Origin of the sequence: Pseudanabaena sp. SR411 (assembly GCF_002251945.1) — a bacterium.
In the GTDB taxonomy this organism is placed as follows: Bacteria; Cyanobacteriota; Cyanobacteriia; order Pseudanabaenales; family Pseudanabaenaceae; genus Pseudanabaena.
The window spans coordinates 1-57018 of record NZ_NDHW01000087.1; the positions used below are offsets into that span (position 1 = coordinate 1).

Sequence of the window (57018 nt, forward strand, 5' to 3'; positions counted from 1 at the left end):
GGCGCAATCATTGGGCGAATATTATCCCCTTCTTTGCTTTCCCTCCTGAGATTCGCAGGGCGATTTACACCACCAATGCGATTGAGTCAATGAATAGCAGTTTAATGAATAGCAGTTTGCGGAAGGTGATTAAATCTCAACAGATTTTCCCCTCTGATGAGGCTGCTTTTAAGCTGGTCTATTTGGCGATGCGGAATATTTCTAAGAAATGGACAAGGCTCGATTCGTGATTGGAAACCCGCCCTCAATCGCTTTGCTATCCTCTTTGAGGATCGTCTCCACTTCTAGCTCCTAGACTTTACACAATCTACTTGACAGTCTCCATAATTGTACTGAGGTTTTTAATAGGGTCTGTAAACTTAGAGTAATCTTTTGCAAACTTTTGCCTGAAACTTCTAAGATTTTTTCTATGTTGGCATAATTCATATTCTCCTCAAACGACTCGCTTAATTTCTCAAACAAACTCTAATGGTGAGAAGGAGGTTAAAGCAGATAGGATTGAAAAGTACAATATATGGCAATATAGGGATTAGAACCTATTTAAGAATTAGATAATACTTAAAAATCTTGTTTAAAGATTTAGGGGCAAAAACTACAATTCTTAAATGAGTTCTTAACGACAATCTGCATAAAATTATTGCCTACAATCTAACTTGTGCCACTGGATATAAATCGTTTGCAACAAGCCTTGAGTATCGAGGCTGAGAAAGGCTTTTCCAACTTACAGGGAAAGCAATTTTTGTTTGCAGATTTTTTGAATGTGAGCTTAAAAGAAATTCCTGAAGACTGGGAAATGAGCGATCGCCTCCAAGCGCAAACCCTTGCTAAACAATATGCTCAATATAGTGATTTACCCCTATCACGCAGACAACATCTAGTTGCCGAAACTCGTCGCTTGCTCTACGAAGTACGTCGCCGTGAAATAGCAGAAACCAACGCTGCCCCCAAGATCAAGAAACCCAAGACTGAGGCTATCTCCGCTACAGAACCCAAAGCCGCCAAAAAAATATTGCCTGATACCGAGTTGAAAAACCTCGAAGGTATTGGCTCATTTATGGCAACAAAGTTTAAGCTCCTCGATTTGCATACGGTGCGCGATGTTCTCAGTTATTATCCTCGCGATCATATTGACTACGCGCGCCAGATTCCCATTCGTGAACTTAAAGATGGTGATACGGTTACCGTAATCGGCACAATTAAGAAATTTGGCTGTTTTACTAGTCCTAAAAATCCCAATCTTACGATTGTGGAAATTATTTTACGTGACCATACGGGGCAGATAAAACTTAGCCGATTCTGGACTGGCAAACGCTACTCCAATCGTGGATGGCAAGAATCACAGAAAAAACTTTATCCGCAAGGCTGTACAGTTGCGGCCTCAGGGGTGGTCAAACAGAGCAAATATGGTTTGACTTTAGAGAATTATGAAGTGGAAGTTCTCGAACATACGCAAGATACAATCCAGTCCAAAACTGTCGGTCGCGTCGTGCCAGTTTATCCGCTTACAGAAGGCATCACACCCGAAGCCATCCGTCGCCTTGTGGCGCAATGTTTACCCGCCGTATCACAGATTTCCGATCCGATGCCTGATCGCTTTCTTAATGATTACAAAATGATGCCTTTGGCACAGGCGATCGCCCAAGTCCATTATCCAGATACCAGCGAAACTCTAGAACAAGCCGTAATTCGGTTAACCTTCGATAAATATTTCTATCGTCGCCTTGTTTCTCTCTATCGCCGTCAACAGCAGAAAGCAATTCATTTTGTACCCCAAAGTCAAGCGATCGTCCAACTCGAAAAAATCCTTCCTTTTGAATTAACAAATGCTCAAAAGCGTGTGGTTGCCGAAATTCGGGCTGATCTGCAAGGTCAAACACCGATGAACCGTTTAGTGCAAGGCGATGTCGGCTCAGGTAAAACGATTGTGGCGGTATATGCATTGTTAACAGCGATCGAGGCTGGCTACCAAACAGCGCTGATGGCTCCGACGGAGGTACTCACCGAGCAGCATTATCGCAAGATTGTGGAATGGTTTATGCAGCTAAATCTGCCTGTGGAAATTTTGACTGGTTCCACAAAAACAGCAAAACGCCGTGAAACTTTGCGTCAATTGGAAACAGGCGAATTACCCTTGGTAATTGGAACCCATGCCTTGATTCAAGATGGCGTAAATTTTGCGCGTCTAGGACTAGCCGTAATTGACGAGCAACATCGGTTTGGCAGAGATCAGAGATCGCGGCTTTTGCAAAAAGGCAATGACCCCCATGTATTGATCATGACTGCCACACCCATTCCGCGCACTCTCTATCTCACTAACTCCGAAATCGAAGTCAGCATCATCGATGAGCTTCCCCCCGGACGTAAACCGATTCAAACTGTCTTACTGAAACCTTCGCAACGCAAAGATGCTTATGATTTAATTCGGCGTGAAATAGCTCAAGATCGTCAGGCTTATATTGTCTTTCCTCTGGTGGAAGAGTCTGAGAAAATGGAAGATATTAAGGCAGCAACCCAAGAACGGGAGCATCTGCAAAATGTAGTTTTTCCTAACTTCCAAATTGGCTTACTACATGGTCAAATGTCTTCGGCAGAAAAAGATGAGGCGATTAATACTTTTCGGAGAGGTGAAACCCAAATTCTGGTAGCGACTACGGTGATTGAAGTCGGTGTAGATATTCCCAATGCTTCAGTCATGCTCATCGAACATGCCGATCGCTTTGGTCTTGCCCAGCTTCACCAGTTACGCGGGAGAGTTGGGCGTGGCGCGGCGCAGTCCTATTGTCTATTACTAAGCGGCTCTAAATCTCAGACATCGCAAGAGCGCTTACAAGTTCTTGAACAGTCACAGGATGGCTTTTTTATTGCTGAGCGTGATTTCCAGATGCGCGGCAAGGGCAAAGATGAAGGGACAGAACAATCTGGTCATGCAGGTTTCTCGATTGAGGATCGTTTGCCTGATGAAGCGGCACGTCAAGAGATTTTCCAAATAGCCCGTGAAGCGGCGGAAAGAATTATTAAAAAAGATGCCACATTGGAGCATTTCCCAGCCTTAAAAGCAGAATTTGAGATGCATTATCTACGTTTGCAGGGTGGAGCAATTTTCACATAAAAAATGACTTGATTCAAAGTTTTTGACCAGACTTTTACAACGATCCATCCAAGCATTGGAACGTTCCACAATCCAACGCATAGGAATGACCACAAACCCAGATATACCCAAAGTCTTTTTCTCCTGCTTCGACTCGGTGCAGCCTTAAACCTAATCTTGGTCATAATCTGCGGATAAATCTCCTCTAAGGCAGGGATTAACTTGTCAGGATGGTAGCCATGATCAACCATGACTGTTATTTTGGGAATATTCGCAGGTTTAGATTTAAAGTAGTCGATATTTTGAGCAACCATTTCAATCAAAGCCTTGTCATCGGACAGAATGGCCTTCGTACAAAGGGTAAAGAAGAGACTTAGAACTTTGACTTATACCAAAGGCCGTTGGCAACAATTCTGGTCTAAAATCAATCGCTATGGTTTCTCTCTAATTCCTACATCAAATTTTGGTCACACCCTTCTTGGTTTGTTTGCTTGGTAATTGCTGTAAACCCCATATAAAGAGAGGCGGCACTTCGTGCCGCCTCTCTTTATATGGGGTTTATTGGCTTAAAAAACTTAATATTTCACCCAATATCCAATCCATTTCTTCTTTTTCCATCAAAATTGAATCAAAACTATGTTGCTTTTCTCCTCTCCAAATCGAATAATGCGTACTTTTTTGACCATTTTTTGACACGGTATCAACAATACCAATGCGCGTAATTTCTGAGTTATAGCCACGCTCACGACCCACACGAATTCCCCATAAATACCATGCAATCTCAAAAGTTTGGCGATTCACTTCAATTAAAATATTGCCAATCAGCGCGTAGCCAAATAACAAAGCACACATCAAAAACATCATTCCCACCACAAATGCTGCAAAGCCCAAAGGAATTTGAGAGATCAGTCCAAGGGTATTCAGGTAAGGCAAAATAAATTTATCTAAACCCCAATAAATAAGAATTGCTAGACCTCCAAAGAACAATGTGAGAGGACGAAAACCAAGACTAGGAATTTTAAAGGTGAGGCGATCGCTTGTTCTTTCGTAATGAATTCTTGTATCTAGAGGCTTGAGTTTTTGTGCTTTTTCGACTTCTCCTGACGCTTTTAACGAGGCAATGTAATTATTCACCAGTTGATAGTTAGTACCCCTACCTTCCAACGCTTCCAATGCTATACGTGCAGAATTAAAGCGATCTTCAGTTGCAGGTTCGACCATATTTGCTAACCAATCAGCAAATGCTGATGAAACATTAGTACAGGCGCGGACATCAATTTTCATGCGGTTTTGGGGCAGTTCCGATGGGAGTCTCTGAGTGAGCAGAAATAGTAAGGTTGCGCCTAGTCCATACAAATCTGATGCACAAGTTGCCTGTCCGCGAAATTGCTCAGGAGCCATATAGCCATAGGTTCCGACAAAGGTACTCCCCCCTGAGATCGTATGGCGATAAGCGTCTTGGACTGCGCCAAAATCCACAAGGGCGATCGTTCCATTGGGACGACGAATTAAATTCTGGGGCTTAATATCGCGATGCACAACGGGCGGCGATAGTTCGTGCAAATAGCAAAGTACAGTTAAAATTTGTGTAGCAATTTCTTTAACTTCTGCTTCTGTCATCCGTTCACCCTGCTGAGCGATCGCCGCCAATGATTCGCCTTCAATCAATTCTTGAACTAGATAAAATCGGCGATCGCTGTCCAAATCAATATGAAAATAATCAAGATACTTAGGAATCTGGGGATGATCGAGACTAGCTAAAACCTTAGCTTCCCGTTCAAATAATTCAATCACTTTCCATTGACTAGCTTGATGTAAAGACAATACTTTCATTGCTACAGATTGGTTACTCAGTTGATCTATTGCTGCATAGGTGGTCGCCATTCCACCCTGCCCTAGTACGGCGATGATGCTGTAGCGATCGCGAACAATATCACCAATCTGATGCAGTTCTTCTATCATCTTTTTTAAGTCACCGTTTTAAGTGGAACTACACAATAAATTATGCTCTACAAAGTCTACTCTTGCTTAAACAATTGTATCGCTATTTTCGTCAACCCCTTAGATAAGGAGTACGATCAGTTTCAGTACATTTCACTGTAGTGCTAAAAAGGCAAGGATAGGCGGCGCTTTGTGCCGCCTATCCCCATACAAGCTATTATGACAATCTATTTCTACACAACCAATCAAGCTTATTCAGAGTTCTCAAACTTTGCTCCCTTTGGCATTGAGTTAGATGGTCAATGGTGGCGAACTACCGAACATTATTTTCAGGCTCAAAAATTTTTAGATACGGCGTATCAAGAAAAAATACGTCAGGCTCCCGATCCTAAAACAGCCGCAAATTTGGGTCGCAGTCGCTCAGTTCCACTGCGCGAAGATTGGGAAGATATTAAAGACGATGTGACGCGTAGGGCTGTTCTCAAGAAGTTCCAAACTCATGCCCAATTAAAATCGCTGTTGATTTCTACAGGTAATGAGGAAATTGTGGAAAATGCTCCAGGAGATTACTATTGGGGCTGTGGAGCCGATGGCTCTGGGAAAAATATCTAGGCAAAATTTTGCAAGAAGTCCGCGCTCAAATCCAAAATACAACTAATACGGATCAAAATTAATTTGATCACATTCTTTCTGATCTAACTATCTATTTGCAAAGTTTCTCTACTTTTGCCTGTAAGCCGCTACTCAATATTCATGCTCTGATTATTTCTTCATTAGGTAACGAGTAAATATATACAGCGCTTTGCACTCAAACCCAAACCACAGAATATTTTTGAAAGCGTTGCTTTGCAACGCTTTCAAAAATATTCTATGGTTCGTTTGATCGGTAATTGCTGTAGGAGAATAGAAACAGCCATGAGATAAGCGCAACGATGTTTGGGCAAAAGCTAAGTAGATGGGCATAATTAATTACAAAACCAAACCCGTAAAGTTGCGCCCCTGCGGGGTGCAACTTTACGGGTTTGGTTTTGTAATTATTAGAATAAAATCAGGGTAATCTTTCGCCAATTTGGGTGAGATTAACTGCATAGCCACCTGTGACTAGATAAACAGCACCAGCGATCGCCCCAATTTTGCGACTCAGACCACCAAGGCGATCGCGAAATATTCTCCCTAACTTATATTCTGGAACGATTCCCCAGCCAACTTCTTCAGACACAAATATAATATCCACTGCACATACTTGAATCGCTTCTAACAATTCATTCTCAATCTTTATCCACGACTCTTCGCTCTCTTCTAAAAGATTTGCTAACCAAGTTCCAAGGGAATCCACCAGAACATAAGCAGAATCACTATTGATCTCTAAAATACTTTTGGCTAGTTCAATGGGAACTTCTAGGGTTTGCCAATTTTCAGGACGGCGATCGCTATGTTTCTGTAAACGTGCTTCCCATTCTGCATCATCGGGATAACGAGTTGCTGTGGCGATATAAATTACATTTTTTTGCGATCGCATGGCTAGATGTTCTGCCCATTCACTTTTGCCTGAGCGAGTTGCGCCCGTTACTAAACTAATCATGATCACGGATTATATGGATTGAAAGATTTCGCAGATTTTACAGCGCTATGTGCTGCGGATGAGTCTATGGATTACAAAAAATTAAAATCTGTGCAATCCCATAATCCGTCTAATCAGTGATCCTGACGAATTGCTATACTATTATGATATCGCTCATTGTAAGATTCCATCATGACTCAAGCGATCGTTGCTACATCTGAAACTGCAAACAATTCCATTGCTACGGAAGTATCTATCCCCAAGCCAGAAGAGCAAATGCTTTGGACTAGTGCTGACTTAGAACTGATGCCCGACAACGACAGCCGTTATGAAATTATTAATGGAGAACTTTACGTGACCAGATCGCCTCATAATAAGCATCAAAAAACTTGTGGTAGATTTTTTACTGTTTTGGATATTTGGTCACGGGCAACAAATTTGGGTGAGGCAGAGATTGGAGCAGGATTAATCTTTGGTAACAATGATGATGTCATTCCCGATGTGATCTGGATGAGTAAGGAGAAATATGCAGATTTAATCGATGACACGGGATATTTTCGCGGTGCGCCTGAACTGGTGATCGAGGTGCTATCGGCGGGAACTGATGATGAAAAACGCGATCGCCAAGTTAAGTTGAAGCTTTATTCAAATCATGGGGTATTGGAATATTGGATTGCAGATTGGCGAGCCAAGCAAATGCAAGTTTATCGGCGTGAGAATGGTGTACTCAAACTAGCGATGACTTTATTTGAAACTGATACGCTCACCTCGCCACTTTTGCCAGAGTTTTCTTGTCTAATATCCCAGATTTTTGCATAGTATAGGCGGCGCGAAGTGCCGCCTATAGATCTTTAAAGATGTTTGAATAGCCCTCTAGATAAAAAATATGAAAAAAGTTTTGTACGGTATAGCAGCGATCGCCCTTAGTTTTAGTTCTAACTTTATTACAGTTAACTCCGTCCAAGCTCTTGAAGAAGGTATTTATTGGGGAGGTGGTTCCCGCTATATCAGTATTTTTAAACAGGCTAATCCCACAAGTGAGAGCGATCGCTATTGTTATAGTGGCTCCTCATCCAATGGCGTAATGATTGCTTCACTCAAGCTCAAGATTCCTCGCTATCAAACAGGGATTGATTATGAAGTTTATACATTGCAAGGCGTAAATAATCTTGCCATTCAGCAATATGCTTTCAAAAGAGATCAGATTACCTTCGGTAAATTGGTGGGACGCTTTGTGCGTGATGGCTTGGTGTATAAGCGAGATGGTGATGTAAGCACAGAGAGATCGCCTGAACTGCAAGAATGCCTCACTTCTACCAAGCCATATTTCAAACAAATTTTATCAGGACGCGATCGGCGTTAAAGCATGATGGTTACTCAACTTGCCAAGAAAACTTACCCCGTTGATGAATATCTAGTGTACACAGTTTAATGTAAAGAAAAAGCCGTTTGCTTACCTTTTGTATCGTAATCAATCAAATCATTCAGGAAATAGAACAGTCGCTTGTAACAGTGAGAAAAGAAGACTGGATAGTTAAATAGTTAACTGAATTCTGTTGATGTGCTTTTTCTTAATCAATTTATTGAGAAAAACACTGTGAATATACAAGGTAAAGCAAAGGACTAAATATGTCTGAGATTAAAAATAAAGTAGTAGTTATCACAGGAGCCAGCAGTGGGCTAGGTGAAGCGATCGCTATTGATGCTGATGCAATTGCCCATGCGATCCGCCTTTGCGATCGAGCAGCCTAGTGATGTTGATGTGAATGCAATGATTATCCGTCCAACCAAACAGGATCTTTAAATTCAAGATATCTCACCATACACAGTATTTCATCACGGTTTTATACCAAGTTAAAAAATGTCTACCTACGCCATTTATTAACTTAAAAATCCTTACTGGGTTTAGTTTTTAATTTACAAAAGTGTTGTCACACTTTCGCGAATTGATATTAGCCAGATAAACCAACTTTTTTTAGGAGTTCTATCAACATGACAAGTCTTTGCTAGTTTAGTTTGAAGCTTTAGTCAAGGCATTTAAATAACGCTATTCTAAGCGATCGTCGAATTCATGTTAGTTGAAAAAATCAAAGTAATCAAAGGATTCAAAATGAAAATATTAATGGTGCTAACCTCCCACGATAGGCTTGGTAATACGGGTAAAAAAACTGGTTTCTGGCTTGAAGAATTCGCCGCCCCCTACTACAGGTTTAAAGACGCAGGTGCGATCGTTACCCTAGTATCACCGCTTGGTGGTCAGCCGCCACTCGATCCTAAGAGCGATACCCCAGATTCCCAGACTAAAGACACGCAACGCTTCAAGGCAGATTCCGCAACCCAGTCCGCGCTCGCACACACACTTAAATTAAGCGAGGTTGCCGCTGGCGATTTTGATGCTGTATTTTACCCTGGCGGTCATGGCCCTCTCTGGGACTTAGTTGAAGACAAATCCTCCATCGATCTTATCGAGTTCATGCTAGCCGCAGGTAAACCAGTCGCCCTTGTTTGTCATGCTCCTGGCATACTCCGTTATGTTAAGGGTCTCGACAGCTCTCCCATTGTCCAAGGTAAGGCAGTCACAGGCTTTACCAATACAGAGGAGCAAGCAGCTGGATTAACCGAAATTGTTCCATTTCTAGTTGAAGACATGCTCCGAACGAATGGTGGGAATTATTCAAAAGTAGCTGACTGGCAGCCCCATGTTGTTAAAGATGGACTACTAATTACTGGGCAAAATCCCGCATCTTCTGCACCAGCCGCGAAGGAGCTACTGGAACAGCTCAGTCTGCTTGCTAGTGCCTAGAATAAGTTTATCCAAACAAATAATCCAAATAATCAGGAGAAAAACCAATGCAAACGAATGCCTACGCTGCCCAAAATGCCATAACTCCCCTTGCGCCCTTTAGCTTTGAACGCCGCGATCTTGGCAATGATGATGTGCAGATCGAAATTCTCTATTGCGGCGTGTGTCACTCCGATTTGCACACCGTCCGTGGCGACTGGGGCCCTGCTACCTACCCCTGCGTCCCCGGTCACGAAATCGTTGGTCGAGTCCTAAAAGTTGGCAAAGATGTCAACAAGTTTAAGGAAGGCGATACGGTTGGGGTGGGTTGTATGGTCGATTCCTGCCGTACCTGTGCCAACTGCAAGGACAATCTAGAGCAGTTCTGCGAAAAAGGTGTGACTTTTACTTATAACTCTCCCGACAAACATACTGGCGGAACCACCTACGGTGGATACTCCGAAAACATTGTAGTGGACAAAGAATTTGTACTGAAAATTCCAGAGAATTTGGATCTTGCGGCAACTGCTCCATTGCTGTGCGCGGGGATTACGACTTATTCGCCCTTGCGCTATCACAATGTAACCGAGGGTCAGAAAGTGGGCGTGGTGGGACTCGGTGGGCTAGGACATATGGGGGTGAAATTGGCGAAGGCTCTCGGTGCTCATGTCGTGGTTTTCACTACTTCACCAAGCAAAGTTGAAGATGCGCTGCGACTCGGAGCAGATGAAGTCGTCAATTCTAAAAATGCAGACGAGATGCAGAAACACCTAAATAGTTTCCACTTCATTCTCGATACCGTGTCTGCAAAGCATGATATCAACGCTTACCTTCTGATGTTGAGACGGGACGGAAACCTCACTCAAGTCGGAGTTCCACCCGAGCCGCTTTTGCTTTCGGTGGGTAGCCTGATTTTTGGTCGGCGCAGTCTCAGTGGCTCTCTGATTGGCGGTATTAAAGAAACCCAAGAGATGCTGGATTTTTGTGGTAAGCACAACGTTACTGCCGATATCGAACTTATCCCCATCCAAAACATCAATGAAGCCTACGATCGCCTCGTGAAAAGCGACGTGAAATATCGCTTCGTGATTGATATGGCTTCATTAAAACAGACTGCATAAGCGATCGCTAGTTCAGTTTGAAGCTTTATTCTTAATCGCAAATAAATGCTTAAATTCAAAGGAGAAAATGTATGACAAACCCACAATCGCATCCATTAAAAGGTGCAGATTCAACCGACGACGCTGAGAATGATGCCTATCGAGCCGAAGTAAATGGTGATGAAGCCGTTGGCGGTAGCACCGCAGTTCCCGATCGCAATGACATGGAAGAAATGGCGAAAGCAGTAGGGATTGAAGTAGATGATGACACACCCCTTGCTACTGAAGAAATGCTCCTAAAGCGCGATCGCGATCGCTGGGAACTAGATCCCGCATCGGCTGATTAAACATTACAGCTATTTTCGATCAAACGAACCACAAGAATAAATTTGAAAGCGTTGCGAAGCAACGCTTTCAAATTTATTCTTGGTTCGGGTTTGAGCGCTTTGCGCTGTAAATCTTGCTTAAACGAATCATTAGGAAAAAAATTATGACAGATATCATGAGCCGCGAAATTCAATTAGTTTCGCGTCCCAACGGGATGCCAACCGCAGCGAACTTTGCGATCGCTACAACCAAATTAGAACCACTGCAAGAAGGACAAGTACTTGTTCGCAATCTCTATATGTCCGTCGATCCCTATATGCGTGGTCGCATGAGCGACAGGAAATCTTACGTTCCGCCCTTTGCGCTAGGCAAGCCACTTGACGGCGGAGCAGTCGGAGAAGTGATCGAGTCCCATGCTAAGGAATTTAAGCAGGGAGATGTTGTCATTTCCAGTTTGGGCTGGCGAGAATACTTTATCGCTGCACCGAAAGCGTTGCATCTGGTCAGTCCAGACATCCAACCCCTTTCAGTTTATCTTGGCGCATTGGGTATGACGGGTATGACCGCTTGGGCTGGATTGAATTTAGTAGAAGTCAAAGATGGTGACGTGATTTTTATTTCGGGAGCAGCAGGCGCAGTGGGCAGTATTGCTGGACAACTTGCCAAATTGCGTGGATGTCGGGTGATTGGAACAGCAGGCTCTGCGGAAAAGGTCAAATTTTTACAGGAAGAATGTGGATTTGATATCGCATTCAATTACAAGACTGCGCCCATCATTGAACAATTAAACCAAGCAGTTCCCGATGGCATTGATGTCTATTTCGATAATGTCGGTGGTGAAACTCTGGAAGCTGCCCTCTCCGTGTTACGCACCTATGGCAGGATCATCGCTTGTGGCGGGATCTCTGGCTATAACGAAGAAAGTCCACAGGCAGGCCCTTCTAATCTTTTTAATATGATCACTAAACGCCTGACGATGAAAGGACTAATCGTTAGTGACTTCCTTGATCTTCAGGACAAATTTGAACAAGAAGTTGGCAGTTATTTCCGAGATGGAAAACTGAAGAATAAAGAAACCGTAGTGGTAGGCATCGATCAAGCCGTGAGCGCATTTATCGGACTCTTTGCTGGTAAAAATATTGGCAAGATGGTCGTTAAGTTAGATTAGGGATCAGGATTGGGTGAAGGTTTATATCTTATTCAATCAATTCATTCAGGAAATCAAGCGATCGCATGTCACAGTAGCTCTATCAACTGATTCCCTAAGTGTTTTCGATGCCTAAAGCAAAATTGACAGACAAAGAGATTACAACTGCGATCGCAAAACTACCTGAGTGGAAAGTATTTAGTTAAATAGAACTTTCAAATTTGATAGCTTTGTTGATGCTTTTACCTTTATGACTAAGGTCACTTTTGCTGTTGATGAAATGGATCATCATCCCGAATTATTCAATGTCTACAATCGTGTAGTAATCGATCTAGCTACCCATGATGTAAATGGAATAAGCAATTTTAAATCAAGGATATTTGACATGGTGTTACAACACAAAAATGCGATCGGTATATTTCCCGATCGCCAAAGTATTGAGTCAGCGATCGCGCAACTCAGAGAGACTGAATTTCCCATGAATCAAGTTTCGGTAGTTGTCGAGCATCTTAATTCAGAAGACCCAACCATAGGCGGTTTAATTGAGCCAGTCGTGCAGTCTGAAAAACAGTTTGCTCGCGATCGCACCAGTACTCAAATCGGACATGGCGCTTTAGATGCTGGCGTTTTAGGAACTGTTGTCGGTGGGGTCGTTGCAGGACTCTCCACCCTAGCATTTCCCGCAGGTGGTGGTGCGGTTTTATTGGTGGGAATGGCAACGGGAGCCTTCTATGGAACTTTATCGGGCGGATTGCTAGGAGGTGCGATCGGTGCTGGTATTTCAGAGGAACAGTCTAAACATTACAGCGATCTTTTGGCGCAAGGAAATTACTTAGTAGCGATAGAAGGAACTGATACTGAAATCGATCACGCTGAGTCAGTGCTGAAAACTGAAAATATTCAAGATTGGATAACTTTTGACAAGTTCTAATATTATAGCAATGTAAGTTTTGCGTAGGACATAGAACCAAAAAGATGAGTGGCGGCGCGAAGCGCCGCCACTCATCTTTTTGGTTCTAGCTGTCTCTTGCGTTGCTATAGATTTTAATTTTAGAACTATGCTAGAAGTGAGAGGCTTTTAAATTTTTCTAACATTTGAGACTACAGCTATATTCAAACCAAAGTAATTCTTGTCAAGATTTATCAGATTTTTAGTACAATTCATTCAATTTATAGGTTAAAGGCGTATGATAACAATTCGTGTAAAGCTATATTACGAAAGGATTAAGATGTAGATATCTGAATCTAATGAAATAATCCAGATCTAGGAAGTTATTATGAATAACTCTAGACTCTATAGGTATTTCAGAGAGATAAAACATGAATAAAACAGTCCATAAGGTTGGGTTTTGGTCAGGATTTATTGCATTTTTTTCAACAGTTGCATTTGTTATTGTTCAGATGTTACAGCTTTTTGATGTTCTCAGTTATCCATTGGATGAGATTTTAATTTATGGATTTTCTCTTTGTATAGTCATACCTTTTTTGCTGGAAATGCTGGCACTTCACTATATAGCTCCAACTGAGAAAAAGTTTTGGAGTCATGCGGCTCTTATCTTTACAGTCTTGTATGTAGCATTCGTTACTGCTAATTATGTTGTTCAACTAGCAACGGTAATTCCGATGACACTTCAAGGAACTTCAGACGAGATTCTTATTCTCAGACAAACTCCGCACTCCCTCTTTTGGGACTTTGATGCAATTGGATACATATTTATGGGATTCGCAACCTTATTTGCTATTCCTATATTTGAGAAGCAGGGATTTCAAAGGTGGGTCAGATACTCTTTCTTAGTTCATAGTCTTGTTACACCTTTGATTGTATTTGTTTATTTCTATCCAAACTTTACGGAGAAGCTACTTCTTATTGCAATTCCTTGGGGAATTACAGCACCCTTATTAATGTTACTACTTGCCATTATGTTCAAGAAAGATTCTGAAGTAAGTACTCAAACACCTTGAAGATAGAAGATTAATATGGAAAACAAGGTAACAGAAAATAAATCACCAATCAAATTCTTCTTGTTAGTTTTGTTGCTATCAATTCCTTTTTGGATACTGGGTGCTGTAACTAGGGATTTGACTCAAACACTTCCTATAAAACTTCCAATAAGCGCATTAATGACTTTTTGTCCTTTATTAGCAGCCGCAATTCTTGTTTATAAAGAACAACAAATTCAGAGAGTTAAGGAACTCTTAAAACTATCTTTCGACTTTCAAAAATCAAAGACAAAAAATGGTGCATACCTGTAGTTTTGCTCATGCCCACCATAGCAGCACTTTCTTATTTGTACTTGAAGATGACAGGTGAAATACTGTCAGAACCTCCAATACCTTTTCTGTTAGTTATTATTTTTTTCCTTGTTTATTTTATTGGTACGATCGCTGAAGAATTGGGTTGGAGTGGTTATGTTACCGGCCCAATACCAATAAAAGTGTTTTTGCGCTGATTCTCTTTCATGCCATGATTAATATAAGCCCGTATCTAATCCCCAGCAATGGTTCGCACTATGATCCATTTATCTTTGCTGTTTTATTAGCTATGACAGCGATCGCCATAACTTGGTTATGGGGAACAGAAACTCTTAGTAAATATAGATTCTCTCAACGAGTTCTGTGATTTTAGTTCTATTCATTCAGTTCCATTTTGTAGCGTATTCTATCAATTCATTCATAAAATTAAGCGATCGCCTTCAGTAAACCTTTAGAAAATGTATTGTTGAAGCGATCGCTTATAGCAGATAGATTGTTGATACGATCGCGCTTGAATTAAAGTAGAATCTACGGCAAATTTTCCCTCAATAAAATAATTAAACTACCATTGCTATAAGACTAAAAGTTATGTCTCTCTGCGAACATTAAAATTCATCTGTTTTATGTTTTCTGCTCACCTCGTCCAAGCTTGTTTTTCTGCAATTGATTTGGTTGTCTAGACCGATTTTTGCCCGCAATGCGGAGAAGTCGAAGAAATTTTGGGCATTCAAAATGGTTTGGCGCTTTGCAAACCGCTGCGTGACGAAGCCCATCACGCATTGAGGTCAGTTCCTTGATTTTCTTATCCAACTCCTCTGCTTTAGCTGAAAGTAGTGCAATATTAATTTCAACGCCTTCAGGGGTAAACATTTCGGCGATCTCATCTAGAGAGAAACCAGCATTTCGTCCCAAAGCTATTAAAGCCAGCCGATCTATAACATCTTCACTGAATTGACGACGTAGACCACTTCGACTATTGGACTGAATCAGCCCTTTCTCTTCGTAAAAGCGTAGCGTTGAGGCGGGCAATCCTGATGCCTTTGCAACTTCAGATATATCCATCATGTCACTTTGAAATTAACACTTGACTTCAAGTTAACTTGAACTTGTATTGTAGCCTCATACAAGATTTTATGAGCTAAAAACTATGCTAAATATTGAATGGATATTGTTATACATCGCGTTGGGCGGATTTGTCGGTTTTATGGGAGGCTTGCTCGGTGTTGGTGGTGGTGGAATCTTGGTTCCTCTCCTAGCATCACTTCTTGTTTACCAAGGTATCGGTGGAGATGAAGTCGTCCATTTGTCCTTAGGAACGTCATTGATGTGCATGATCATTTCTTCAATCGCAAGTATTCGCGCACATGCGTCTCGAAAGGCTGTAGTGTGGAAAGTTGTTAGCGGCATGGCTCCCGGAATTATTCTAGGCGCTTTACTAACTACCCAAGTCGCGGCAAACCTCAAATCAGCTTATATTGCGATTTTCATGGCACTTTTCATGGCGCTTGTAGCAGTGCAAATGTTTGTTAATTGGAAACCGAAACCTAGCTTGAAACCAATTACATTTCGCGGATTACTGACAGTTGGAGTTGCGATCGGATCGATATCTGCACTAGCCGCAGTGGGAGGCGGTTTTCTGACAGTTACCTACTTGAGCTATAAGAATATCGTCATGAAAAAAGCTGTTGGCACTTCAGCCGCAATTGGACTTCCGATCGCTATTTCAGGAACGATTGGCTACATGATTAGCGGCTGGTCTAAGACATTGAGCGCTCCCTATACTATTGGATTCATTTACTTACCAGCATTTTTGGCAATATCGATTGCCAGCTCTATTGCTGCTCCTTATGGTGCTCGTTGCTCACATCGTTTGCCCGAAGCTTATTTGAAAAAGATATTTGCAGTTATCTCACTTATCTTAAGCTTAATGATGCTACGCTCATTTGTTAAATTTTGAACTAGAAGTATGAGTATTTATTCTATTTCTAGCCGAGATTAGGTAAGTAAAAATGATTAGCTTTGTTGAGTTCGGAGAAGTTTTAGGTGATCGCAAAGACCAATAATTATTAAGTGATCACCTAAAAATCGCGACTCACAGTTATAGCGATTACCTTGAGGAGATAGATTGTGATGCGATCGCACTTGACTTATTGCAGAATTCACTGTCTATTCTGTCGCGATCGTACATATCCGCTATGGTGGCGGGGAAATAATGCTCTCTAGCTAACAGTATGTCTTCGGCGCAACGGGTGAGGTCGGTTTTGTTTTGTTCGGTGAGGGAGGGGACGGGGAAGGTGTTCCAGCCGAGGGTGTTGGAGTAAGAGAATCGCATTTCTAGCCGCACGCAAACTGTACCGATCCAGACCCAATGCAGGCGAGAGGCGATAAGTGCCATGTTCCAGAGTGGGGCATCGTAGAGAGCAAAACACTTATTTGATACAACACTCTCTCTATTCAAAAATTCAATTGGCAAGTATTCTCGATTTTCAGAAGAAACAACTGGGAACGCAAAAAATCTATTAGTTGCGCTGTTCATTTCTCGGAACTGATGAGGTCGCTTAAACATACCATTTGAGATTACATCTTTCAACAATGAAGGTAAGCATTTCTAGCTACTAAATTAAAAATAAGATGTTCTGAAAGTCCATAGTAATTACCTTTGACCATATTTGAAATCGATGAAAGTGGTTTATTAGTAGAAGCTACCCAAAAGTCATCATGGGGCAACAAATATGCATTTATATTTGATTTGCTGATCTGAATATCTCCATCAAATATTATCAGACTTCCTGTGGTATAACCTGCGCCAACAATCACAACAGTTACTCCAGCATCATTTCTCGCCAAATTACTCCACTTAAACGCTCTGACTGCAAAAGTAAATTTCAAACCTTTTTCAAAAAGAGATTTCCAAAAATTTGAAACGTGCTGACCTTGGGCAATACTGTTAGTTGCTACAAATGCAAAGTGGGTTTTAGTATGTTGGGAATATTCAAAAGCCTTAAAGAACCAACCACATACATAGTCTAATAAGCCCCACTTATCGACTTCTCGATTTAAAAGGGGCTGCAAATCTTCCTTCTGTTCAGTAGTCTTTTTTGCGTTTCCCTTATATGGCGGATTCCCACAAATATAAGTTTCACCACCCTCATTCACAAAATCAATCTCAGCCTCATCCCGCGTCTCTTGCCACAAATCCAAATCCTCACGCTGCACCGTCACCCCCTTCCCCGTTGGCGGACACAGACTCAACCAATCCAACCGCAACGCATTCCCACAAGTAATCCAATTATCACTCTTTAACGGCAAAAACTCCGCCAGTGACAACATTTACCGCAATACAACTGATACTCCGCAATAATCAACGCCAACAGCGCCACCTCCACTGCAAAATGGCGAATCTCAATCCCCGAAAATTGGTTAACGGAATATCTGACTTGCGATCCGCCTCACCCCGCCGCCGATTGATTTCCGCCTCAAGCGATCGCATCTCCTTATACGCAATCACCAAAAAATTCCCCGACCCACAAGCAGGATCAAACACCCGAATCTTCGCCAACGGTTGCCGCAAATTTAACAACTTCCGCCCATTGTCCCCCGCCGCCTCAAGCTGAGTGCGCAGATCATCAAGAAACAACGGATTCAGCACCTTCAGGATATTCGGCACACTCGTATAGTGCATCCCCAACGCCCCGCGCTCCTGTAATGGTATCGCCATCGCCCGAAGCAACTCCGCCAAAACCTCATGGGTGTTTTCACCATCACTCATCTGCGCGATCGCCTGCGTAAACAACCCATCCCCCATGAAAAATATTCGTATCCCCCGCAAAAAAAGCAGAAAATCAACCGCGCCATAAAGTGATTAAAATCTTCAAGGCGATCGCCCTTGTCCTAATTAGGATTATCCTTCAACAACTCCACATAAAGCCGATTCAGCCGCCCCGTCGCCTTAATATCAAAGGCATTTTCGCGAATTTGCTTAACCGTCGTAATCCCTGTCAAGGGCAAGAAAAAGCCAAAATGATCCGCAAAGTCTGAATATGCACAGGCGATCGTCTCCCCATCCACCGGATTTTCCGCCTCAAAGTCCAAACCATCGGTCGCCAGAATAAACTTCGCCTTGTGTTAGTCGTGGCTGAACTTTTCCGCAACGCCGTCAACGTCGCCCCCACCTCACCCAACTCACATACCTTCAGATGAATATTATTGCGTTGCAGCACCCCACCAACCAATTCAATTTCGACTGCATTCATAAGTAGAAAGGCTTAATTATTTGTAGGATGCGTTAATGCATCTATTGGGCAAAGATGATGGGTTACGCGATCGCTAACACATCCTACATTTAATTCCAACAACCTACTTACGTTAACTAGATTTCCATAGGGCAAGTCCGCCGATAAGTCCTAAATCATTGGAAACGATCGCGACTTTATCCATCAAATTTGGTAGCAAATTTAAGGTAACTAAGCGAGCATTGCCACCACCGATATAAAGTTTGTCGTAATTAAATAATTTATAGAGCGTGCCGATCGCCTCTAGCAATCGGATATTCCACAATTCCGCACCAATTTGATCTAGAGATGCTTGTCCTAAACAGTCTTCGTAGGTTTCACTGCCAACAAAAATATGCTGACCTAGTTCCAGATTTGGTAATAGCTTGCCATTAAAAAATAGTGATGATCCAAACCCAGTACCTAAAGTAATTACTAACTCTACGCCCTTCCCCGCGATCGCCCCGCATCCCTGCACATCGGCATCATTAGCAATCCTGATCGGTTTACCCAGTTGGCTGTGCAGTACTTCCTCCAAAGGAAATCCATCCCAATCAGCATGTAAATTAATTGCGCCCCTTGTCACCCCATGCTCGACCACACTAGGAAACCCAATGGAAATACGATCATATTCTCCCTGTTTGGCGATTAAGTCGATTAGGGTCGCTACAATAATATCTGGGGTAGCAGGATGGGGAGTATAAATAAGCGATCGCCTTGAGATTGGAGTACCATCATCTTGCAAGATGATCGCTTTGATACTACTTCCACCCACATCAATCGCTAATGTTAAAAAACTCACAGGAATAGACTTCTCGTATTAGATAATAGGTTAATGAGGTTGCGAGCGCTTTGCGCCCACAACTAATAGAATTGATTAAAGCAAGTTTTTGATGAAGTTAGCAAAATAGGGGTTAAAAATATGGTTGCAGCCTTAATGCTAAGAGCATCTTCAGATATCCTTAGCAAAGCACAAGAAGAACTCACCCTTAGAGGATACACGCCTTTACAGTTGGCGAGTGAGCTTAGTTTGGCTGTGCAACTAGTCGAGAATTTCTTGAATGGAGAAATAGTCGATCGCAATACCTACGATTTAGTTTGTGGAAAGCTAAACATTTCGATAAACCCCGTGCAGGATCTATCGATAGAAAAGTCGATAGAAAACATAGAAACCTCAAATCTTCAACCCCCTAATGCATCTACTAACAGCATTGTTACAGTTAATAATGCTGTACCAATCGCCAACTCAAATAATAATCTAACTATAGAGAAAACTTCTCAAAGTTCAAGTGATAGCTTACCTAAAAGTGTTGAATTTGGACTTGACAAATCATTACAAACAATTCGTAAAAATATCTCGTCTGCGTTGGTCCGTCAATGCGATCGCCTCAGAATAATTGATCTGAATACTCCACTCTGTTTACATAATTTATATACAGAGACTAATGTTTTTGCTACTTTACCAAGCAGTCAACATCTTGATCTCAATGAAGCTTTTGCAAATGTATCTCCTGAGCAATACGATCGCTTTTATCTAGACAAACTTCATCCGCCCACAATTCCCGCAAATCAAGCTTTAGAAGAATCTAAACAAATTTTGTTGGTTGGCGGTTTAGGCTCAGGAAAGACGACATTACTTAAATATTGGTCAATGGCATGTATCACAGGTAATATTTTGCCTAAATATTTGCCTTTACTTTTGCCTTTGCGATCGCTTGTTTCGTTGCCTGATATTGGTGATCCGCTTTTATGGTTAAAGCAACAACTGATTAATTATGGATTGTCCGATGAATTTTTAGATCCCAAAGTCTTAGATCAATTAGTAAATCAAGGACGCCTATTATTGCTTTGGGACGAGTTAGATGATCTACCAGAAATACATCGTGCAGAAATTGCTCAAAAAATCTTGAGATTTAGCGATCGCTATCCTAAGAATCGCTTCGTAGTTGCCACACGTAATCCGATCTATGGTCATATCTTAGAGTCATTTTCGACAGTAGAAATAGCACCTTTTGAAGAATCACAAATTAGCACATTTGCTAGTAAATGGTTTCAAACTACTTGCTCTGACAAGCCGAAAAAAAATGAAAAATTTCAACAATTACTTGCCACAAATAAACCATTAGCAGAAATAGCCAGTAACCCTCTATTACTAACGCATCTTTGTACTGTCTTTAACAGTTATGAATATCTTAAACCTAACTTTTATCAAGAAATACTAAATCTCCTATTGACCAAATGGGAGCAGACTAAATGCTTGTCTAGTTTTCCAAATCAAGCATTATCAACTTCTCAAAAACTAGACTTACTTTCCTATGTAGCGATCGTGTCGCTTGATCGCCATGGTTATGTGTGGCAAAACAATCAACTTGAGGATGACTTTCAGGACTGTATTGCAGCCAGTCACAACTTATCCAAGTTGGCAATTAATTATGATCAGATTTTTCAGATTTTCAAGTGGCAACATAGCTTATTGATTGAATGTGCGAAAGGAATTTATGCCCTCACCCATACGACATTGCATGATTATCTTGCCGCCTATCGAATTGCCAATAGTACGCCTAGTGCTGCTCAAAAATATTTGCTCGAGCGCATATACCTTAAGCGTTGGCATGGTGTGATCGTGATGACCGTTAGTATTTCCCAGCAAGCCGATTACATGTTAAAGATGATGAAACGCAAAATTGATGAATTGGTGAGTCAAGATCCGCAATTGCAGTCATTTCTGACATGGGTTAATCAACAGTCAATTCAGATCCAAACCCCTTACAAAGCCGTGACGATTCGGGCTTTATATTTAGATATTGATTTAGAAAATACGCGATCGCTAGATCGCGCCCGCGCCTTAGATATCGCTCATTCCCGATCCTTAGAACGCGCTCGCAGTAAAGCGTTGGGCAATGAAAATACAATGGAAACAGAGGTGGATATCGACTATACAATTAATCTGGCACTCAATCTGGACTTGGCTTTATATTTTGCTAATCATCCTATTTTAGAGTTGGCTTGCATACTTGAGCCAGATCTCCAAAGAGGCTTACAGTTTTTGCGTCAAAAATTTCCCGATCCTTCTAAAAATCGAGAGACTTTTGCGAAATGGTGGCAAGCTAAGGGTTTAGATTGGTCAAAAAAATTACGGAATTTAATCGTTCAGCACCGTAAAAGTTCGCAAGAATGGCAGTTCAGTGACAATCAGCTTAACGTGTTGCGAATATATCATGATGCTAACAAGCTTTTGATCGAGTGCTTGAATAATGCTGAATATGTCAGCCCCTTAGTCAAGAGTCAAATCGAGTCTACATTGTTACTGCCTCAGGGTGAGTACAGCATATTACAGTACTAATACCAACACCCAAAATGGCTACGCCATTTTGGGTGTTGGTATATAGCAATCCTTGACAATCAAAACCCAAAAGAGTAATGGCGGCGCGAAGCGCCGCCATTACTCTTTTGGGTTTGAAGAAACAGCGATGTTTCTTCTTTGGTGGTTTTTTAATCGCGATTGCTATACTTTAATCATTACTTTAAAGAGATAGATATTCTGTGCTAGAAGTTCGCAAAATCTGTAAATCTTATGGAAAGAAGCAAGTTTTACAGGACTTAAGTTTTGCTATTCAGGCAGGCGAAGTCTATGGGTTACTAGGTCCAAACGGAGCTGGTAAAACTACTACGATTAGTATTTTGTGTGGTTTGATTCAAGCTGATCGTGGCTTTGTCACAATGAATGAGCTACAGGTATCAAGTGCAACCCGATCGCTGATTGGCGTGGCTCCTCAGGAAAATATTTTTTATAAGAGCCTAACCTGCGAAGAAAACTTACGGTTTTTTGGGCAGCTTTATGGACTGAGTAATGAAGCTTGTCGCAAGCAAGCTCAGTACTGCTTAGAACTAGTGGGGCTAGGCGATCGCGCTAAAAGTATTGCCGATACTCTGAGTGGTGGAATGCAACGTCGTCTGAGCATGGCGATCGCCCTTGTGCATCAGCCGCAATTAGTCGTACTCGATGAACCGACCACAGGACTGGATATTGAAGCTCGTTATGAAGTCTGGGAATTGATTCGTAAACTTAGAAGTCAAGATACAGCCATTTTATTGACTACCCACATGCTCGAAGAAGCCGAGCGTCTCTGTCAGCGAATTGGCATTATTAAACAAGGTAGTTTGCTTGCAGAAGGGAGTCTCAAAGAACTGCGTCAACATGTCCCTGCTAAAGAAATTGCGATTATTTGTACACCCACTGAAGATTTGGCGATCGCTAGGGCGATCGAGTTGGGGTTCGCCTATCGCTACTACGGGCGGGATTTAGCTTTTTGGCTACCCAAGGTAATGGAGCTGAAAGAAATTTTAGAATGTTTTGAAGGCATCACAATTGACTCAATTATGCGCCAACCAGTCCGCCTTGAAAATATCTACGTGGAAGTTACCCAAGGCTCTAAATAGCCACAAAAGTGACGGCGCAAAGCGCCGTCACTTTTGTGGCTATTTAGAGCCGCAGTCTTTACTTATGCTCAAAAGCCTAAAAGCCTTTAGCTTTCTATGCTCTGAGCATGAGTAAAGACTGCCTTAGTAAAAGCCAACAGATTTTGCTGCATTTGCTTAGAATCTGATGCGACAAGGCGATCGAGTGATGTGTAATATGTCGCAGCTAGTTTGGGACGACTACCAGTTTTGATCATCCATAGACCATCTGCAAGACTTGCTCTAATCTCGACCGTAATATGATTATTGTCTGATAGCGTAAAGCGATCAGAAATACCATGAAAAGCCTGAATCTGAGTTTTCGCGTCCCCCTTAATCCAAATTGTCGCGACCAGATAAGGACTCACAGAATGGAGATCGCTATGACTTACAGATCGCGCTGCATAGATATAAAGCAATTGTAACCAAGGTAAAGGATAAATAACCTCTAAGGCACTATACCCACTCGGTTTCGCTTCAATCTTCATTTCTTGGAAATAATGAATTGTTTTCGCCCATTGCTGACTAAAAGTTTTTGCCACATCAGGATTAAGAAATAGCTCCCCCCATTGACTATGTTGCCAAGGTTGCATATCCATGAAATGCATATATTCTGAAAACTCATGGGCAAGGCGATCTGGCTTTTGAGCTACCAAAGCATATACATCTTGCCAACAAAAATATGGCATAGATGAATTTACTTCATCGTGGGGCTGTAGATAATGCTGTTTTGCTGAATCACTAGCTAAAATTTCAGGCTCGATTAGACAATAACTATTGCTAATTACTGCTATATAAGTCTGTTTAGTCTGAGACTTAGCCAAAATGAATAATGCTTCTAGAGAAAGCTTGTTTAACTCACTTTCCAAACGATGATCGCAGAGAATATCAAAATCTTGACATTCTAAAACTACGTCAGGTTGGATGTCTGACGTAAAAGAAGGATAGCTAACAGCTTTAACAAAGGTTGAACTTGGCTTGCCCGATCGCTGTGTTAAAAAGTCAACGAAATCCTGACCTAAGTCTTGAATATTTTCTAGCAAATATTCCCAAGAAGCAGCAAAACGCTCTTTCTTGTCTAGGTTTGGTGGCAGCAAAAAAATATTACTCATAGCTGGGCGCTATCTAGCCTTGTTTCATTACATTGTATAGGTTATCTATTAATACATCTCTATTAGTAAAGTAACGATTTTTATCTTTATCCCCAAATTCAGCTTATTTAGCAATCCTAAATCATTTAGAGTCTCAAAGCTGAATTTAAACTGTAAACATCAAGATTATCCCCATTTTTAAATTAGCCCGAACTGACGTTAAAATAGTGTTTTAAAGCATGAACTTTGCAGCTTTAGATCGGTAGCCATGGTAGAAGTATTGACTAATGAATCTCAGCAACAGATTATTCAGAGCAACGCTATTGTAGCGGACGGCTTGAGCAAAATTTATCGTACTGGCTTTTGGTTAAATCAAAAAATTAGTTCTTTACAGGATTTTTCATTAACCATTCGTCAAGGCGAAACCTTTGGTGTACTTGGTCCAAATGGGGCAGGCAAAACCACCTTATTAAAGATTTTATTGGGTATTGTGAAGCCCACATCAGGAACTGGTGAAATTTTAGGATATCCCCTCGGCGATCGCGCCGCTAAGCAGTCAATCGGTTATTTACCTGAAAATGCTTACTATTACGATTATTTGACAGGATGGGAACTGCTTGATTTTATTGGTAGTTTGTTTGGGGTTGCGCCATCTTTACGTCGTCAACGTATTGCTGATTTGCTAGATCTTGTCGGTTTATCTCAATCAGTGGCAAGGAAAAAGCAACTGCGCCAATATTCTAAAGGTATGGTGCAGCGGATCGGGGTCGCCCAAGCTTTGATCAATGATCCCGAAATTGTGTTTCTTGATGAGCCAATGTCTGGACTCGATCCTGTTGGTCGCTATCAGGTACGCGAAATTATTTTGATGCTCAAAAATCAGGGCAAAACTGTATTTTTTAACAGTCATATTTTGTCTGATGTGGAGTTAATCTGCGATCGCATTGGCATCCTCAACAAAGGTGAACTAGTGGCGATGGGGACATTAAACGAGTTACTGGGTACAGAGCAGTCCTATCAGGTCAGTGGGCGCGGTGGCTCTGAGGAAGAGTTAAAACCTTGGTTAGAGCATTTAATCTTCCAGAATGATACTTGGCATGGTCAATTAGCGAAGGATCTGCCAGAATTTCTGACCTATATTGCGAGTATTGGCGCAAAGGCGATCGCGATTGAGCTAGCCCGCCAAACCCTCGAAGAATTTTTTATCGATCAAATTAAGGCTTCACGCCACAAAGACTAAAGTCGTTATTGCCCCATTATATAAAAACCTATCAAACCCAAAGAGAAGAAGGGAGGCGCTTCGCGCCTCCCTTCTTCTCTTTGGGTTCCCTAAATCTGAATCATGTTGCTATATTCCGTCAGTAGCTCATCGTAGGTAAGACTATCTGTATCGGCTTGAGGACTCCACAACAACTCAAACACTAACAAATGACTAGATGAGATCGAAGCGATTGCCTCTAATGCTTGGCGTAACTCTTGCGTATTTCTGATCTCACCAAACAGTGGTTGATCATGTTCAGTACCTATTAACAGAGTTACCACAATATAAGCAGATGGATCTTTGTCTGGAGAGGCGATCACCGTTGATCGATGGGAAACTCGACCACTGACATTGACTAAGGTTTCTTCACTAAACTTAGTACGCTCTTCTAACGAAAGTTTGTTAAAAACCTCTTCAGCTTGATCTCGATGGACTGCTTGCGAACTGGCAGAAACATGTGTCCAATTTTCCGGGGTACGCATTAAGGCAAGTGCCGACTCTTGCATCAAAGTCATTAATCCTTCTGGTGTATCCGTATCAACTTCAAGAGTTAACTCCGTTAATCTAGCTTGCACCTCACGAGCTTGGGCAAAAAGTGCAACTTGTAACTTGCTAATGGTAAATGTGTCATTCCCCAAGTCATGCCCTGCCCCACTCTGTTTAGAGGGCATCATGAACGACCGAATTATAAAGTAGACGATCGCCCCACCCGTCAGCAAGATAATCGCCCAGACAAACCAAGGTACACCACTCGAAGATGCTGAATTTGTTGTTTGGTAAGGATTAGATGGTGAGTTATTAGATGAATTATTGATAATTACGGGAGCAACAATGGTTGAGGGTCTATTTGATGATGGTTGGCTAGGGATGTTTAATGAGTCGCGATCTTTAGAAGGGCTAGATGTTGGTGTGGATGATTTAGAAGGAGTTGATGATTTAGATGGGGTTGATGATTTAGAGGTACTAGAACTAGAAGGGGCTGAACGGGTGAAAGAGCCACCACGACTTCGACCAGCACTACTTTTTGCGTAGACTTGCTGATCTTTGAGTGGGAATGTATCTAGTTGGCGATCGCTAACACACAACTCGATCGCCTGAGCAATCGAGAATGTGAGTAGAGCTGCTGTAAAGAACTGAAATTTGGTTCTACGCATAAAATAATTAGCCAGAGATTTCAATATAGTTGCGATCGCCACCAGATTTTTGGGCTTGAAGTAGTGATCGCGCAGCTAGGGCAACCAGTTCATCAAAATTGATATCATGCATCTGCTGATTCTGATTTTCTAGAGCTGCGACTACGCCACCAATACTAATGGTCAGAGGAAATAATAAGCCCGACGAAACCGCGATCGGATGACTACGAATACTAGCAAGAAGATTGAGCGAAAGTTGGCTGGCACTCTCTGCATCATAGTGAGGGGTAACACAGGCAAACTCATTTAAACCATGACGATAAACCAAACTATTTGCGGTGCAACTATGGCTTAATCGACCTGCAATCGCTTTGATTGCTTCATCCCCAATTTTCTCGCCGTAGGACTGGACAATAGAGTTAAAGCGATCAATATCAATAATCAACACACTTAGATAACTGTAACTTTTGTAAGTGCCAAACCCTCTAAATTGCGACATTATCTTTTGCCCTATCCCCGCAAAGGCTTGCTCACTTAAGACCTTGGTTAAAGGATCAGACAAGCTCAGAGCATCCAGTAAGTCATTTTGAGCTAGCAATCTTTGATTTGTCCAAGTTAAAGACTGGGTTAAAGCTGTAAGGCGGAGTCCTGTCCGCAATCGTGCCTTTAGTTCAGCGTGATCTATAGGATTATTGAGAAATTCATCGACACCTGTATCTAAAGCGATTTGTCGTTGTTGAGAGTTGGAAGCTTCGATGATCAAGACAAAGTATGTTGACAGCAATTCGGGATGTTCAAGATTTGCTTTGCCCCGATGACAAAGGGCTAAACCTGAGACATCTGGGATTGTCCAATCAGCGATGACAATTGCAGGTTTCTTTTCCAGAATTATTTCCCATGCTTTCTCGCCACTGGTTTCCGTAATGAAATTATATTTTTCAGTTGTTAGAACTTCGGCGATCACCGCTAAAAGTTGGCGATCGCCGCTAACAACTAAAATCAGAGAATTATGTCGGTAGTATTTTAATTTGCGGAAATCCAACTTTGCTGCCTCGCTGTAATTGAAATGACTAAAAACTACTACCTTTAGCGAGAAATTTGTCAGCTATTTTTTACCCCAGCCAAATAGACCGCCCTTCTTCTCTGGTGGTTTCTCTGGTGGTTTTGTAGCTGCATTCACCTGATTAATGTATTTGAGAGCAGTTGGTTCTTTAGGATCGAGTTTGAGTGCTTTTTGAAAGCTTGACTTGGCGATCGCTGCCGCATTTTGATTCATCTGCACTAAACCCTTGAGTGCATAGACTTTGGCATTATTGGGATCGATTTTTTCGGCACTAAGCAGTTCTTTGAGGGCATCAGTCCATTGTTTCTTACTGATAAATAGTTCTGCCATGTTCAGATTACGCAGTGCAGGTGACTGGGCAGGTTTAGCCGCAGGAGTTGCCTCGGCGTTAGCACTCTGATTGACCGCAGGCGATGCAACGGCGCTACTGCTACCTGACGTAAAGCCAAGACTAGTTTGGGTAAATAAATATACGAGATTTAACTCGCTGAGAGTAGCGGTATACTCCATGATCGAGTCAAGGGTTTCATATTGCTTGGGTGAAATCTGCTCGACATATTGCTTGTAAGTGATTTCGTGGGGAATCCGATACAGTTTTTGAGCAATTTCGGAACTGAGGGTAGGTACTTCTTCCTTTTGTTTTTTGTTTTGGGCAAACATTCTCAAAGTTGCTAAATATTCACCGCGTTCGCGATCGTGGTTGAGCAATTGATAGGCTGGGCTAACCATCTTTGAGAAATATTTGGTAGCAGTTTCTTTCTCTTCGGGGGTTCTCCCAAATACATCAGGATGCAAAATCTTCGCCAGCTTCAGAAATTTTTTGCGAATTTGCGCGGCATCAGTGGTCATTGGTAAACCGAGTATGGCGTAATGATCGCTAATACCGTAACTGGCAAGACCTTTGTCGATTTTAAAGTTTTCTGGCTTTCCCACAGGTTCCACCTCTTAAGTATCTGTTCGAGTTTACCCTCTTGACGCATCTCTGTTAAAGCCTTGTCTATAGCTTTTTTAAGTGAGACATCATCTTTGTTGACGATCGCCACAAGGCGGATCGGAATTAATGGCTCCCCAACAATTATAAAGTTGGGATTGTTGCGTACTTGCCATACTGCCACGGGTTCGTCAAGGATCATTGCATCAAGTTGGCGATCGCGGAGTTGGATCACCATACGATCAAGATCCCGTGATGAAAACAGGCGAATGGCATTGCCTCTGTTTTTATTATAGGTTTCGGCGATCGCTGCGCCTCCGCTATTTGCCACAACCCCAACTCGCTTGCCGATCATATCGCGCAAGGATTTGATTTGTGTCCCATCGGATCGGATCAGCAAACGTTGAGTATTACGATAATAAGGCACAGTTTCAATAAATTTGCCTTTAGTCTCGCCTGTTTCTAAGGCTCCTTCTTCCCTTGCACTGAGCAGAATATCGACCTGTCGAGAAGCTAAATTTTCAGGTTGGTTTGTCCAAGGGATATTAATTGGACGTGGCTCAATATTTAGTCTTGCGGCAATTTCTTGGATGATTTCTAGCTCAAAGCCATCATAAAATTGGGTTTTGGCATTCCAAAACATGTAGGGACCACCGATCGCTGCATCGATGCCCACTCGCAAATGTCCGCGCCGCATGACAATACCAAGGCTGCTATCTTCGGCAAATGCGGGTGATGTGATGGGCGATATGGTGCTAGCGAATCCTAGACATAGCCCTGTATAAATTGCTAAGCCAGCAAGTTTGTGAGCAAACTTAAACATTTATTCTCTAATCAAGCGATCGCTATAAATATAGCAATATCTCCATCATTCTTGTATGGCGATCGATGATTGCAGTCTATTGTTAAAGACTTTTATCGCGGTTTGCAAGAAAGTTAAGTGGTGGTTTTCAGCAAGCGAAAAAATCGAAATGGTTGCGACTCAAAGCTTTATGCTCTTTGCACGAATTAATCACTTATCTATTGATACAAATTCATAAACGTTGCTTTTTTGCTATGTAAAAACTAAAAAGTATCTGATATAATTCATATATCACTTGATAAATCTCGGCTTTTATGAAGTTACAGGTAATAAAGTTATACAAATTTAATAGGTGAGCTTCAGTCAAGGCTAAATTTAAACCAAACTGAACTAGGCATTGGTCAGCTAATCAGGAATAGGTGCTGAAACGCCTATTTCATGCTGACTAAAAAAACGCAAATACGTCGAACGCTTTAACTGTCCAGTGCCCTAGTTGCGCTATCACAAACCCGATCTCGAGGAGGTTTACAACACCGAGAGGTATCTGCTCTATGTTGCTTGTACCCGTGCGAGAGATTACCTGTTAGTTACAGGTGTCGATCCTGCTTCTGAATTTTTAGATGATTTGAGGAGTGACTGATATGAAACAACTGGCTTGCTATAAGCGGTTTAAATCTTAATCAAGAGGTAAAAAATGAATTGGAAAGAAAAATTACAGGTATTAGACAAGTCGGCAACTGAAGAGGAGAGAGCTATCCGCGAATCAGAGATAGTCCTAGACTTCATGCAAACTGAGGTTTTTACTAGGCTAGTCAAACTGCGAGATGAGCTTATTGAAATGGGTCTAACAGTCACCCTTATCCCTAACTGTGCCGATGATATTAAACTGCCTGATGATTCATTTGAGATGAGTGTTTTGAACAGTCTCAGTAATTACTCGTATGCTATTAAAGTAACAATAGAAAACACAAAATCTGCGGCTGAACACATCCTTATTAAGATTGATTGGGAAGGCAAAATTGGGAGAGATAACAGTGTTCATTTCATTATTAGAAATGTTGACAAGATAGAAGAATGTCCTACAACCACTTTGAGTAAGACTTTAAGTGAATTTAAAGATAACTTTAGCGATATCTAATAACAAATGCCCCAACCACCCCTCCCCCAACCCCAACTCGATCGCACCCCAATCACCCTAGAACAATACGAAGCCTACACACCCGAAAAACTAGAGCTAATACATGGATTCTATGACTATGGCTATCCCGACGATTTCAAAGGCTTTTATCTGGCAGTGCTAACCAATATGGGACTACGCGCCGCCGTTAGCCATGTCCCGATCGCCAAGTGGTTAGCCGCCTTTCAAGAGGTAGCTTTGCAAAATCCCAAGCTTGACGATGCTTTACGCGATCGCTTAGTCAAAGGAATAACAGAGTTAAATGCGATCGCCGAGTGTTTGGATGGGAATGGGAAATAAAATGTTTGATAAAGAGGATTAAGCAATGACACTCAGTACAACAATTTATCCATACATTACAGCTAACAAAACAATCTTAGGGGGAGTCCCAATTATTGAAGGTACTCGTATCTCTGTTCGAGCGATCGCAGGATATTACCAAATGGGTATGAGCGTTGATGAAATTTTGGCAATTCTTAGCCATTTGCGACCCTCACAGGTACTATCCGCACTAGCATACTATTTCGATCATCAACAAAAAATAGATCAGGATCTTGCCAATGCCTCCGATGCAGAGTTTTGGAAATCGCAAGTTCTCATATATCCTTAAGCAATTAATACATATTAGAACTGCTATCGGCTGTATCAGTTGAGTTTAGGTATCCATTTATGAATAACTTTGACCATTGCGAAAAGCTCTCATTGCTTCTAACCGTGATGACATCTGCACACAACTGACTAACAGTTCAAGATCGAGATCAGGTAAAAGTTGGCTACGGGGGACAAGATGGTATTCCGAAGAAATGAAAGCATACACTTGCAGTTGATTATTTTCCCAAAGCCAGACCTCAGGAATCTCAAAGCGACGATATTTCTCTAGTTTTTCCAAACTGCCGCTAGTTAAAATCACCTCGATCGCTAGATCAGGATTAGCTTTCTTTTCACCCAAATAATAAGACTCGTCAGGCTCAAAGGATGTCCCCTTTTCTTCACCGCGACGAGTTGCACTCCCCACAGGTATAAACTCAATTCCTTGAATAATGAAATAGGCTTCTAACAAAATTGCTAGAGATTTCTTAATCAATTCGTGGGGTTCACCAACAGTCATCAGTTCAATCCAACCATCAAGATAAGTAACGCGAAAGCCACCTGTTGCTAACAGATTTTCTAGCACCTCAAATTCTTGCCAACTATAGATCCTTGGCAATAGTAACTTTTGCTCTAGCTCAATATGAGTTGATTTAGATAAAGTGATGCTCATATGCTATGACTGCTATTACTTAGCAAATACTTACTAGCCATTTTACGCGCATAGCTCTGAAATTTATGAGATGTAAAGTATCTATTCCTCAAAGAAATTCTTTGACTGCTGTAACTAACAAGCTAACTTTTCGTACTTGTCTTAGTAGGGTCTTTACAATCCTGATCTGTTCTTTGTCGAGTGTTGCAGTACCTAGCGACTTACTACGATTAGATGCGATCGCGCAAACTTGGCTATTAGCCCAGTTTAGCGGCACTAATTATGGCTTAGGGTTACCCAAAACTGCAAGCACAGGCGGAGGTACAAGACTTGTCAATCCAGACAGAGGTATGGTTCGAGTCTTTGGTACGATTCGAGCTGTGCCTAGAGATAGTAAATTGCCTTTATTGAAAAAGCAGCAACTGCCGTTACTGATCTTGATTACGCCTGAAGATGGGGCAAGAACAGCGATTTCACAACCTACGCTTTATTGGCATTTACACGACCAAAATACTCAAGCTTCTTCATCAGAAATTGATAATCTCGAAAACAATTCGTCTAAAGTAAACGCGAAAAATACTTTTGTAGGGAAGTTTAGCCTCACAACCTCAGAGGAAGATAAATCGATTACGATTTTTCAAACCGATCTAAAAATGTCTAGCGGTTTGTCTAGCTTCAAAATACCGATCGCCGCTTCTTTGCAACCATCTAAAACCTATCGTTGGCAAATTACTGTAAAGGATAAACGTGCTAAGGAAATTACGGCAAGCGGATGGATTGTTTATACCCCACCTGATGAGAAGCTTCAAAAATCCTTGAAACTTGCCTTGACTATTCGCGATCGCGCCAAGATTTATGCTGAAGCTGGATATTGGTTTGAGGCGATCGATGGCTATACCCGTTGGCTAAACTTTAAACCCACCGATCTCAAGGCTAGAACTTCCAGAAATGAAATTTTGAAATCAGGATTTGCCAATAATAAAAATCTTGATTTTGAAGATTTTATTGGGTTACTAAATACCAACGCACCAAAATCATCTGACTAATTTACTATAAATATTAGCAAATAATAGAAAACAACATGAAACTAAGTGATGGGACACAAAATTTTTGGTCGCAAGTTAGAGGATATGCTCTTTCTTCTGCTTTGACTATTGCAGTTGCTTTTCACTTTTATGGATGGAAAACAGCTAGTATAATTGCTTTTTTTCTGTTTATTTGTTTCATATGGTTGCTGTCTGATATTAAGGAAAAACTAATCAGATCACAACCAGATCAATTTAATTATGAAACTACTACTATTGAAGATTATCCACTCTTAAATTTTAATTGGTTTCAAAATCAAACTGATCGATTAAAGCTTCTCGGATTTGTACAGATTATGGATTATAAAATCCCACAATCCCCAGGTTTTGCGAGATGTTTTGCTCATCCAGTCAATTATTGTTATGCAGAAGTAAACGAAGTTTTTAAAGCGACTGGAGAATCATTTGCTAGAAACGCCTCAATCACGAGTAGCCTAGAGCAAGACTGGACATTAAGTAGCATTAATCAAGAGGTAAGTATTACAGCTAGTATTGCTTACGGTTTCTGGCGTAAACCCAGAAGTTTACGTATTTATTATCCTAATCTTAGTCTAGAGGAATTATTTAATAAGCATCTAAAAATGAGGCAGCAAATGATTACTAATATCGGTGTATCTGTATTAACAGATGTTTCTTGGGAGAATTATGTGAACAAACAGCAGGAAGGAACTATCTACCGTAAAAAGGCGATGAAACAAAAATCGTTGCTATTAGCAATGATAGAAGTGACGAAATTTGAGTTAAATCCTAAATCAGAATGGCTGGAAGATTATGCCAAATTTATCAGGTAAGGCTAAACTTCTATCAGTAGTAATTCTACTGTTTGAAAAATTTGATTAGATAAAAGAGGCATAATTAACCTGGCTTTGTGAGGCTTTTACTGTTACGGATATTCTATAAATTACTAGATAGCTGATTTGCCTATGATTATATTGACACTAAACTAATCTTTTGCAGCTTTCTGGACAATTCGATAAAACGTAGTTTTACCTGGATATTGATCAAAGGCTCCGTCGAAATTTGAGTTTGTTAACCAAGAAAATTCAGATTTAAAAGGAGAGTTGGACAGCACCAAGCTGCAACCATCATTCATACAAATGCCCATATGCCAAAGTCCCTTTTCATAGTCTGTACCATTGGAAATGGCTATATCACCGCGTATAGATTGATTTTGGTCAATGCGTTTGCCCTTACCCTTGTCTAGATCTTCAACCATAGAAGGTACATAAAGAGTATTTTGTCCCACCTGATAGCCCAAAGCGCGATCGATCGCCATATTTACCATACGGGCACAAGCAAGCGTGCCGTTACTGGTGTAGGGTTCATAACGACTACTTCTACCTAAAATGTCAGGTAATAAAGCTGTCTGAAAAATTTTTTCGGAAATCGCTGAGCCATTAGTTGATGAGATTTTCACAGATTTATTGGGCTGATTTGCTTCAATGCGCTGGAGTAATTCTTTATATTTGTTCTCACTAGCTGTTAGAACAGTGTTATTAGCTTGATAAGTATCATATTGAGCTTTAACCCAACGTGCTGAGGGTCTGGCAATAGCGGCGATTACTGCGAGAATTCCTAAGGTCACTAGAAATCCTCTATTTAGTATGGGTTTAGAGGTAGACTGAGATGCAGATTTATCCATGATAAAGCGATCAACTGAAGATAACTAAATATAAGAAGATTTGCAGAATAGTTTATTAATTAAGCGATCAGCTTCATATAATCGCTCAATAATGTATTCATAGATTATTGTTTTAAATTTATTGTTCCGTCTAAATAAGTATGAACAAAAAAATTTTGTTTGTTAGCTATACCGCAGTCTTAGGTGGGGGAGAGCTTTGTTTACTCGACTTTGCCCATGCTTATCGTGAGACTAGTCAAGTAGTACTGCTCACTGATGGCATCTTAAAAAATCGACTCGAAGATTTAGGCGTAAAAGTTGAGGTTTTGCAAGCATCGCGATCGCTTGCTGAGGTGAAAGTATCAAGCGGATTAGCTTCACTCAAATCCATTGGTGATCTCTGGAGACTGGGGAAACAAGTTGCTAAAAAAAGCAAAGATTTTGATTTAATTCATGCCAATAACCAAAAAGGATTTGTGGTCGCTGCGATCGCTCGATTATTTGGCGGCGCACCTGTCGTGTGGCACTTGCACGATATTTTGACGGCAAATATTTTTAGCGCTACAAACCGCAAGATTGCAGTCACGTTAGCTAATTGGTTTGCCACCAGAGTGATCGTTAACTCTCAAGCCACAGGGGAAGCTTTTCTTGCCGCAGGAGGCAATCGCAAATTACTCCGCACGGTTTATAACGGATTTGATAGTGAAAAGTTTGACCAAATTAATGATAATCAAGCAACTTTGCGCGAAGAACTAGGGCTTCCCTGCGATCACCCTTTGATTGGTATGTTTAGCCGTCTGTCCTATTGGAAAGGACAACATGTTTTGTTAGAGGCTGCTAGTAAACTGCCTGATGTGCATGTGTTGTTAGTGGGTGATGCACTCTTTGGAGAAGCGGAATATACTGAGAAGCTCAAAAATATTGCTGCCCAAGAAAGTCTCAAAGGTCGTGTCCATTGGCTCGGATTTCGGCAAGATATTCCCGCTTTAATGAAAGCTTGTGATGCGATCGCCCATTGTTCGACGGCTCCCGAACCCTTTGGTCGCGTCATTGTCGAGGCTCAACTATCAAAACGTCCTGCGATCGCGACCATTGGTGGCGGTACTAGCGAAATTATCGAAAATGGAGTTACAGGTTTACTGATTCCACCCAACGATCCGCAATTACTCGCTGATGCGATGCATCTAATTTTTAGCGATCTCCCTGCTACCCAAAGGATCGTTGAAACTGCCTATACCCAAGCCCAAGCTAAATTCTCAATTATCTCAGTCTGTCAAACTTTTGAAATGGCGATCGCCTAATTTTTGTTGGTTAATCCTTGGACATAAAACCAAAAAGATGAGTGGCGGCGCGAAGCGCCGCCACTCATCTTTTTGGTTTTGAGTTGCTATACTCCGTTCCCAGTGAAAGAATAGACGTTGCGGCGCTTCGCGCCGCAACGCTATTTCTTGGTTTTATATATCTATTTCTTCGGTGGGAAAGGAGTAGTACTCATTTACAAACTGGGGATGTACCCGCGATCGCCATAAAGCAAAGAAAGACAGTGCTAAGCACTGTCCTTCTTTGTCCTTAAGCAATTCTTCTTGCTTCAACGGTTTTTGGTAAATTTAGCGGTTCTTCTAGATTAGCAAAGGCAAGTTCCCACCCATTTGCTAGCGTCATCACCTTGCCATCAGTGGTTTCTTCTTCTTTGACAACTTCCTCTTCCAAATCTTTTTTAGCTACATAAACCACTAGATGACCGATGTTATTCCGACGTAGCATGACTTTCATGAGTTTTCCTTGATGATTTTTAAGATAAGTGGGTGCGAAGCGCCCACTTATTTGACATGATTTTAGATAGAAATGAATGCAAAGCACCCATTTCATTCGACGATTTCTAATTCTCTTTGACGACAGCCGATGATATGCCCTGTATAGAGGAAGTGGATAGAATAGATATAGGAACTTTGGAGGAAAGTGCCGATATTCACTACATAGCCAACTTCCCCTTTCTTAGCCAGAGTTTCACCAATCTCCTTTCCGGGGAAAGTGCCATCATTGCGAATTAATTTCTTAATTCTGACCTTTGTGCCAATCTCAAAGGTGGGAGGACTGTCAAGTTCCACATCGTTATACAGCATGGGCAAGCCTCCCTGATTGAACGAGATTGAGCAATTCTTCGGAAGTGAGACTGCGCTTGACTTGGATCGATCGCTGCCGCACCGCATCTAAAACTGATTGCGCTTTATCCTTAGCAAGATCGACTCCTTGCTGCTGGAGTAAATTCGCTACGAGATGGCGACCTGAGTGCTTACCAGCGACAAGATGACGCTTCGCACCTACTTCATCGGGATTAAATGGCTCGTAGCTGCTGGGATTTTGGAGAACTCCTGCGGCATGGATACCTGATTCATGGCTAAAGGCATTGCTACCAACGATCGCTTTCCAAGGTGGTACAGGGTTTTGGGAAGCCGAGGCAACTAGTTGCGACAGTTCCCAGAAGCATTGGGTTTCAATCCCCAAATCGATACCGTGAATTTGTTTTAGCGCCATCACCACTTCTTCTAGAGCCGCATTGCCTGCCCTCTCGCCTAAACCATTTACAGTGGTATTTAGCGATCGCGCTCCTGCTTGGACACCTGCAAGAGCATTAGCAGTAGCCATGCCTAGATCGTTATGGGTGTGCATCTCGACGGGAATTGAGAGAGCATTGACTAGCAATTTAATCTTGCGATAGGTATTAAATGGATCGAGAATGCCGACGGTATCGCAAAAACGGAAGCGGGAAGCACCCCATTGTTCTGCTGAAGCTGCTACTTCTAATAGAAAATGATCATCGGCTCTAGAGGCATCAGCACCACCGACGGATACATATAAACCATGATCAAGAGCATAGGTAATACTTTCTTGCAAACGTTCCAGTATAGTTTCGCGTTTACCATCAGCCATTAGCCCAATCTGCATATCGGAGACAGGGACGGAAATATGAACACGCTTTAGTCCACAGGCAATTGAAGCTTGAATATCAGAAATTGCAGCACGATTCCAGCCAAGTAGTTTTGCTTTTAGACCTAAGTTATTAATGGCGGCGATCGCTTCAGTTTCTGCCCCACCCATCGCAGGAATGCCAACTTCGAGTTCTTGTACGCCAATGCGATCTAGGAATTTGGCGATTTCAATTTTCTCTTCAGTGCTAAACGCTACACCAGCAGCCTGTTCGCCATCTCTCAGGGTTGTATCGTTAATTTGAATGTCAAGCATGATCGTTCTCCTCTTGCGGTACTTTCTGCTGTGATTGCGTTCGTTAAATAAGCAATATTAATGAATCTGTCTACGGTTTGGGGTTGAGATCCCCCCAGCCCCCCTTATGAAAGGGGGGAGAATTTATTAAGTCCCCCCTTTCATAAGGGGGATTTAGGGGGATCTCTTTTCCCCCCTTTACAAGGGGGGTTAGGGGGGATCATAAATCTAACGAATCAAGTCGTAGGAAATGTCGGTCTTCGATGGGATGATCGTGTTGCGATCGAGTTCATCAAGGATCGTATTTACAATCCAGTTGAGTAGATTGATTGCGCCTTGATAGCCGTAGGTGGAATAGCGGTGCAGATGATGGCGATCGAAGATAGGATAGCCAATGCGTACCAAAGGAGTCTTGGTATCACGCCATAGATACTTACCGTAGGAGTTGCCAATCAAGAGATCCACTGGCTCGGTGAAGAGGAGCGATCGCATATGCCACAGATCCTTACCACCCCAAATCGTGGCGTTCTGACCGAAAGGACTAGAATCAAGCAAAGCGCGTAACTCGCCTTCAAAGTCGGCATTAGTGTTGCTGACAAGAACATGAATTGGTTCTGCACCAACTTCTAATAAGAACTGAACTAACCCAATTACCAAGTCTGGATCACCATAGATCGCAATGCGCTTACCGTGCAACCAAGACTGGGAATCTGTCAAAGCATCAACGGCGCGACCTCTTTCTTCTTCCAATTCCTTAGGAATAGGCTTGCCTGTGAGAGCCGAAAGCTTCATCAAGAATTCATCAGTACCACGAATACCGACGGGACGGCTGACGTAGGTCTTTTGATTCCATTCAGTTTCGATATAGGCTCTAGTCTTAGTGGTTGCATAGGATTGGAAAGCGATCGTGGCTTCAGCATTGATCGAATCTGCCGCATCTTCGAGCTTGGTTCCACCTGGATACATTTGGTATTCACCAGTATTAGGCGAATCCAGATATTCAGAATTGTCAGCAAGCAAGGTGTAGTTGACATCCATCAAATTAGCATAGCGCTTGATTTCACGCAGGTTGCCAATGTAGGTTTCAAATCCAGGGATGAAGTTAATCTTGCCGTTGGTAGTTTCTTGCTTCTTACCTGCGGTCAAGTTGGTGAGAATCCCCTTGATCATGTTGTCGTAGCCCGTAATGTGGGAACCGACAAAACTAGGAGTATGGGCAAAGGGAACGGGGAAAGTCTGAGGGACAGATCCAGCAATCTTGGCATTACCAATAAATGCTTGCAAGTCATCACCGATTACTTCCGCCATACAGGTTGTGCAGACAGCGATCATCTTGGGCTTGTAGACATTGTAGGCATTCGCCAAGCCTTCAATCATATTCAATTGTCCACCAAAAACGGCGGCATCTTCGGTCATCGAAGAGGATACTGCTGAGAATGGTTCTTTAAAGTGGCGAGTGAAGTGACTACGGAAATAGGCGACGCAACCTTGAGAACCATGCACGAAGGGTAATGTAGCCTCAAAACCAACTGCGGCAAGGATTGCGCCGAGGGGTTGACAGGCTTTGGCAGGATTGACGGTGAGAGCTTCGCGGGCGAAGTTCTTTTCGCGATATTCCCAGCTCTTTGTCCAGTCAGCAATCTCGGCGACTTTTTCGGGATTATGTCCACCTTCAAATTCTTTCTTCGCTTGAAATAGCTCTTGATATTCGTCTTGGTGGAATAACCGAGCGTGATCTTGAATGTCGTTAACGTTATTCTGAGCCATGATTTTAATTCCAATCTAGTTGAAAATCAATGTGAGTGAAAGATTCTTGAATGAGAATGGATTTGAAAAGTTTGCAATTCCCATTCATGAATCTTGGTTAAATGCAGAGGTTTGCTCCCCCTGCCCTATCGGGCATCCCCCTTATAAAGGAGGACTTAATTTCTTCTCCCCCCTTTATAAGGGGGGCTGGGAGGGATCTATGATCTAAGCAGCAACTTCAGCCTTCTGCCAAGGAGCGCCAATTAAGCTCCAAGTAGGACTGTTGAGAGCGAGATCCATGTCACGGGCAAAGATCGCAAAGCCGTCATAACCGTGGTAAGGACCTGAGTAATCCCAAGAGTGCATCTGACGGAAAGGTAGTGCCATCTTCTGGAACACATACTTCTCTTTGATACCAGAGGCGATCAGGTCAGGCTTCAGTTCTTTGACGAAGGCTTCAAACTCATAGGCCGAAACATCGTCATAGATCAGAGTGCCATTCTCAATATAGTGAGTGGTGCGCTTGTAGTCGTCATTGTGACCAAACTCGTAGCCCGTACCAATCAACTTCATACCGAGATCGTGGAAAGCAGGAACAACGTGGCGAGGACGCAATCCACCAACCATCAGAGCCACGGTTTTGCCTTCTAGACGAGGACCATATTTGGCGATTACCGCATTGGTCTGAGCTTCATATTTAGCAATCACTTCTTCCGCTTTTGCTTGAATAGTGGCATCAAATTTAGAAGCGATTTCTCGTAGTGAAGCAGCGATTTGGGTAGGACCAAAGAAATTGTACTCTAACCAAGGAATACCATAGGCTTCTTCCATGTGACGGCTGATGTAGTTCATCGAGCGATAGCAGTGAACTAGATTTAACTTCACGGAAGGAGTGTTGATAATCTCATTGAGTGTACCATCTCCAGACCATTGAGCGACTACGCGCAAGCCGATTTCTTCGAGGAGGATACGGCTAGACCAAGCATCTCCACCGATGTTGTAGTCACCGATAATAGCAACATCATAGGCGGTGCTATCGGGGATGTTGCCTTCTTTCTTGTTTTTGTCGAATTGAGGGAAAACCCAGTCACGGATCGAATCATTGGCGATGTGGTGTCCTAGGGATTGGGATACACCACGGAAACCTTCACAACGAACAGGTACAACGGTTTTGCCAATTTCTTTAGCAGCTTTCTTGGCTACCGCTTCAATGTCGTCACCGATCAAACCGATCGGACATTCAGATTGAATGGAAACACCCCGATTGAGTGGAAAGAGTTCGTCTAACTCGGTGATCAATTTCAATAGTTTTTTGTCACCACCGAAAACGATATCGCGTTCTTGGAAATCAGAGGTAAACTGCATCGTACCAAAGGAGTCAATGCCAGTTGTGCCGATGTAGTAGTTACGACGACCAGACCAAGAGTAATAACCACAACCAACAGGACCATGACTGATGTGAATCATGTCTTTGATCGGTCCCCAAACCACACCTTTGGAGCCAGCATAGGCACATCCACGGGTGGTCATTGAGCCAGGAACAGATTTGACGTTGGATTTGACACCACAATCAGATTTGCCTTCTTCAAAAACATTGAGATGCTTGTCCCGTTTTTTCTGCGCTTTGTCGGGATAGACTTCGATGACTTCTTTGATTAATGCTTTGGTCTCTGCGATCGCATTGACTGGAGGTGTGGTGGTTGGGGGTGTTAATGTAGCGGATTCTGGAGGTGTCATATTAGCCTCAAGGAAAAGGGTAAAAGGAAAAAGGAAAAAGTGATTTTTTAGAGAGGGTGAGCAAAGCTCACCCTGCAAATTTATCTAGACTAGGGCTAGGTCTGGGGTTTCTTCCGCAGTCTTACCAACTAGATGCTCGAACTCCTTGTCATCGCCAAGGATACCGAATTCGACCAAGAGGGCTTCCAATTCATCCATCGAGATTGGCGTAGGAATGGTGAGGTTGGTATTGTCTTTGATCTTTTGAGCTAGAGTGCGATACTCATTGGCTTGTTTATGATTGGGGGAGTACTCAATCACAGTCATACGGCGCAATTCAGCATGTTGAACGATGTTGTCGCGAGGTACGAAGTGAATCATTTGAGTATTCAAGCGCTTGGCGAGAGTTTCGATCAACTCAACTTCACCGTCAACATTACGGCTGTTGCAGATCAAACCGCCTAAACGTACACCACCTGAGTGGGCGTACTTGAGAATACCGCGAGCAATGTTGTTAGCAGCGTACATTGCCATCATTTCGCCAGAGGTGACGATGTAGATTTCTTGGGCTTTGCCTTCACGAATAGGCATTGCGAAACCACCACAAACAACGTCGCCCAATACATCGTAGCTAACGAAGTCAAGGTCTTCATAAGCACCATTTTCTTCCAAGAAGTTAATGGCGGTGATGATGCCACGTCCAGCGCAACCAACACCTGGTTCAGGACCACCTGATTCTACACATCGGATGCCTTTGTAGCCTCTGAGTAGAACTTCTTCAACTTCGACATCTTCAACTGCACCGCGTTCGGCAGCAAGGTGGAGAACTGTGGTTTGAGCTTTGCTGTGGAGCATCAAGCGGGTGGAGTCAGCTTTAGGGTCACAACCGACGATCATGATGCGCTCGCCATCGGTCAGTTCAGCCAAACCTGCAAGGGTGTTTTGAGAGGTGGTGGATTTGCCGATACCGCCTTTACCGTAGAATGCGATTTGTCTTAATGGACTCATGAGAATTTCTCCTTATTAAATCAAAAAATGTACTGTAGGTTAGAAGTAGAAGACTTGAGAAAGGGCTTAAGGAAGTTCTTTCTCAGTTTGTAAAGCGATCGCTGTCACCACAGGAGGGGAGCGCTCGACTACAAGCACGGAAATGTTGAATAAGTAGGGGTTCATTAGTTTTGGGTTGAGAATTACTTGATCCCCCCTTCCCCCCTTGCGAAGGGGGGCTTTTTTATTTAGTCCCCCTTTATAAGGGGGATTTAGAGGGATCTCTAGAAGCTTTTAGCCTTTAAACTGCTTCTACAACGAGGGTAGAGAGAACGCGATCGCGCAGTCTTACTTCGATCGCATCTTTGAGGGTGGCGGTGCTGCCAGAGCAGGAACTGCAAGCACCTTTGAGAATGACTTTGACGATATCGCCATCGACATCAAATAGTTCGACATTGCCGCCATCAGCGATCAGCATCGGACGTACTTCGTCTAGAATTTCTTGAATCTTGGTGATCTTTTGGACAGTGGTTAACTTACGGCTGGTTTGTTGAATGCGCGTAAGTTCAGCTTCCACTCTAGCGGTTGTCGCTTCTTTATCCTGTTCTACGGCTGCGATAATGTCTTCAATCCCTGCAAGACAGGAGCCGCAAGAACCACCAGCTTTGATGTAGTTGGTAACTTCTTCAACGGTAGTGAGATTGTTCTCAATGACGATGCGGCGAACGCGGTTATCACTAACTCCGAAGCAGGTACAGAGAAGTGCACCTTCATCTTCATCGTGATGTTCAATCTCTATGCCGCGATACTTGTAAATAGCTGCTTCTAGCGCTTCTTGTCCCATTACGGAACAGTGCATTTTCGCTTCAGGTAAGCCGCCTAAGTAATCGGCGATATCTTTATTGCTTACTTTGAGAGCTTCATCTAATGTAAGCCCTTTAATCATTTCTGTCAAGGCAGAAGAAGAAGCGATCGCACTAGTACAACCAAAGGTTTGGAAGCGAGCATCAAGAATTTGATCCTGAGGAACATCTATCTTGAGATGTAGTCGTAGAGCGTCACCGCAGGCAATACTGCCAATTTCGCCAAATACAACCGCAACATCTGTTTCTTCCGTAACTTCTATCGCTCCTTGGTTCTTAGGATTATAGAAGAGGTCTAATACTTTATCGGTGTAGTCCCACATGGTAGTAAGTAAAAAGTAAAGAGGTAAAAGTAAAAATAGAAAACTAGTAGTTAGAATTTCAAGATCAAGTAAATTCAGGTAAGAGAAAAATATTTTTTCCTTTTTCCTTTTTCCTTTTTACTTGACCAGAGCTTCTTCTCTTTCTTGTAACCAACCTGCGGCTTCACTGTTAAAGGGAGATAAAGCGCGGAGGCGATCAATGATGCTGGGCATGACTTCTAGGACATGATCAATTTCGGCATCGGTGGTGTAGCGGGAGAGGCTGAAGCGGATGGAGCCGTGTAGGATAGTGTAGGGGATTCCCATTGCTCTAAGCACATGGGATGGTTCTAGGGAGCCAGAGGTACAGGCGGAACCAGAGGAGGCGCAAATACCGTAGCGATCTAGGGATAACAGAATTGCTTCACCTTCAATAAATTTGAATCCGATGTTGGTGGTGTTTGGTAGGCGATTTTTGGGATCACCGTTCACTTCACAGTCGGCAATTGTCGAAAGGAGAAACTTTTCTAAGCGATCGCGCAATTTCTTTTCATGCTGTACTGCATTTGGTAAATGGATTAATTCCAATTCCGCAGCTTTGCCTAGGGCGACGATGCTGGCGACGTTCTCGGTTCCTGCTCTGCGTCCACGTTCCTGATGTCCTCCCAAGATGAAAGGACGGAAGCGATAGCCACGACGAACATATAATGCGCCAACGCCCTTAGGTGCGTGCAGTTTATGTCCAGAGAGGGTTAGCAAATCAATCGTACTGGTTTTCAGGTTGAGAGGAATCTTGCCAACCGCTTGCACCGCATCAACATGGAAGGTTGCACCATATTCCTTTGCCAAAGAGCCAATTTGCTCGATCGGGAAGATTGTTCCTGTTTCGTTGTTGGCATACATGGTCGTAACTAACGCTGTATTACCAGTGAGAGCGGCTTCTAGCTCTAGTAGATCAATCTGTCCTTGACGATCAACCGATAGATAAGTAACGGTATAACCCTGCTTTTCTAACTGCTTGCAAACACTCATTACACAAGGATGTTCAACTTGAGTAGTGATGATGTGCTTGCGATCGCTTTGAGCCGCCAGAGCCGCCCTAATTGCGGTGTTATTACCTTCAGATCCGCAACTGGTGAAGATGATTTCTGATGGTTCTGCACCTAAGAGAGCCGCAACTTGCGATCGCGCCGTTTGAATCGCCTTACCTACCTGTCCACCAAAGGTGTGCATACTCGAAGGATTGCCGTAGTAGGTGGTGAGATAAGGAAGCATTGCTTCGACAACAAGAGGATCGATTCTGGTTGTCGCGTTGTTGTCAAGATAGATCGTCTCTACGCTCATGTTGTCACTTCCTGCCATCTTTTTTGAGTGTTTGTCTGGAGCTTGTTCTGAATTTTAGTTTGCAAATCTGCTACCAAGCGATCGTGAGTTGCAAACCATCTTTCCCAATAAGGATTAGAATCTTTAAGCATTACAGAATGCTGCTGATCGCTGGGAACTACACCAAAAATATAATTGCTAGAACAAGCTAAAAGATTTTGGGATAAGCTGGACTGAAGACAGCTATTACAAAGAGTTTGCTCAATCAAGTAGCGTCCATTCGCATCTTGTTGAATCGCTCCCTTAGGACAATGCGATTGGCATACTTCCCAAGAAATGTATTGTTGATCAATTGTGTAAGGCATGGCTAGACTCCTGTTGTTGTAGAAATTTAGGAAACTTAGCATAAAGACATCTATTACAAAGATGCTGATCGATTAGATAATGTCCGCTAGAACCTAGTTGAATGGCTGCTTTTGGACATTGGGAGAGACAAACTTCCCAATAAATTTCTTGATTTTCAAGCTTATAGGGCATGACAATACTCCTGATGGCTGTAGATCTTGTTATACCAATTCACGAAAATGTGACAACACTTTTGCGAATTAAAAACCAAACCCCGTAGGTTTTAGTTTTGGTATTAATTTGGTATTAATAGGGAGCTTGCTGGAGAAGAGCTTCTTGCTGGAGAAACTTGGCGTAAAACTCTTTCGCTACTGTATCGATCGCATCGTAGGCTTCCACTGGTTCGATGCCTGCTTTGCGAAGACTTTCTTGAGGACAATTACCAACTTTGGAGGTTAGTACGGCTTTGCAATCAGCAATTGAAGAGATAATTTCTTCAAGAGTCGCTTCTTCGCCATAACCACTTTGGCAATATTGGTCGATCTTGCGATGTCCGACAAATTTTACTTCAGTTGCATCAACTTCATAGATTTGGAACTCTTTAGCATGACCGAAGTGTTGATTGACAATGCCACTGCCTTTAGTAGTCACAGCTACGAGGATTTTGGGAGTCTCCACTGCCTTTTGAATGTTGGTTACCTTGGCTTTCTTTTCTTGCAATTCTGCTTGCAAGAGATCGATACCAGCGTGAACTACTTGACGAGCTTCCAAATCATAGGTAGGAGCCATGTCCATAAACTTGTCTTTGGTAAACTCTTGGGAACGATCTTCACCGAGTAACCCGACAGCATCAGCACGGCATTGACGACAGTGGCGCATGATTTTCATGTTGCCTTCAGCGCAGTGATCCTGAAGTTTTTTAAGCTCTTTGGGATTAGGTCCGCGTTGTCCAGTTAAGCCGAAATGTGTACCATGTTCAGGAGCCGAGATCAGAGGCATAATATTGTGGAGAAACGCGCCTTTCTCACGAATCACGCGACCGACTTCGACGAGATGCTCATCGTTAATTCCGGGAATCATGACCGAATTAACTTTGCAAAGAATATCTGCTTCTCTGAGCAAATCTAAGCTTTCCATTTGACGCTGGTGCAGAATCTGAGAAGCTTCTAAACCTGTGTAGCGTTTGCGGTTATAACGAATCCAAGGATAAATCTTTGTACCGATTTCAGGATCAACCATGTTAATTGTAATCGTCACATGATCGATGTTGAGCTTTTTGATGCGATCGACATATTCGGGAAGCATCAAGCCATTAGTAGAGAGACAAAGCTTAATATCTGGAGCTTCTGCTGCAATCAACTCAAAAGTGCGGAAAGTCTTCTCTGGATTTGCTAAGGGGTCACCAGGACCTGCAATTCCCAACACAGTCATTTGGGGGATTTTTCCACCAATCACCATTACTTTGTGAGCCGCTTCTTCGGGTGTTAGTAATTCACTAACTACGCCTGGGCGACTTTCATTAGCGCAGTCATATTTGCGATTGCAGTAGTTGCACTGAATGTTACAGGCAGGAGCTACAGCAACGTGCATCCGAGCGTAATGGTGGTGAGCATCTTCGCTATAGCAGGGGTGCTTCGCAATCCGTTCTTGCATACTTTCGCTGAGAGCGCTTTTGGATGAGCTTTTGGAACTCTTAGTGCTACTACAACCACAGCTTTCTGATTTTGATTTCGCTGAAGTTGTTGCAATTTTATTTTCTACAGGAGATGAAATGAGAGCGGCTGTTGGTGGTGTCATTGAAGCTGCCTGCTGATAAGTGGACTGCGGTCAACATGCAAACTTTATAGCAGTTACCTTCAGACAGCTTGGGCAAGCGATCGCGATAAGATTTATTAAATACATTAAGCTTGTACTCAAAAACCACACCCCAAACTGCGCCTATATTTAAGCAGTTTCAAAAAATATTTTGGGGTAGGGGTACGAGTATTAATAAGGTAGGGGTTAGGTATTTAAGGGTAGGGGTACAGTTTTGCTTGTACTCATAACAAATCCAGTTACAGCAAGCTATACAAACAAAAAATGAGTGCTACTTGCAAGCACTTTTCTATGTACTCAAAAAAGATACCAATTCCTACAAAAAATGTAAGATCAATGGCTATAAGTCATATATAGACTCCTTTTTAAGTATTTTTACTAGCTTTAATTGAGGTGATTGATTTTGTATCTAAATTATCATTCCTTCGATAATCTGTAGCAAAAGGATCAAAATTTTTTAACAATTGTCAGGAGTTGCTTTCTTTCGGTAAAAACTGATTTTAAACGTATCTATATATACAGATCTAAATCCAAAAAATTACAATTTATTCCTTGATTTTTGAGAGCTAGTACAGTAGAGTAATGAATCGTAGCTATTAATACAAAATCTTATTTGCTCAATAGGAATTGGCTCATTTCTGAGTACCTATGAGTACAATTTGATTTTGCTTGTTTTTTTGTCTTCAAACCCTTATCTATGCTTGCGAGTAGCATTTAATCATTAAGTACAGAATTAGTAGAAATGGCTGTAAAAATACTTATCCCTATTCCCTTAAATACTAGTACCCCCTCTCAACAATACTAGTACCCCTATCCCAAAAGAAAAGTCAAAGTCACTTGCCGTAGGGCTTAAGCCCTTTGAGTACTTTCCTAATTAATTTAATAAATCTTATCCGCAACATTCATTTCCATTGGATTGACAGCACCTGATATAAGCAAGAAGACAGAACTCCGCACCTCTTAACTGTCAGAGCCTGCAATGTTGCAACCCATCTCTCACCTAGACACTTTGGATAATCAAGAAATCGAACAGATATGTACCACAGCATATCCATCAGATTTCCCAGCCAAATCATCTGCACATTCACTCTGGCAGTTTTATCAGTTGCAACTGGCTCAATTGCCATTAGCTCAATCACAAGTTGTTCATCAATGGCAACAAGTCACAGAAGTTCTACAGGTACTCAAGGCTGATTTCCAAGCGATCGCCGATCGCGATCCTGCGGCTCACCATTGGCTAGAGATTTTATGCTGCTATCCGGGGCTACATGCCTTGGTGATCCATCGCTTTACGCATTGGTTACACCATCGCCAAATTCCCCTGCTCCCAAGGTTTATTGCCTACTGTGCGCGATTTATCACGGGCATTGACATTCATCCCGCCGCCACCATTGGCAAAGGTGTATTTATTGACCACGGCATGGGTGTAGTCATTGGTGAAACAGCGATCGTCGGCGACTATGTACTGCTCTATCAAGGAGTCACCCTTGGCGGTACAGGCAAGGAAACTGGCAAACGTCACCCAACCATCGGCAACCATACGATCGTCGGTGCAGGAGCTAAAGTCCTCGGCAACATTCACATTGGTGATTATGCTCGCGTGGGGGCAGGCTCCGTTGTCCTGCGTGATGTCCCGCTCCACACCACAGTTGTTGGTGTCCCAGCCCGCATTTGTCGTCCTAATCAGCCCACCTCATTAGGTCAAGCAAATCAAGAACAGTTAGCCGATCCATCGGCTGACATGTTACAGGCTTTGCTACTTCGGATCGAGCGCCTCGAACAACAGCTTTCAGACACAATCCCTCAGAAGTAAAGATGAATAGCTCTTAAAAACCTAACAAAACAGAGAAAACGATCATGATGGAAACCCTAGTTGTCAGTTGCTTGGTGTTAATTACCACATATTTTCAGGATTATATGATGTGTCGCATGTTCAACATCGACGAGAAAGAATCCCCACGCAAGCCTAAATAGTTCCTAAATTCCTAAATTCCTAGTTATTCACCGAGTTGATACTGCCATGACTACCACTACCCACAGATTTTTCTCTGCAATTACCGAGCAGAGGCAACCCAACAAGCTTTTTGCCATTGATATTTTCTCGCCTCTGCGCCAATGGCTCAATCACATCGAATTTAGCGATCGCCAATTCGCCGAAAAAATCTGCCATCTCATTCCCGCCAGTTGCCCCTTTGAACGCGATGTCAGTGCCTTTGGCTATACCTACCATATCCCAGCCCTCTGCAAGATCAATCCTGTATTTGAGGAAGTAGTAAACCTCCGCTTCCGCGCCCTAACCTACCTCTCCGAACTCCCCAGCTAAATAACGCTCGCTTTTTTCTCTTTTACTTTTTCCCTTTTCCTTTTTACTTTTACCAAATTTGTGCCATGAAACTCACTCAAGGAAAAATCAACGAACTCCTCTCTGAGACTGCCTGTGAGCATAATCATCACAAAGATGGGCAGAAAAAGAACAAAGCTTGCTCACAACAAGCGCAACCCGGAGCAGCGCAAGGTGGCTGTGCCTTTGATGGGGCCTCGATCGCTCTCGTCCCAATTACCGATGTTGCCCATCTCGTCCATGCCCCGATCGCCTGTGGTGGTAATTCTTGGGGGGCAAGAGGTAGCCTGTCGTCAGGTTCGACAATGTATAAAATGGGCTTTACCACCGACCTCAGCGAAAACGATATTATCTTTGGTGGTGAGAAAAAGCTCTACAAGGCTATTTTAGAAGTTCAGCAACGTTATCAACCTGCGGCAGTGTTTGTGTATAACACCTGTGTCACCGCACTGATTGGTGACGATCTCGAAGCAGTCTGTCAAAAAGCAGCCGAAAGAACAGGTATTCCCATCGTTCCAATTAATTCCCCCGGGTTCGCTGGAACCAAGAATTTAGGAAATCGCATGGGTGGCGAAGCTTTATTAGAATATGTGATTGGCACGGCGGAACCAGAATATACCACTCCCTACGATATCAATCTAATTGGTGAATACAATATCGCAGGTGAAATGTGGAGTGTGCTGCCCTTATTTGAGAAATTAGGCATTCGGGTACTATCGAAAATCACAGGTGATGCCACCTATCAAGAAGTTTGTTATGCTCACCGTGCGAAACTGAATGTCCTCATCTGTTCTAAAGCATTAATCAATGTCGCTCGCAAGATGGAGGAGCGCTATGGCATTCCCTACACCGAAGAATCTTTTTATGGGATTGCCGACATGAATCAATGTCTACGCAATATTGCCGCAAAATTAGGCGATCGCGACTTACAAGATCGAGTTGAAAAGCTGATCGCCGAAGAATCGGCAAACCTCGATCGCGAACTTGCCCCCTATCGCGATCGGCTTAAGGGTAAGAAAGTTGTTCTCTACACAGGTGGTGTCAAAAGCTGGTCAATCATTTCCGCCGCCAAAGATTTGGGTATGGAAGTGGTTGCCACAAGTACCAAAAAGAGTACTGAAGAAGACAAGGCAAAGATTCGTGCCTTGCTGAGCAAAGATGGGATCATGATGGAAAAGGGGAATGCCCAAGAATTACTCAAAACCATTGCTAAAACCCAAGCCGACATGTTAATCGCAGGTGGTCGCAACCAATACACCGCCCTCAAAGCACGCATTCCCTTTCTCGATATCAACCAAGAGCGCCATCATCCCTATGCTGGCTATGTAGGTATGATCGAGATTGCGAGAGAACTCGAAGAAGCTCTGTATAGCCCAATTTGGGCGCAAGTCCGCCAACCCGCACCTTGGGAAGATCCGATTGCGTTCAGCAAAGCTTTATTACTGGAGAGCGATACATCACAAGTTAAAACTGATGTCGTCGCATCGAAAAAGTCAGTTACTGTCAATTCCCTTAAACAAAGTCAGCCCCTCGGTGCATCCCTTGCTTATCTGGGGTTAAAGGGCGCGATGCCTTTAATGCATGGTTCCCAAGGCTGTACTGCCTTTGCGAAAGTACAACTCGTCCGCCATTTCCGCGAAGCAATTCCTCTTGCAACCACGGCGATGACGGAAGTCACCACAATTCTCGGTGGTGAGGATAATATTGAACAGGCGATTTTAACCCTAGCGGAAAAGGCAAAGCCTGAAATCATCGGACTTTGTACCACAGGTTTAACCGAAACTCGCGGCGATGATATGGAAGGCATACTCAAAACCTTCCGTCAAAAACATCCTGAACTGGATAAAATAGCGATCGCCTTTGCTTCTACTCCCGATTTTCGAGGCGCGTTACAGGATGGCTATGCGGCGGCTATTGAAGGAATTGTGCGATCGCTACCCCAAGAAGGTATCAAAGATCCCCAACAGGTAACAGTTTTAGCCAGTTCTGCCCTAGCTCCTGGGGATATCCAAGAGATTAAGGAGATCATTAATTCTTTTGGTCTATCGCCAATTTTCATTCCCGATCTTTCGAGTTCGATGGATGGACATTTGAGCGAGAGTTATAGTCCCGTCACTACAGGCGGAACGACCCTAGAGCAGATTCAAAGTGTCGGTAGTTCTGTATTTACCCTCGCCTTGGGTGAAAGTATGCGAACTGCGGCGACAATTCTGCAAGAGCGCTTTGGTACTGATTATCAAGTGTTCGATCGCCTCACGGGGCTAGGAGCAACCGATCTGATCTTGCAACAACTCTATCAATTGAGTGGAGTTGACGTACCTGAGAAGTACCGCTATCAAAGACAACAACTCCAAGATGCGATTTTAGACACCCACTTCTATTTCGGTCGCAAGCGCGTTTCTCTCGCCCTAGAACCCGATCTGCTCTACAGTGTCGCTTGGTGGCTATCAGAGATGGGCGTAGAATTGCAAGCCGCCGTCACCACGACGCGATCGCCTTTATTAGAGAAGTTACCAATCGCCGAAGTGACGATTGGTGATCTCGAAGATTTTGAAAATCTCGCCGCAGATTCCGATCTGATCGCAACAAATTCTAACGGGAAGAGAACTGCTAAGAAATTAGGAATTCCCCTCTACCGTTTGGGTTTCCCCATTCTAGACCGTTTAGGCAATGGACATCGTAGCATCGTCGGTTATCGCGGCACGATGGAACTGCTTTTTGAGCTTGGCAACATTTGGCTAGATGCCGAAGAATCCGCTCATCCCAATATTTTAGTGAAACAAGGAGAATAGTAATGAAGGTTGCTTTTACAACAAGCGATCGCATTCACATTAATGCCCACTTTGGCTGGGCAAAAGAAATTGATGTCTACGAAGTCACGACTGAAGGATATCAATTTGTGGATACGCTCACTTTTAAAGGAGAGTTAAAAGAGGATGGCAACGAAGACAAGCTAGTTCCCAAAATTGAAGCATTAGCTGGTTGTACCATCGTCTATGTTTCGGCGATCGGTGGCAGCGCCGCCGCCCGTCTAATTCGCAAGCGAGTTACACCGATTAAAGCGAAGTCAGAAGAAGAAGAAATTGCGGAGGTACTAAATAAATTGGTACTAACTCTGCAAGGCAATCCTCCCCCTTGGTTGAGAAAAGCCCTGCAACCCCCAGTCCAAGATTTTGATGATCTAGAAACTGGTTAAGAATTGGAAGAGATCCCCCTCAATCCCCCTTATAAAGGGGGAAGAAGATAATACGATTCTTTTCCCCCCTTTATAAGGGGGGCTAGGGGGGATCTAAACCTCAAACCGCAGTCAAAGATTCAACAACTTCTCAAATCCCAATTTACCAACAAACCAAACAAGGAGAACTCTATGACCGCAACAATTACACTAGAAACAGCTAACCCAGTAGATGGCGCAGAAGTAATTAAACAAAGTCCATTCTTACAAGCACTAGTTCAGCAAATTCGCGTTAACGATGGTTACGGAACCTATCGCAATTGGTCAGATGAATTGCTGCTCAAGCCCTTCATTCTCACCAAACAACAAAAGCGCAAAATCTCCGTAGAAGGTGAAGTCGATCCGATTACTAAAGGTCGAGTTTTTGCTTTCTACCGTGCGATCGCTCTTCGCATCGAGCAGCAATCGGGACTTCTTTGCCAAGTAGTTGTCGATCTCAGTCATGAAGGCTTTGGCTGGGCGTTGATTTTCTCTGGTCGCTTGTTGGTGACAACTCGCACTCTAAGAGATGCTCAACGCTTTGGTTTCGACTCCCTCGAAAAGCTCGGTGAAGAAGGTGAAAAACTTGCCCAAAAGGGTGTGGAATATGCCGCCAACTTTCCTGAAGTTGCCAAAGCCTGACTTCGACTTCGCTCAGTCAGCTTAGATTTTCGTTAACTGAGCGAAGTCGAAGTTAATGAAAATTGAAGTTAACGTTGATGTTTGATCTAATCACCTAGGAAATGATTATGGTGCAAGTGATAGATACAGCGATCGCAGGGCTTAGCATTGATGAACTCAAAACTAAGATCAAGCGACTGAACAGCAAGGCAGGTCAAATGAAAATGGATCTGCATGATCTCGCGGAAGGGCTACCTACTGACTACGAAACGCTAATGGACGTAGCCGCCCAAACCTACGACATCTTTGATCAAATTGACAAGATGAAAAAACAACTGATCATTCTCGAACAAAATCATCCTTAAACAAGACAGGAGCAACTGATATGGTCGGTACACTTAGCGAATTTCAGAAATTGACCGATGCGGAACAGTATTTCGATTTTTTTGATCTTGCCTACGATCCACAGGTCGTAAACATCAATCGCTTGCACATTCTCAAAAAATTCTCGCAGTCTTTGGAAGAAATTGATACTAAATTTGTCGAAGCTGCTGAAGAACAAAAACTGAGTTTCTACCGAGAAGCTCTAGAAAATTCCTACGCTACTTTGCAAACCTCTAATGCGATCGAGCAGAAGTTGTTTAAAGTCTTTCATCAAAAGCCACAGAATATTGTCATGTTGAGCGATATAGGTACGGATGAGGAGGATGAATAATCATGATCTCTCTAACACCTACAGAAATAGAACGTTATCGCCGCCAAATGATGCTGTCTGACTTTGGTGAAGAAGGGCAAAAAAAGCTCAAGTCTTCCACAGTTCTAGTGACGGGTGTGGGCGGATTGGGTGGTACAGCCGCACTCTATCTTGCAGTTGCAGGCATTGGCAAACTCATTCTCGTCCGTGGCGGAGAGTTGCGCCTTGATGACATGAATCGTCAAGTTCTGATGACCGATGATTGGGTTGGGAGTCCTCGCGTTTTTAAGGCGCAGGAAACCCTACTTAGCATCAATCCCGACGTGGAAATTGAAGCAGTGAATGACTATGTGACTGCTGATAATGTTGATGCGCTTGTCCAGTCCGCAGATATCGCCCTCGATTGCGCCCACAACTTCACTGAAAGGGATCTGCTCAATGCTGCTTGTGTCCGTTGGCGATGTCCAATGGTAGAAGCGGCGATGAACGATATGGAAGCCTATCTCACTACGATCGTTCCCCATGAGACAGGATGTCTATCTTGTTTATTTCCCGAAAAGCCTGATTGGGATCGGCGCGGCTTTGGGGTTCTCGGTGCAGTGTCAGGGACTCTCGCCTGTTTAACAGCTCTGGAAGCAATTAAATTTTTAACAGGATTTAGTTCGCCATTGCTATCACAGCTTTTGACAATGGATTTAGGACGGTTAGAGTTTGCCAAACGACGTACCTATCTCGATCCCGATTGCCCCGTATGCGGACAGCAGAGAAACAAGCGATCGCCTGTTCTAGTAACTAAGAAAGTAACTAGTCAGCGCATTCCCTCTTTCGCAAAACTGCTCGCCCAAACTTCTTCTCTTCAATAATCAATTAGGTTAAGCAGCTCAAAGCTCCACTCAACCTAAATCCAAAAAATTCAAGGAGATTTCTATGTCAATTATTCTCACCGAAAAAGCGGAATTACGATTACGCACCTTCCTCAAAGGTTCAAGCGATCGCACTGCTGAAAAGGGTGTCCGTCTTGGGGTGAAGGATGGCGGTTGCAATGGCTATCAATACACCTTAGACATTACCAACAAGCAAAAGCCTGACGACATTGTGGAACAGCTAGGGAAGGTGCGCGTTTACATTGACCCTCAAAGCGCTCCATTACTCAATGGCGTTGTGGTCGATTACGTTGACGGCTTGCTAGAGAGTGGCTTCAAGTTTGAGAATCCCAATGCGACGGGTTCCTGCGGCTGTGGTCAATCCTTCCAAGCTGGCGACTGTACCCCTGCGGCTGTACCTTGCAGCTAGCAATTCCCCCTGTAGGGGCAATCCCCCCGTGGTTGCCCAGATCCCTACGGGGTAGGCACGGGGGCGCTACCCCTACATAAATCTAAATTATTGCAATTATTTCGGAGATTTTAAATATGGCTACATACAACGTGCGACTGTACAACAAGAAGAAACAGATCGACGAGACTATTTCTGTAGATGAGGACACAACTATTCTGCAAGCCGCAGAGGATGCAGGGATAGAACTACCATCTTCTTGTAATGCAGGATCTTGTTCTAGTTGTGTCGGCAAAGTAGAACAAGGCACGATCAACCAAGAAGATCAAAACTTTCTGGATGATGAACAGATCGAGAAAGGGTTTGCCCTCCTTTGTGTCTCTTATCCCCGTTCTGACTGTACGATTCGCACACACCAAGAACCATATCTTGTTTAGAAATTATTTAGAATTTGGAGTGAATTTAATCATGGCAACTCTAACTGGTTTAACCTTTGGCGGCAAAGAATGGCTACCGAAATTTGTTCAACAGATTGATCTCCATAAGTGTATTGGCTGCGCTCGATGCTTCAAAGCCTGTGGACGTGGAGTTCTCGGTCTTAAGGGCGTGAATGACGAGGGAGAATTTGTGGATGATGAAGAAGAGGATGAAATCGAGAAGAAAGTGATGACGATCGCTAATGCCGCTAACTGCATTGGCTGTGAAGCTTGTTCGCGAGTTTGTCCAAAGAACTGCTATACCCACGCACCTTTAGCCTTAGCGATCGCCTAGAGGTTCCTATGATTAGTCTTTCTTTCCACCGCATGAATAGCAAAGATTGGATTGTCACCGATGACGGACATTGCGAATCTCGACCTGCCTCTAGAGAGTGGGACTTGATTAGGGACAAGTATTATTTCCATGAGTTCCTAACCGAGATTATCAATTTGCTGCGGGATATTCCCAATGAGGAAGACGAATGGAACTATTTACCGCAAATTCGGATGCGTGTTAGGCAGTTGGCGATCAATTCCTATTGGTTACACACTCAATATCCAGAACCTTCTCCAAAAACTGGTATGGCGACGCGGACTCTATACAATGAGATCGGTTATCCCCTCACGGTACAGACCGCAACCTTTGCTCCCAATGTGTCCTCAAACATCCACAATCACGGTACATGGGGAGTAGTGGCAGTTCTCAAGGGACAGGAGAAGCACACTTTCTGGAAGCGCGTTAACGATCCGCAGTTTCCCAACAAAATTGAGATGGTAGGCGAGAAGATTCTCAAGGCGGGAGAAATCATTAGTTTTACTCCCCATGCGATTCATCAAGTCACGGCTATTGGCAATGAGCCTGCCTTTAGCTTCACCATGTATGGTGATACTCAACCGCGATCGCGCTTCATTTTTGATACGACAAAGCACAATGCAAAACCATTTTAGGAGATACAGCGCAAAGCGCTGTATCTCCTAATTGAGAAAACTATGGCAATCATCATTTTTTATGAGAAACCAGGTTGCGTCAACAATACCAAGCAGAAGGCAATTCTCCAATCTGCGGGTCATGCTGTTAAGGCAAGAAATCTATTGACGCAATCTTGGAGTCCCGAAACTTTATACCAATTTCTTAAGGAGCGACCTCTATGGGAATGGTTTAATCGCACGGCTCCACAAATCAGGGAAGGAGAAATTGTACCTGAGAAGCTCGATGAGCAGACCGCTTTAGAGCTAATGGTCAAATACCCGATTCTGATTCGCCGACCGTTAATTCAAATTGGCGATCGCTGTACCGTCGGATTTGATTTAGTCAAGCTCAATGCGTGGCTAAATCTCAAGAATGCTGGAGAAGAAGCTAAAAGTTTAGATTTGGGAACTTGTCCACGCACAGTTAGGAATCGGTGATTGGTAATTGGTGATTGATGAGATCGAGGTGGAAATGTCAGGTAACAATAGAGCAATAGAAATTCAAAGCTTAACTGGATTAAATGCGGGACATTTTGCGGATTTAATTCGCCTCACCCAATTAATCTTTGATCCGACTGGAGGATTGCCACACAAAACCGTAGATGTGGATTGGAAAATGCTTGGTATTCCGAAAGGGGTTGTCAATAATCTCAGGATGCTGGGCAAGAAATATCAATATGCTTCTCCCTACATTCCCATTGATGTGATTTGGGAGCAGTTAACGCCAGAATCTCGTAATTGGATGATGGAAAACAAACGCAATCTCTGGAAACTAGAAGA

General features: G+C 42.9%; 61 protein-coding genes and 5 pseudogenes (1 of these 66 only partly in view). 38 read left to right on the forward strand and 28 right to left on the reverse strand.

Annotation, left to right across the window (positions count from 1 at the left end; all coding sequences use genetic code 11):
• Positions 1-288: pseudogene (locus B9G53_RS08440) on the forward strand (transposase); the annotation flags it as partial.
• 367 nt (positions 289-655) lie between these two features.
• Positions 656-3109, forward strand: coding sequence for an ATP-dependent DNA helicase RecG (gene recG, locus B9G53_RS08445; protein WP_094531144.1), 2454 nt, complete (start codon positions 656-658; stop codon positions 3107-3109).
• Here the strand turns inward: recG and B9G53_RS28845 are convergent.
• Together B9G53_RS28845 and B9G53_RS08455 are read right to left on the reverse strand one after the other, a co-directional pair.
• Positions 3077-3432, reverse strand: a pseudogene (locus tag B9G53_RS28845) (IS5/IS1182 family transposase). The gene recG and the pseudogene B9G53_RS28845 sit on opposite strands and share 33 nt — an antisense overlap.
• A 214-nt stretch (positions 3433-3646) precedes the next feature.
• A complete protein-coding gene (locus tag B9G53_RS08455) occupies positions 3647-5050 on the reverse strand; it encodes a serine/threonine-protein kinase (protein WP_254923593.1) in 1404 nt (467 codons plus the stop codon).
• Between the two features lie 198 nt (positions 5051-5248).
• On the opposite strand from B9G53_RS08455, the pseudogene B9G53_RS08460 reads away from it, so the two are divergent.
• Positions 5249-5703 (forward strand): annotated as a pseudogene (locus B9G53_RS08460) (NADAR family protein).
• 374 nt (positions 5704-6077) lie between these two features.
• Here the strand turns inward: B9G53_RS08460 and cobU are convergent.
• Entirely contained in the window at positions 6078-6611 is a 534-nt protein-coding gene (gene cobU, locus B9G53_RS08465; RefSeq protein ID WP_094531148.1) for a bifunctional adenosylcobinamide kinase/adenosylcobinamide-phosphate guanylyltransferase, read from the reverse strand.
• A gap of 171 nt (positions 6612-6782) precedes the next feature.
• Between cobU and B9G53_RS08470 the strand changes: the two genes are divergently transcribed.
• From B9G53_RS08470 to B9G53_RS27285, 11 genes and pseudogenes are all read left to right on the forward strand, one after another.
• Complete coding sequence (locus B9G53_RS08470) at positions 6783-7409, forward strand: Uma2 family endonuclease (RefSeq protein WP_094531150.1); 627 nt, start codon at positions 6783-6785, stop codon at positions 7407-7409.
• Positions 7410-7476: 67 nt separating this feature from the next.
• Positions 7477-7953, forward strand: a complete 477-nt coding sequence (locus tag B9G53_RS08475; RefSeq protein WP_094531152.1) for a hypothetical protein — start codon at positions 7477-7479, stop codon at positions 7951-7953.
• A gap of 332 nt (positions 7954-8285) precedes the next feature.
• Positions 8286-8394, forward strand: a pseudogene (locus B9G53_RS28985) (oxidoreductase); the annotation flags it as partial.
• Positions 8395-8700: 306 nt separating this feature from the next.
• A complete protein-coding gene (locus B9G53_RS08480) occupies positions 8701-9393 on the forward strand; it encodes a type 1 glutamine amidotransferase domain-containing protein (protein WP_094531288.1) in 693 nt (230 codons plus the stop codon).
• A gap of 47 nt (positions 9394-9440) precedes the next feature.
• Complete coding sequence (locus tag B9G53_RS08485; RefSeq protein WP_094531154.1) at positions 9441-10493, forward strand: NAD(P)-dependent alcohol dehydrogenase; 1053 nt, start codon at positions 9441-9443, stop codon at positions 10491-10493.
• A gap of 71 nt (positions 10494-10564) precedes the next feature.
• A complete protein-coding gene (locus B9G53_RS08490; protein WP_094531156.1) occupies positions 10565-10819 on the forward strand; it encodes a DUF6335 family protein in 255 nt (84 codons plus the stop codon).
• A 143-nt stretch (positions 10820-10962) separates the two neighbouring features.
• A complete protein-coding gene (locus tag B9G53_RS08495) occupies positions 10963-11967 on the forward strand; it encodes an NADP-dependent oxidoreductase (RefSeq protein WP_094531158.1) in 1005 nt (334 codons plus the stop codon).
• 193 nt (positions 11968-12160) lie between these two features.
• A pseudogene (locus B9G53_RS08500) lies at positions 12161-12877 on the forward strand (4a-hydroxytetrahydrobiopterin dehydratase); the annotation flags it as partial.
• A 389-nt stretch (positions 12878-13266) separates the two neighbouring features.
• On the forward strand, positions 13267-13908 hold the full coding sequence (locus B9G53_RS08505; protein WP_094531162.1) for a hypothetical protein: 642 nt from the start codon (positions 13267-13269) through the stop codon (positions 13906-13908).
• Positions 13909-13923: 15 nt separating this feature from the next.
• Positions 13924-14199: a hypothetical protein gene (locus B9G53_RS08510; RefSeq protein ID WP_094531164.1), complete on the forward strand. Its 276-nt coding sequence runs from the start codon at positions 13924-13926 to the stop codon at positions 14197-14199.
• A gap of 211 nt (positions 14200-14410) precedes the next feature.
• On the forward strand, positions 14411-14566 hold the full coding sequence (locus B9G53_RS27285; RefSeq protein ID WP_176453151.1) for a hypothetical protein: 156 nt from the start codon (positions 14411-14413) through the stop codon (positions 14564-14566).
• Positions 14567-14820: 254 nt separating this feature from the next.
• On the opposite strand, the gene B9G53_RS08515 is transcribed toward B9G53_RS27285, so the two are convergent.
• Complete coding sequence (locus B9G53_RS08515; RefSeq protein ID WP_094531166.1) at positions 14821-15261, reverse strand: helix-turn-helix domain-containing protein; 441 nt, start codon at positions 15259-15261, stop codon at positions 14821-14823.
• A gap of 85 nt (positions 15262-15346) precedes the next feature.
• Here B9G53_RS08515 and B9G53_RS08520 point away from each other — a divergent pair, with 85 nt between their 5' ends.
• Entirely contained in the window at positions 15347-16156 is an 810-nt protein-coding gene (locus B9G53_RS08520; protein WP_094531168.1) for a sulfite exporter TauE/SafE family protein, read from the forward strand.
• Between the two features lie 150 nt (positions 16157-16306).
• Here the strand turns inward: B9G53_RS08520 and B9G53_RS28990 are convergent, their stop codons facing one another.
• From B9G53_RS28990 to B9G53_RS08540, 5 genes are all read right to left on the reverse strand, one after another.
• Positions 16307-16765, reverse strand: coding sequence for a type IIL restriction-modification enzyme MmeI (locus tag B9G53_RS28990; protein WP_369682999.1), 459 nt, complete (start codon positions 16763-16765; stop codon positions 16307-16309).
• 20 nt (positions 16766-16785) lie between these two features.
• Positions 16786-17529 (reverse strand): DNA methyltransferase, encoded by a 744-nt coding sequence (locus B9G53_RS08530; RefSeq protein ID WP_094531170.1) that lies wholly within the window; start codon positions 17527-17529, stop codon positions 16786-16788.
• Positions 17530-17560: 31 nt separating this feature from the next.
• The gene (locus tag B9G53_RS27980) at positions 17561-18004 is read right to left on the reverse strand and encodes a DNA methyltransferase (RefSeq protein WP_217901539.1); all 444 of its coding nucleotides are present in this window, start codon (positions 18002-18004) and stop codon (positions 17561-17563) included.
• 86 nt (positions 18005-18090) lie between these two features.
• Positions 18091-18267: a type IIL restriction-modification enzyme MmeI gene (locus B9G53_RS27985; protein WP_217901540.1), complete on the reverse strand. Its 177-nt coding sequence runs from the start codon at positions 18265-18267 to the stop codon at positions 18091-18093.
• A gap of 297 nt (positions 18268-18564) precedes the next feature.
• Complete coding sequence (locus tag B9G53_RS08540; RefSeq protein WP_094531172.1) at positions 18565-19272, reverse strand: ROK family protein; 708 nt, start codon at positions 19270-19272, stop codon at positions 18565-18567.
• Positions 19273-19392: 120 nt separating this feature from the next.
• Here B9G53_RS08540 and B9G53_RS08545 point away from each other — a divergent pair, with 120 nt between their 5' ends.
• Together B9G53_RS08545 and B9G53_RS08550 are read left to right on the forward strand one after the other, a co-directional pair.
• Positions 19393-21813: an NACHT domain-containing NTPase gene (locus tag B9G53_RS08545; RefSeq protein WP_094531174.1), complete on the forward strand. Its 2421-nt coding sequence runs from the start codon at positions 19393-19395 to the stop codon at positions 21811-21813.
• Positions 21814-22013: 200 nt separating this feature from the next.
• A complete protein-coding gene (locus B9G53_RS08550; RefSeq protein ID WP_094531176.1) occupies positions 22014-22910 on the forward strand; it encodes an ABC transporter ATP-binding protein in 897 nt (298 codons plus the stop codon).
• A gap of 86 nt (positions 22911-22996) precedes the next feature.
• Here the strand turns inward: B9G53_RS08550 and B9G53_RS08555 are convergent, their stop codons facing one another.
• Positions 22997-24040, reverse strand: coding sequence for a hypothetical protein (locus B9G53_RS08555; protein ID WP_094531178.1), 1044 nt, complete (start codon positions 24038-24040; stop codon positions 22997-22999).
• Between the two features lie 247 nt (positions 24041-24287).
• On the opposite strand from B9G53_RS08555, the gene B9G53_RS08560 reads away from it, so the two are divergent.
• Complete coding sequence (locus B9G53_RS08560; protein ID WP_094531180.1) at positions 24288-25259, forward strand: ABC transporter ATP-binding protein; 972 nt, start codon at positions 24288-24290, stop codon at positions 25257-25259.
• Positions 25260-25348: 89 nt separating this feature from the next.
• Here B9G53_RS08560 and B9G53_RS08565 read toward each other — a convergent pair whose 3' ends face one another.
• The 4 genes from B9G53_RS08565 to B9G53_RS08580 form a co-directional block, all read right to left on the reverse strand.
• A complete protein-coding gene (locus B9G53_RS08565) occupies positions 25349-26434 on the reverse strand; it encodes a DUF1517 domain-containing protein (protein WP_094531182.1) in 1086 nt (361 codons plus the stop codon).
• A gap of 7 nt (positions 26435-26441) precedes the next feature.
• The gene (locus B9G53_RS08570) at positions 26442-27455 is read right to left on the reverse strand and encodes a diguanylate cyclase (RefSeq protein ID WP_094531184.1); all 1014 of its coding nucleotides are present in this window, start codon (positions 27453-27455) and stop codon (positions 26442-26444) included.
• Between the two features lie 63 nt (positions 27456-27518).
• Entirely contained in the window at positions 27519-28409 is an 891-nt protein-coding gene (locus B9G53_RS08575) for a J domain-containing protein (protein WP_094531186.1), read from the reverse strand.
• Complete coding sequence (locus tag B9G53_RS08580) at positions 28322-29230, reverse strand: ABC transporter substrate-binding protein (RefSeq protein WP_094531188.1); 909 nt, start codon at positions 29228-29230, stop codon at positions 28322-28324. The genes B9G53_RS08575 and B9G53_RS08580 overlap by 88 nt, the downstream gene beginning before the upstream one ends.
• Positions 29231-29903: 673 nt before the next feature.
• Here B9G53_RS08580 and B9G53_RS08585 point away from each other — a divergent pair.
• Genes B9G53_RS08585 through B9G53_RS08595 form a run of 3 tightly spaced genes read left to right on the forward strand, consistent with a single transcriptional unit; the run spans position 29904 to position 30996 of the window.
• Positions 29904-30347, forward strand: a complete 444-nt coding sequence (locus tag B9G53_RS08585; RefSeq protein WP_094531190.1) for a hypothetical protein — start codon at positions 29904-29906, stop codon at positions 30345-30347.
• Positions 30348-30353: 6 nt separating this feature from the next.
• Complete coding sequence (locus B9G53_RS08590; RefSeq protein ID WP_094531192.1) at positions 30354-30686, forward strand: hypothetical protein; 333 nt, start codon at positions 30354-30356, stop codon at positions 30684-30686.
• A 25-nt stretch (positions 30687-30711) separates the two neighbouring features.
• A complete protein-coding gene (locus B9G53_RS08595; RefSeq protein WP_094531194.1) occupies positions 30712-30996 on the forward strand; it encodes a DUF433 domain-containing protein in 285 nt (94 codons plus the stop codon).
• 57 nt (positions 30997-31053) lie between these two features.
• Here the strand turns inward: B9G53_RS08595 and B9G53_RS08600 are convergent, their stop codons facing one another.
• On the reverse strand, positions 31054-31647 hold the full coding sequence (locus B9G53_RS08600) for a Uma2 family endonuclease (protein ID WP_094531196.1): 594 nt from the start codon (positions 31645-31647) through the stop codon (positions 31054-31056).
• A gap of 173 nt (positions 31648-31820) precedes the next feature.
• Here B9G53_RS08600 and B9G53_RS08605 point away from each other — a divergent pair, with 173 nt between their 5' ends.
• Positions 31821-32672 (forward strand): DUF928 domain-containing protein, encoded by an 852-nt coding sequence (locus tag B9G53_RS08605; RefSeq protein ID WP_176453152.1) that lies wholly within the window; start codon positions 31821-31823, stop codon positions 32670-32672.
• Positions 32673-32707: 35 nt separating this feature from the next.
• A complete protein-coding gene (locus tag B9G53_RS08610) occupies positions 32708-33502 on the forward strand; it encodes a hypothetical protein (RefSeq protein WP_094531200.1) in 795 nt (264 codons plus the stop codon).
• 152 nt (positions 33503-33654) lie between these two features.
• Here the strand turns inward: B9G53_RS08610 and B9G53_RS08615 are convergent, their stop codons facing one another.
• Positions 33655-34353, reverse strand: coding sequence for a hypothetical protein (locus tag B9G53_RS08615; protein ID WP_141211741.1), 699 nt, complete (start codon positions 34351-34353; stop codon positions 33655-33657).
• Between the two features lie 140 nt (positions 34354-34493).
• On the opposite strand from B9G53_RS08615, the gene B9G53_RS08620 reads away from it, so the two are divergent.
• The gene (locus B9G53_RS08620) at positions 34494-35633 is read left to right on the forward strand and encodes a glycosyltransferase family 4 protein (protein ID WP_094531205.1); all 1140 of its coding nucleotides are present in this window, start codon (positions 34494-34496) and stop codon (positions 35631-35633) included.
• A gap of 153 nt (positions 35634-35786) precedes the next feature.
• Here B9G53_RS08620 and B9G53_RS27290 read toward each other — a convergent pair whose 3' ends face one another.
• The 12 genes from B9G53_RS27290 to nifB form a co-directional block, all read right to left on the reverse strand.
• Entirely contained in the window at positions 35787-35924 is a 138-nt protein-coding gene (locus B9G53_RS27290) for a hypothetical protein (protein WP_176453150.1), read from the reverse strand.
• The gene (gene nifT / locus B9G53_RS08625; protein WP_094531290.1) at positions 35902-36105 is read right to left on the reverse strand and encodes a putative nitrogen fixation protein NifT; all 204 of its coding nucleotides are present in this window, start codon (positions 36103-36105) and stop codon (positions 35902-35904) included. The genes B9G53_RS27290 and nifT overlap by 23 nt, the downstream gene beginning before the upstream one ends.
• 92 nt (positions 36106-36197) lie before the next feature.
• Positions 36198-36455 (reverse strand): nitrogen fixation protein NifZ, encoded by a 258-nt coding sequence (locus B9G53_RS08630; protein ID WP_094531207.1) that lies wholly within the window; start codon positions 36453-36455, stop codon positions 36198-36200.
• The gene (nifV, locus tag B9G53_RS08635) at positions 36445-37575 is read right to left on the reverse strand and encodes a homocitrate synthase (RefSeq protein WP_094531209.1); all 1131 of its coding nucleotides are present in this window, start codon (positions 37573-37575) and stop codon (positions 36445-36447) included. The genes B9G53_RS08630 and nifV overlap by 11 nt, the downstream gene beginning before the upstream one ends.
• 207 nt (positions 37576-37782) lie before the next feature.
• Positions 37783-39321 (reverse strand): nitrogenase molybdenum-iron protein subunit beta, encoded by a 1539-nt coding sequence (nifK, locus tag B9G53_RS08640; RefSeq protein WP_094531211.1) that lies wholly within the window; start codon positions 39319-39321, stop codon positions 37783-37785.
• A gap of 204 nt (positions 39322-39525) precedes the next feature.
• Positions 39526-41037: a nitrogenase molybdenum-iron protein alpha chain gene (nifD, locus tag B9G53_RS08645; protein WP_094531213.1), complete on the reverse strand. Its 1512-nt coding sequence runs from the start codon at positions 41035-41037 to the stop codon at positions 39526-39528.
• Between the two features lie 84 nt (positions 41038-41121).
• Positions 41122-42024 carry a nitrogenase iron protein gene (nifH, locus tag B9G53_RS08650; RefSeq protein WP_094531215.1) on the reverse strand — a complete coding sequence of 301 codons (903 nt, stop codon included), beginning with the start codon at positions 42022-42024 and terminating at the stop codon, positions 41122-41124.
• A 280-nt stretch (positions 42025-42304) separates the two neighbouring features.
• Positions 42305-43189 (reverse strand): Fe-S cluster assembly protein NifU, encoded by an 885-nt coding sequence (nifU, locus tag B9G53_RS08655; RefSeq protein ID WP_094531217.1) that lies wholly within the window; start codon positions 43187-43189, stop codon positions 42305-42307.
• Between the two features lie 117 nt (positions 43190-43306).
• Positions 43307-44512, reverse strand: a complete 1206-nt coding sequence (nifS, locus tag B9G53_RS08660; RefSeq protein ID WP_094531219.1) for a cysteine desulfurase NifS — start codon at positions 44510-44512, stop codon at positions 43307-43309.
• On the reverse strand, positions 44509-44856 hold the full coding sequence (locus B9G53_RS08665) for a hypothetical protein (RefSeq protein ID WP_094531221.1): 348 nt from the start codon (positions 44854-44856) through the stop codon (positions 44509-44511). The genes nifS and B9G53_RS08665 overlap by 4 nt, the downstream gene beginning before the upstream one ends.
• Positions 44840-45028 carry a hypothetical protein gene (locus B9G53_RS08670; protein ID WP_094531223.1) on the reverse strand — a complete coding sequence of 63 codons (189 nt, stop codon included), beginning with the start codon at positions 45026-45028 and terminating at the stop codon, positions 44840-44842. The genes B9G53_RS08665 and B9G53_RS08670 overlap by 17 nt, the downstream gene beginning before the upstream one ends.
• 114 nt (positions 45029-45142) lie before the next feature.
• Complete coding sequence (nifB, locus tag B9G53_RS08675; protein WP_094531225.1) at positions 45143-46633, reverse strand: nitrogenase cofactor biosynthesis protein NifB; 1491 nt, start codon at positions 46631-46633, stop codon at positions 45143-45145.
• Between the two features lie 997 nt (positions 46634-47630).
• On the opposite strand from nifB, the gene cysE reads away from it, so the two are divergent.
• The 14 genes from cysE to B9G53_RS08745 form a co-directional block, all read left to right on the forward strand.
• Entirely contained in the window at positions 47631-48464 is an 834-nt protein-coding gene (gene cysE, locus B9G53_RS08680) for a serine O-acetyltransferase (protein ID WP_094531227.1), read from the forward strand.
• Positions 48465-48671: 207 nt separating this feature from the next.
• A complete protein-coding gene (locus tag B9G53_RS08685) occupies positions 48672-48974 on the forward strand; it encodes a Mo-dependent nitrogenase C-terminal domain-containing protein (RefSeq protein ID WP_094531230.1) in 303 nt (100 codons plus the stop codon).
• A gap of 65 nt (positions 48975-49039) precedes the next feature.
• Complete coding sequence (locus B9G53_RS08690) at positions 49040-51784, forward strand: bifunctional nitrogenase iron-molybdenum cofactor biosynthesis protein NifEN (RefSeq protein ID WP_094531232.1); 2745 nt, start codon at positions 49040-49042, stop codon at positions 51782-51784.
• 2 nt (positions 51785-51786) lie between these two features.
• A complete protein-coding gene (gene nifX / locus B9G53_RS08695; protein WP_094531234.1) occupies positions 51787-52188 on the forward strand; it encodes a nitrogen fixation protein NifX in 402 nt (133 codons plus the stop codon).
• A 171-nt stretch (positions 52189-52359) separates the two neighbouring features.
• Positions 52360-52848, forward strand: coding sequence for a NifX-associated nitrogen fixation protein (locus B9G53_RS08700; protein WP_094531236.1), 489 nt, complete (start codon positions 52360-52362; stop codon positions 52846-52848).
• 107 nt (positions 52849-52955) lie between these two features.
• Positions 52956-53192, forward strand: coding sequence for a CCE_0567 family metalloprotein (locus B9G53_RS08705; protein ID WP_094531238.1), 237 nt, complete (start codon positions 52956-52958; stop codon positions 53190-53192).
• 20 nt (positions 53193-53212) lie between these two features.
• Complete coding sequence (gene nifW / locus B9G53_RS08710; RefSeq protein WP_094531240.1) at positions 53213-53542, forward strand: nitrogenase-stabilizing/protective protein NifW; 330 nt, start codon at positions 53213-53215, stop codon at positions 53540-53542.
• Positions 53543-53544: 2 nt separating this feature from the next.
• Positions 53545-54384: a HesA/MoeB/ThiF family protein gene (locus B9G53_RS08715; RefSeq protein WP_094531242.1), complete on the forward strand. Its 840-nt coding sequence runs from the start codon at positions 53545-53547 to the stop codon at positions 54382-54384.
• Between the two features lie 64 nt (positions 54385-54448).
• Complete coding sequence (locus B9G53_RS08720; protein WP_094531244.1) at positions 54449-54814, forward strand: iron-sulfur cluster assembly accessory protein; 366 nt, start codon at positions 54449-54451, stop codon at positions 54812-54814.
• 116 nt (positions 54815-54930) lie between these two features.
• Positions 54931-55230: a 2Fe-2S iron-sulfur cluster-binding protein gene (locus B9G53_RS08725; protein ID WP_094531246.1), complete on the forward strand. Its 300-nt coding sequence runs from the start codon at positions 54931-54933 to the stop codon at positions 55228-55230.
• Positions 55231-55261: 31 nt separating this feature from the next.
• On the forward strand, positions 55262-55564 hold the full coding sequence (fdxB, locus tag B9G53_RS08730) for a ferredoxin III, nif-specific (protein WP_094531248.1): 303 nt from the start codon (positions 55262-55264) through the stop codon (positions 55562-55564).
• A gap of 32 nt (positions 55565-55596) precedes the next feature.
• The gene (locus B9G53_RS08735) at positions 55597-56217 is read left to right on the forward strand and encodes a cupin (protein WP_094531250.1); all 621 of its coding nucleotides are present in this window, start codon (positions 55597-55599) and stop codon (positions 56215-56217) included.
• 42 nt (positions 56218-56259) lie between these two features.
• Entirely contained in the window at positions 56260-56676 is a 417-nt protein-coding gene (locus tag B9G53_RS08740) for an ArsC/Spx/MgsR family protein (protein ID WP_094531252.1), read from the forward strand.
• A gap of 34 nt (positions 56677-56710) precedes the next feature.
• Positions 56711-57018: the 5' portion of a hypothetical protein gene (locus B9G53_RS08745; protein ID WP_094531292.1), read on the forward strand. The gene runs 28 nt beyond the window's last position; only the first 308 of its 336 coding nucleotides appear in the window; the start codon lies at positions 56711-56713; its stop codon lies off the right edge, out of view.

What these genes read in the sequence shown, in the direction of transcription:
- B9G53_RS08455 (WP_254923593.1), bottom strand. Translation starts at nt 5,050, where the DNA reads ATGATAGAAGAACTGCATCAGATTGGTGATATTGTTCGCGATCGCTAC.
- cobU (WP_094531148.1), bottom strand. Translation starts at nt 6,611, where the DNA reads ATGATTAGTTTAGTAACGGGCGCAACTCGCTCAGGCAAAAGTGAATGG.
- B9G53_RS08470 (WP_094531150.1), top strand. Translation starts at nt 6,783, where the DNA reads ATGACTCAAGCGATCGTTGCTACATCTGAAACTGCAAACAATTCCATT.
- B9G53_RS08475 (WP_094531152.1), top strand. Translation starts at nt 7,477, where the DNA reads ATGAAAAAAGTTTTGTACGGTATAGCAGCGATCGCCCTTAGTTTTAGT.
- B9G53_RS08480 (WP_094531288.1), top strand. Translation starts at nt 8,701, where the DNA reads ATGAAAATATTAATGGTGCTAACCTCCCACGATAGGCTTGGTAATACG.
- B9G53_RS08485 (WP_094531154.1), top strand. Translation starts at nt 9,441, where the DNA reads ATGCAAACGAATGCCTACGCTGCCCAAAATGCCATAACTCCCCTTGCG.
- B9G53_RS08490 (WP_094531156.1), top strand. Translation starts at nt 10,565, where the DNA reads ATGACAAACCCACAATCGCATCCATTAAAAGGTGCAGATTCAACCGAC.
- B9G53_RS08495 (WP_094531158.1), top strand. Translation starts at nt 10,963, where the DNA reads ATGACAGATATCATGAGCCGCGAAATTCAATTAGTTTCGCGTCCCAAC.
- B9G53_RS08505 (WP_094531162.1), top strand. Translation starts at nt 13,267, where the DNA reads ATGAATAAAACAGTCCATAAGGTTGGGTTTTGGTCAGGATTTATTGCA.
- B9G53_RS08510 (WP_094531164.1), top strand. Translation starts at nt 13,924, where the DNA reads ATGGAAAACAAGGTAACAGAAAATAAATCACCAATCAAATTCTTCTTG.
- B9G53_RS27285 (WP_176453151.1), top strand. Translation starts at nt 14,411, where the DNA reads ATGATTAATATAAGCCCGTATCTAATCCCCAGCAATGGTTCGCACTAT.
- B9G53_RS08515 (WP_094531166.1), bottom strand. Translation starts at nt 15,261, where the DNA reads ATGGATATATCTGAAGTTGCAAAGGCATCAGGATTGCCCGCCTCAACG.
- B9G53_RS08520 (WP_094531168.1), top strand. Translation starts at nt 15,347, where the DNA reads ATGCTAAATATTGAATGGATATTGTTATACATCGCGTTGGGCGGATTT.
- B9G53_RS28990 (WP_369682999.1), bottom strand. Translation starts at nt 16,765, where the DNA reads ATGTTTAAGCGACCTCATCAGTTCCGAGAAATGAACAGCGCAACTAAT.
- B9G53_RS08530 (WP_094531170.1), bottom strand. Translation starts at nt 17,529, where the DNA reads ATGTTGTCACTGGCGGAGTTTTTGCCGTTAAAGAGTGATAATTGGATT.
- B9G53_RS27980 (WP_217901539.1), bottom strand. Translation starts at nt 18,004, where the DNA reads ATGGGGGATGGGTTGTTTACGCAGGCGATCGCGCAGATGAGTGATGGT.
- B9G53_RS08545 (WP_094531174.1), top strand. Translation starts at nt 19,393, where the DNA reads ATGGTTGCAGCCTTAATGCTAAGAGCATCTTCAGATATCCTTAGCAAA.
- B9G53_RS08555 (WP_094531178.1), bottom strand. Translation starts at nt 24,040, where the DNA reads ATGAGTAATATTTTTTTGCTGCCACCAAACCTAGACAAGAAAGAGCGT.
- B9G53_RS08560 (WP_094531180.1), top strand. Translation starts at nt 24,288, where the DNA reads ATGGTAGAAGTATTGACTAATGAATCTCAGCAACAGATTATTCAGAGC.
- B9G53_RS08565 (WP_094531182.1), bottom strand. Translation starts at nt 26,434, where the DNA reads ATGCGTAGAACCAAATTTCAGTTCTTTACAGCAGCTCTACTCACATTC.
- B9G53_RS08580 (WP_094531188.1), bottom strand. Translation starts at nt 29,230, where the DNA reads ATGTTTAAGTTTGCTCACAAACTTGCTGGCTTAGCAATTTATACAGGG.
- B9G53_RS08585 (WP_094531190.1), top strand. Translation starts at nt 29,904, where the DNA reads ATGAATTGGAAAGAAAAATTACAGGTATTAGACAAGTCGGCAACTGAA.
- B9G53_RS08590 (WP_094531192.1), top strand. Translation starts at nt 30,354, where the DNA reads ATGCCCCAACCACCCCTCCCCCAACCCCAACTCGATCGCACCCCAATC.
- B9G53_RS08595 (WP_094531194.1), top strand. Translation starts at nt 30,712, where the DNA reads ATGACACTCAGTACAACAATTTATCCATACATTACAGCTAACAAAACA.
- B9G53_RS08600 (WP_094531196.1), bottom strand. Translation starts at nt 31,647, where the DNA reads ATGAGCATCACTTTATCTAAATCAACTCATATTGAGCTAGAGCAAAAG.
- B9G53_RS08610 (WP_094531200.1), top strand. Translation starts at nt 32,708, where the DNA reads ATGAAACTAAGTGATGGGACACAAAATTTTTGGTCGCAAGTTAGAGGA.
- B9G53_RS08615 (WP_141211741.1), bottom strand. Translation starts at nt 34,353, where the DNA reads ATGGATAAATCTGCATCTCAGTCTACCTCTAAACCCATACTAAATAGA.
- B9G53_RS08620 (WP_094531205.1), top strand. Translation starts at nt 34,494, where the DNA reads ATGAACAAAAAAATTTTGTTTGTTAGCTATACCGCAGTCTTAGGTGGG.
- nifT (WP_094531290.1), bottom strand. Translation starts at nt 36,105, where the DNA reads ATGAAAGTCATGCTACGTCGGAATAACATCGGTCATCTAGTGGTTTAT.
- B9G53_RS08630 (WP_094531207.1), bottom strand. Translation starts at nt 36,455, where the DNA reads ATGCTGTATAACGATGTGGAACTTGACAGTCCTCCCACCTTTGAGATT.
- nifV (WP_094531209.1), bottom strand. Translation starts at nt 37,575, where the DNA reads ATGCTTGACATTCAAATTAACGATACAACCCTGAGAGATGGCGAACAG.
- nifK (WP_094531211.1), bottom strand. Translation starts at nt 39,321, where the DNA reads ATGGCTCAGAATAACGTTAACGACATTCAAGATCACGCTCGGTTATTC.
- nifD (WP_094531213.1), bottom strand. Translation starts at nt 41,037, where the DNA reads ATGACACCTCCAGAATCCGCTACATTAACACCCCCAACCACCACACCT.
- nifH (WP_094531215.1), bottom strand. Translation starts at nt 42,024, where the DNA reads ATGAGTCCATTAAGACAAATCGCATTCTACGGTAAAGGCGGTATCGGC.
- nifU (WP_094531217.1), bottom strand. Translation starts at nt 43,189, where the DNA reads ATGTGGGACTACACCGATAAAGTATTAGACCTCTTCTATAATCCTAAG.
- nifS (WP_094531219.1), bottom strand. Translation starts at nt 44,512, where the DNA reads ATGAGCGTAGAGACGATCTATCTTGACAACAACGCGACAACCAGAATC.
- B9G53_RS08665 (WP_094531221.1), bottom strand. Translation starts at nt 44,856, where the DNA reads ATGCCTTACACAATTGATCAACAATACATTTCTTGGGAAGTATGCCAA.
- B9G53_RS08670 (WP_094531223.1), bottom strand. Translation starts at nt 45,028, where the DNA reads ATGCCCTATAAGCTTGAAAATCAAGAAATTTATTGGGAAGTTTGTCTC.
- nifB (WP_094531225.1), bottom strand. Translation starts at nt 46,633, where the DNA reads ATGACACCACCAACAGCCGCTCTCATTTCATCTCCTGTAGAAAATAAA.
- cysE (WP_094531227.1), top strand. Translation starts at nt 47,631, where the DNA reads ATGTTGCAACCCATCTCTCACCTAGACACTTTGGATAATCAAGAAATC.
- B9G53_RS08685 (WP_094531230.1), top strand. Translation starts at nt 48,672, where the DNA reads ATGACTACCACTACCCACAGATTTTTCTCTGCAATTACCGAGCAGAGG.
- B9G53_RS08690 (WP_094531232.1), top strand. Translation starts at nt 49,040, where the DNA reads ATGAAACTCACTCAAGGAAAAATCAACGAACTCCTCTCTGAGACTGCC.
- nifX (WP_094531234.1), top strand. Translation starts at nt 51,787, where the DNA reads ATGAAGGTTGCTTTTACAACAAGCGATCGCATTCACATTAATGCCCAC.
- B9G53_RS08700 (WP_094531236.1), top strand. Translation starts at nt 52,360, where the DNA reads ATGACCGCAACAATTACACTAGAAACAGCTAACCCAGTAGATGGCGCA.
- B9G53_RS08705 (WP_094531238.1), top strand. Translation starts at nt 52,956, where the DNA reads ATGGTGCAAGTGATAGATACAGCGATCGCAGGGCTTAGCATTGATGAA.
- nifW (WP_094531240.1), top strand. Translation starts at nt 53,213, where the DNA reads ATGGTCGGTACACTTAGCGAATTTCAGAAATTGACCGATGCGGAACAG.
- B9G53_RS08715 (WP_094531242.1), top strand. Translation starts at nt 53,545, where the DNA reads ATGATCTCTCTAACACCTACAGAAATAGAACGTTATCGCCGCCAAATG.
- B9G53_RS08720 (WP_094531244.1), top strand. Translation starts at nt 54,449, where the DNA reads ATGTCAATTATTCTCACCGAAAAAGCGGAATTACGATTACGCACCTTC.
- B9G53_RS08725 (WP_094531246.1), top strand. Translation starts at nt 54,931, where the DNA reads ATGGCTACATACAACGTGCGACTGTACAACAAGAAGAAACAGATCGAC.
- fdxB (WP_094531248.1), top strand. Translation starts at nt 55,262, where the DNA reads ATGGCAACTCTAACTGGTTTAACCTTTGGCGGCAAAGAATGGCTACCG.
- B9G53_RS08735 (WP_094531250.1), top strand. Translation starts at nt 55,597, where the DNA reads ATGAATAGCAAAGATTGGATTGTCACCGATGACGGACATTGCGAATCT.
- B9G53_RS08740 (WP_094531252.1), top strand. Translation starts at nt 56,260, where the DNA reads ATGGCAATCATCATTTTTTATGAGAAACCAGGTTGCGTCAACAATACC.